Annotated in this window: 54 protein-coding genes and 1 tRNA gene (1 of these 55 running past the window's edge); 26 read left to right on the forward strand and 29 right to left on the reverse strand. The window is 63.7% G+C overall.

Going from position 1 to position 56,651, the window contains the following annotated elements; all coding sequences use genetic code 11:
• A partial coding sequence (locus AC04SI_RS10470) for a porin (protein WP_366015734.1) occupies positions 1-132 on the reverse strand: 132 nt, incomplete at its 3' end.
• A gap of 454 nt (positions 133-586) precedes the next feature.
• Between AC04SI_RS10470 and AC04SI_RS10475 the strand changes: the two genes are divergently transcribed.
• The 3 genes from AC04SI_RS10475 to AC04SI_RS10485 all read left to right on the forward strand — a co-directional run bounded on the left by AC04SI_RS10475 (position 587) and on the right by AC04SI_RS10485 (position 2,306).
• A tRNA-Ser gene (locus AC04SI_RS10475) sits at positions 587-677 on the forward strand.
• A 212-nt stretch (positions 678-889) separates the two neighbouring features.
• Positions 890-1,132, forward strand: coding sequence for a GIY-YIG nuclease family protein (locus AC04SI_RS10480; RefSeq protein WP_488474192.1), 243 nt, complete (start codon positions 890-892; stop codon positions 1,130-1,132).
• Between the two features lie 178 nt (positions 1,133-1,310).
• Entirely contained in the window at positions 1,311-2,306 is a 996-nt protein-coding gene (locus tag AC04SI_RS10485; protein WP_488474193.1) for a porin, read from the forward strand.
• Between the two features lie 135 nt (positions 2,307-2,441).
• Here the strand turns inward: AC04SI_RS10485 and AC04SI_RS10490 are convergent, their stop codons facing one another.
• Positions 2,442-4,121 carry a tetratricopeptide repeat-containing sulfotransferase family protein gene (locus AC04SI_RS10490; RefSeq protein ID WP_488474194.1) on the reverse strand — a complete coding sequence of 560 codons (1,680 nt, stop codon included), beginning with the start codon at positions 4,119-4,121 and terminating at the stop codon, positions 2,442-2,444.
• A gap of 109 nt (positions 4,122-4,230) precedes the next feature.
• Here AC04SI_RS10490 and AC04SI_RS10495 point away from each other — a divergent pair, with 109 nt between their 5' ends.
• The 7 genes from AC04SI_RS10495 (at position 4,231) to AC04SI_RS10525 (ending at position 12,855) form a co-directional block, all read left to right on the forward strand.
• Positions 4,231-5,343 carry a pyridoxal phosphate-dependent aminotransferase gene (locus tag AC04SI_RS10495; protein ID WP_488474195.1) on the forward strand — a complete coding sequence of 371 codons (1,113 nt, stop codon included), beginning with the start codon at positions 4,231-4,233 and terminating at the stop codon, positions 5,341-5,343.
• A gap of 587 nt (positions 5,344-5,930) precedes the next feature.
• Entirely contained in the window at positions 5,931-7,139 is a 1,209-nt protein-coding gene (locus AC04SI_RS10500) for a CAP domain-containing protein (RefSeq protein ID WP_404277366.1), read from the forward strand.
• Between the two features lie 151 nt (positions 7,140-7,290).
• On the forward strand, positions 7,291-9,033 hold the full coding sequence (locus AC04SI_RS10505; RefSeq protein WP_488474245.1) for a type I secretion system permease/ATPase: 1,743 nt from the start codon (positions 7,291-7,293) through the stop codon (positions 9,031-9,033).
• On the forward strand, positions 9,030-10,463 hold the full coding sequence (locus AC04SI_RS10510; protein WP_488474196.1) for an HlyD family type I secretion periplasmic adaptor subunit: 1,434 nt from the start codon (positions 9,030-9,032) through the stop codon (positions 10,461-10,463). Before AC04SI_RS10505 ends, AC04SI_RS10510 begins: the two co-directional genes overlap by 4 nt.
• A gap of 251 nt (positions 10,464-10,714) precedes the next feature.
• Entirely contained in the window at positions 10,715-10,999 is a 285-nt protein-coding gene (locus AC04SI_RS10515) for an acylphosphatase (RefSeq protein WP_488474197.1), read from the forward strand.
• A 73-nt stretch (positions 11,000-11,072) separates the two neighbouring features.
• Positions 11,073-11,723 (forward strand): TetR/AcrR family transcriptional regulator, encoded by a 651-nt coding sequence (locus AC04SI_RS10520; protein ID WP_488474198.1) that lies wholly within the window; start codon positions 11,073-11,075, stop codon positions 11,721-11,723.
• A complete protein-coding gene (locus AC04SI_RS10525; RefSeq protein ID WP_488474199.1) occupies positions 11,692-12,855 on the forward strand; it encodes an isovaleryl-CoA dehydrogenase in 1,164 nt (387 codons plus the stop codon). Before AC04SI_RS10520 ends, AC04SI_RS10525 begins: the two co-directional genes overlap by 32 nt.
• Before the next feature lie 17 nt (positions 12,856-12,872).
• On the opposite strand, the gene AC04SI_RS10530 is transcribed toward AC04SI_RS10525, so the two are convergent.
• Positions 12,873-13,265, reverse strand: a complete 393-nt coding sequence (locus tag AC04SI_RS10530) for a hypothetical protein (RefSeq protein ID WP_488474200.1) — start codon at positions 13,263-13,265, stop codon at positions 12,873-12,875.
• A 252-nt stretch (positions 13,266-13,517) separates the two neighbouring features.
• Between AC04SI_RS10530 and AC04SI_RS10535 the strand changes: the two genes are divergently transcribed.
• The 4 genes from AC04SI_RS10535 (at position 13,518) to AC04SI_RS10550 (ending at position 18,166) form a co-directional block, all read left to right on the forward strand.
• Positions 13,518-15,125: a carboxyl transferase domain-containing protein gene (locus tag AC04SI_RS10535; RefSeq protein WP_488474201.1), complete on the forward strand. Its 1,608-nt coding sequence runs from the start codon at positions 13,518-13,520 to the stop codon at positions 15,123-15,125.
• Between the two features lies 1 nt (position 15,126).
• Positions 15,127-15,657: an O-acetyl-ADP-ribose deacetylase gene (locus AC04SI_RS10540; protein WP_488474202.1), complete on the forward strand. Its 531-nt coding sequence runs from the start codon at positions 15,127-15,129 to the stop codon at positions 15,655-15,657.
• A 120-nt stretch (positions 15,658-15,777) separates the two neighbouring features.
• Entirely contained in the window at positions 15,778-16,152 is a 375-nt protein-coding gene (locus AC04SI_RS10545) for a hypothetical protein (RefSeq protein WP_404277358.1), read from the forward strand.
• A gap of 49 nt (positions 16,153-16,201) precedes the next feature.
• A complete protein-coding gene (locus AC04SI_RS10550; RefSeq protein WP_404277357.1) occupies positions 16,202-18,166 on the forward strand; it encodes an acetyl/propionyl/methylcrotonyl-CoA carboxylase subunit alpha in 1,965 nt (654 codons plus the stop codon).
• Between the two features lie 61 nt (positions 18,167-18,227).
• On the opposite strand, the gene AC04SI_RS10555 is transcribed toward AC04SI_RS10550, so the two are convergent.
• The 3 genes from AC04SI_RS10555 to AC04SI_RS10565 all read right to left on the reverse strand — a co-directional run bounded on the left by AC04SI_RS10555 (position 18,228) and on the right by AC04SI_RS10565 (position 20,088).
• Complete coding sequence (locus AC04SI_RS10555) at positions 18,228-19,349, reverse strand: ABC transporter substrate-binding protein (RefSeq protein WP_192183476.1); 1,122 nt, start codon at positions 19,347-19,349, stop codon at positions 18,228-18,230.
• 68 nt (positions 19,350-19,417) lie between these two features.
• A complete protein-coding gene (locus AC04SI_RS10560) occupies positions 19,418-19,600 on the reverse strand; it encodes a hypothetical protein (RefSeq protein WP_404277353.1) in 183 nt (60 codons plus the stop codon).
• A 221-nt stretch (positions 19,601-19,821) separates the two neighbouring features.
• Positions 19,822-20,088, reverse strand: coding sequence for an SEL1-like repeat protein (locus tag AC04SI_RS10565; protein WP_006199745.1), 267 nt, complete (start codon positions 20,086-20,088; stop codon positions 19,822-19,824).
• Positions 20,089-20,524: 436 nt separating this feature from the next.
• On the opposite strand from AC04SI_RS10565, the gene AC04SI_RS10570 reads away from it, so the two are divergent.
• The 5 genes from AC04SI_RS10570 to AC04SI_RS10590 all read left to right on the forward strand — a co-directional run bounded on the left by AC04SI_RS10570 (position 20,525) and on the right by AC04SI_RS10590 (position 24,211).
• Positions 20,525-20,866, forward strand: a complete 342-nt coding sequence (locus tag AC04SI_RS10570) for a DUF2147 domain-containing protein (RefSeq protein WP_404277352.1) — start codon at positions 20,525-20,527, stop codon at positions 20,864-20,866.
• 242 nt (positions 20,867-21,108) lie between these two features.
• Positions 21,109-21,261 carry a hypothetical protein gene (locus AC04SI_RS10575; RefSeq protein ID WP_404277351.1) on the forward strand — a complete coding sequence of 51 codons (153 nt, stop codon included), beginning with the start codon at positions 21,109-21,111 and terminating at the stop codon, positions 21,259-21,261.
• A gap of 40 nt (positions 21,262-21,301) precedes the next feature.
• On the forward strand, positions 21,302-21,496 hold the full coding sequence (locus AC04SI_RS10580) for a hypothetical protein (protein ID WP_404277350.1): 195 nt from the start codon (positions 21,302-21,304) through the stop codon (positions 21,494-21,496).
• A 117-nt stretch (positions 21,497-21,613) separates the two neighbouring features.
• On the forward strand, positions 21,614-23,074 hold the full coding sequence (locus AC04SI_RS10585) for an AMP nucleosidase (protein WP_404277349.1): 1,461 nt from the start codon (positions 21,614-21,616) through the stop codon (positions 23,072-23,074).
• Positions 23,075-23,176: 102 nt separating this feature from the next.
• A complete protein-coding gene (locus AC04SI_RS10590; RefSeq protein WP_404277348.1) occupies positions 23,177-24,211 on the forward strand; it encodes an endonuclease/exonuclease/phosphatase family protein in 1,035 nt (344 codons plus the stop codon).
• A 132-nt stretch (positions 24,212-24,343) separates the two neighbouring features.
• On the opposite strand, the gene AC04SI_RS10595 is transcribed toward AC04SI_RS10590, so the two are convergent.
• The 3 genes from AC04SI_RS10595 to AC04SI_RS10605 all read right to left on the reverse strand — a co-directional run bounded on the left by AC04SI_RS10595 (position 24,344) and on the right by AC04SI_RS10605 (position 27,009).
• Positions 24,344-24,943: a DUF922 domain-containing protein gene (locus AC04SI_RS10595; protein ID WP_404277347.1), complete on the reverse strand. Its 600-nt coding sequence runs from the start codon at positions 24,941-24,943 to the stop codon at positions 24,344-24,346.
• Positions 24,944-25,084: 141 nt separating this feature from the next.
• Positions 25,085-26,764 (reverse strand): electron transfer flavoprotein-ubiquinone oxidoreductase, encoded by a 1,680-nt coding sequence (locus AC04SI_RS10600; RefSeq protein WP_404277346.1) that lies wholly within the window; start codon positions 26,762-26,764, stop codon positions 25,085-25,087.
• Between the two features lie 44 nt (positions 26,765-26,808).
• Positions 26,809-27,009, reverse strand: coding sequence for a hypothetical protein (locus AC04SI_RS10605; protein WP_404277480.1), 201 nt, complete (start codon positions 27,007-27,009; stop codon positions 26,809-26,811).
• On the opposite strand from AC04SI_RS10605, the gene AC04SI_RS10610 reads away from it, so the two are divergent.
• From AC04SI_RS10610 to AC04SI_RS10620, 3 genes are all read left to right on the forward strand, one after another.
• A complete protein-coding gene (locus tag AC04SI_RS10610) occupies positions 26,960-27,604 on the forward strand; it encodes a hypothetical protein (protein ID WP_488474203.1) in 645 nt (214 codons plus the stop codon). The two genes, AC04SI_RS10605 and AC04SI_RS10610, sit on opposite strands and share 50 nt — an antisense overlap.
• A gap of 69 nt (positions 27,605-27,673) precedes the next feature.
• Positions 27,674-28,555 (forward strand): uracil-DNA glycosylase, encoded by an 882-nt coding sequence (locus AC04SI_RS10615; protein ID WP_404277344.1) that lies wholly within the window; start codon positions 27,674-27,676, stop codon positions 28,553-28,555.
• Between the two features lie 53 nt (positions 28,556-28,608).
• Positions 28,609-29,424 carry a helix-turn-helix domain-containing protein gene (locus AC04SI_RS10620; protein ID WP_404277343.1) on the forward strand — a complete coding sequence of 272 codons (816 nt, stop codon included), beginning with the start codon at positions 28,609-28,611 and terminating at the stop codon, positions 29,422-29,424.
• Between the two features lie 48 nt (positions 29,425-29,472).
• Here AC04SI_RS10620 and AC04SI_RS10625 read toward each other — a convergent pair whose 3' ends face one another.
• Positions 29,473-30,534 carry a DMT family transporter gene (locus AC04SI_RS10625; RefSeq protein ID WP_404277464.1) on the reverse strand — a complete coding sequence of 354 codons (1,062 nt, stop codon included), beginning with the start codon at positions 30,532-30,534 and terminating at the stop codon, positions 29,473-29,475.
• Positions 30,447-32,753 (reverse strand): xanthine dehydrogenase family protein molybdopterin-binding subunit, encoded by a 2,307-nt coding sequence (locus AC04SI_RS10630; RefSeq protein ID WP_404277342.1) that lies wholly within the window; start codon positions 32,751-32,753, stop codon positions 30,447-30,449. Before AC04SI_RS10630 ends, AC04SI_RS10625 begins: the two co-directional genes overlap by 88 nt.
• A 152-nt stretch (positions 32,754-32,905) precedes the next feature.
• On the opposite strand from AC04SI_RS10630, the gene pepN reads away from it, so the two are divergent.
• On the forward strand, positions 32,906-35,551 hold the full coding sequence (gene pepN / locus AC04SI_RS10635) for an aminopeptidase N (protein WP_404277341.1): 2,646 nt from the start codon (positions 32,906-32,908) through the stop codon (positions 35,549-35,551).
• 316 nt (positions 35,552-35,867) lie between these two features.
• Entirely contained in the window at positions 35,868-38,189 is a 2,322-nt protein-coding gene (locus tag AC04SI_RS10640) for a PAS domain-containing sensor histidine kinase (protein WP_404277340.1), read from the forward strand.
• Here AC04SI_RS10640 and AC04SI_RS10645 read toward each other — a convergent pair.
• The 17 genes from AC04SI_RS10645 to AC04SI_RS10725 form a co-directional block, all read right to left on the reverse strand.
• On the reverse strand, positions 38,186-38,572 hold the full coding sequence (locus tag AC04SI_RS10645; protein ID WP_404277462.1) for an ester cyclase: 387 nt from the start codon (positions 38,570-38,572) through the stop codon (positions 38,186-38,188). The two genes, AC04SI_RS10640 and AC04SI_RS10645, sit on opposite strands and share 4 nt — an antisense overlap.
• A gap of 61 nt (positions 38,573-38,633) precedes the next feature.
• On the reverse strand, positions 38,634-39,110 hold the full coding sequence (locus AC04SI_RS10650) for an EF-hand domain-containing protein (RefSeq protein WP_192183458.1): 477 nt from the start codon (positions 39,108-39,110) through the stop codon (positions 38,634-38,636).
• The gene (locus AC04SI_RS10655) at positions 39,107-42,133 is read right to left on the reverse strand and encodes a bifunctional [glutamine synthetase] adenylyltransferase/[glutamine synthetase]-adenylyl-L-tyrosine phosphorylase (protein WP_404277339.1); all 3,027 of its coding nucleotides are present in this window, start codon (positions 42,131-42,133) and stop codon (positions 39,107-39,109) included. Before AC04SI_RS10655 ends, AC04SI_RS10650 begins: the two co-directional genes overlap by 4 nt.
• The gene (locus AC04SI_RS10660) at positions 42,133-43,608 is read right to left on the reverse strand and encodes a sensor histidine kinase (RefSeq protein WP_404277337.1); all 1,476 of its coding nucleotides are present in this window, start codon (positions 43,606-43,608) and stop codon (positions 42,133-42,135) included. Before AC04SI_RS10660 ends, AC04SI_RS10655 begins: the two co-directional genes overlap by 1 nt.
• 7 nt (positions 43,609-43,615) lie before the next feature.
• Positions 43,616-44,290: a response regulator transcription factor gene (locus AC04SI_RS10665; RefSeq protein ID WP_006199726.1), complete on the reverse strand. Its 675-nt coding sequence runs from the start codon at positions 44,288-44,290 to the stop codon at positions 43,616-43,618.
• Positions 44,291-44,497: 207 nt separating this feature from the next.
• The gene (locus AC04SI_RS10670) at positions 44,498-46,054 is read right to left on the reverse strand and encodes a Do family serine endopeptidase (RefSeq protein ID WP_404277336.1); all 1,557 of its coding nucleotides are present in this window, start codon (positions 46,052-46,054) and stop codon (positions 44,498-44,500) included.
• Positions 46,055-46,174: 120 nt separating this feature from the next.
• A complete protein-coding gene (locus tag AC04SI_RS10675) occupies positions 46,175-46,639 on the reverse strand; it encodes a cytochrome c-type biogenesis protein (protein ID WP_404277335.1) in 465 nt (154 codons plus the stop codon).
• On the reverse strand, positions 46,636-48,618 hold the full coding sequence (locus AC04SI_RS10680) for a heme lyase CcmF/NrfE family subunit (RefSeq protein WP_404277334.1): 1,983 nt from the start codon (positions 48,616-48,618) through the stop codon (positions 46,636-46,638). The genes AC04SI_RS10675 and AC04SI_RS10680 overlap by 4 nt, the downstream gene beginning before the upstream one ends.
• 5 nt (positions 48,619-48,623) lie before the next feature.
• Complete coding sequence (gene ccmE / locus AC04SI_RS10685; RefSeq protein WP_120016928.1) at positions 48,624-49,067, reverse strand: cytochrome c maturation protein CcmE; 444 nt, start codon at positions 49,065-49,067, stop codon at positions 48,624-48,626.
• A 3-nt stretch (positions 49,068-49,070) separates the two neighbouring features.
• On the reverse strand, positions 49,071-50,210 hold the full coding sequence (gene ccmI / locus AC04SI_RS10690) for a c-type cytochrome biogenesis protein CcmI (RefSeq protein ID WP_488474204.1): 1,140 nt from the start codon (positions 50,208-50,210) through the stop codon (positions 49,071-49,073).
• A gap of 183 nt (positions 50,211-50,393) precedes the next feature.
• Positions 50,394-50,837 (reverse strand): RT0821/Lpp0805 family surface protein, encoded by a 444-nt coding sequence (locus AC04SI_RS10695; RefSeq protein ID WP_404277332.1) that lies wholly within the window; start codon positions 50,835-50,837, stop codon positions 50,394-50,396.
• Positions 50,838-50,955: 118 nt separating this feature from the next.
• Positions 50,956-52,389, reverse strand: a complete 1,434-nt coding sequence (locus tag AC04SI_RS10700; protein WP_404277331.1) for an ATP-binding protein — start codon at positions 52,387-52,389, stop codon at positions 50,956-50,958.
• Positions 52,373-53,038: a response regulator transcription factor gene (locus tag AC04SI_RS10705; protein ID WP_006199718.1), complete on the reverse strand. Its 666-nt coding sequence runs from the start codon at positions 53,036-53,038 to the stop codon at positions 52,373-52,375. The genes AC04SI_RS10700 and AC04SI_RS10705 overlap by 17 nt, the downstream gene beginning before the upstream one ends.
• Positions 53,039-53,127: 89 nt before the next feature.
• Positions 53,128-53,427, reverse strand: a complete 300-nt coding sequence (locus AC04SI_RS10710; RefSeq protein WP_404277330.1) for a hypothetical protein — start codon at positions 53,425-53,427, stop codon at positions 53,128-53,130.
• 173 nt (positions 53,428-53,600) lie between these two features.
• Positions 53,601-54,008 (reverse strand): DUF3168 domain-containing protein, encoded by a 408-nt coding sequence (locus AC04SI_RS10715; protein WP_404277329.1) that lies wholly within the window; start codon positions 54,006-54,008, stop codon positions 53,601-53,603.
• 386 nt (positions 54,009-54,394) lie between these two features.
• Positions 54,395-54,661 carry a DUF1488 family protein gene (locus AC04SI_RS10720; RefSeq protein WP_192183447.1) on the reverse strand — a complete coding sequence of 89 codons (267 nt, stop codon included), beginning with the start codon at positions 54,659-54,661 and terminating at the stop codon, positions 54,395-54,397.
• Positions 54,658-54,912 (reverse strand): hypothetical protein, encoded by a 255-nt coding sequence (locus tag AC04SI_RS10725; protein ID WP_404277460.1) that lies wholly within the window; start codon positions 54,910-54,912, stop codon positions 54,658-54,660. Before AC04SI_RS10725 ends, AC04SI_RS10720 begins: the two co-directional genes overlap by 4 nt.
• Before the next feature lie 316 nt (positions 54,913-55,228).
• Between AC04SI_RS10725 and AC04SI_RS10730 the strand changes: the two genes are divergently transcribed.
• Both AC04SI_RS10730 and AC04SI_RS10735 read left to right on the forward strand, forming a co-directional pair.
• Positions 55,229-55,618, forward strand: coding sequence for a hypothetical protein (locus AC04SI_RS10730; protein WP_006199711.1), 390 nt, complete (start codon positions 55,229-55,231; stop codon positions 55,616-55,618).
• Between the two features lie 102 nt (positions 55,619-55,720).
• Positions 55,721-55,885, forward strand: coding sequence for a hypothetical protein (locus tag AC04SI_RS10735; protein ID WP_404277328.1), 165 nt, complete (start codon positions 55,721-55,723; stop codon positions 55,883-55,885).
• Between the two features lie 16 nt (positions 55,886-55,901).
• On the opposite strand, the gene AC04SI_RS10740 is transcribed toward AC04SI_RS10735, so the two are convergent.
• On the reverse strand, positions 55,902-56,651 hold the 3' end of the coding sequence (locus AC04SI_RS10740; RefSeq protein WP_404277327.1) for a trimethylamine methyltransferase family protein. The gene runs 804 nt beyond the window's last position; only the last 750 of its 1,554 coding nucleotides appear in the window; its start codon lies off the right edge, out of view; the stop codon is at positions 55,902-55,904.

Genomic DNA, 56,651 nt, shown 5'->3' on the forward strand with positions numbered 1-56,651 from the left:
GCCGTAGACGTCGCAGATCTTGACGTATTCAGCCGGTTCCGGCTCGGCGACGACGACGGCGTCGGCGGCGCGCGCACCGGAAACTGCGATCAGGGCCGCAGCGGAGCCAAGGAGAAGGCTCTTGATGTTCATTTTCTGACCTCCAGTCAAAAGTTAAAAAACGGGTCTGGGTATTCTTTGCTGAAGGACAGCGTTCCCTGCCCCATCCCCACTAACCGAAAAAGATGCGCACCGCGCCGCTCCTTCGAATTCGACATTACCCATGAGGCGGCGGCGTTCAACCACGATCGTACCGGCAAAAGGGCAGTTCGGGTGCTATCCCCCGGCGTTGTTGCACAAATGACACGATTTGGCCTCACTCCGAAAGCTCTCATTAACCATCGGGGCGCCCGCGGCCCTTGCAATGCAGCCGAATCCGGCGACGGCGCCGCCGCAATTGCGGTCATGTCACCCGAGTCGCCGGCCAGGGAATTGCCGCAGAATCGCCGCATGGCGTAGGCTGTCCGTCAGGCTACGCCGGATTTTTCCGCGATAATGGCGCCAGCTGTTGATTGTGCCGGCGCTTTTCTTTATCCAGCGGCGCAACGGAGAGGTGGCCGAGTGGTCGAAGGCGCTCCCCTGCTAAGGGAGTAGAGGTCAAAAGCTTCTCGTGGGTTCGAATCCCATCCTCTCCGCCATCCTGCTTCGCTCTTCGAGCTTCGCAGGACAAGCCCAACCCTTATGAGCGAAGCAGGATGCCCTCCGAAGCCGTAGCGAAGGAGGGCCGGTCCGCGTGCGCGCCCTACACGCGCGCAGGATAAGTATAGCGAATCCCTTGCAAAATTGGATTGGCAGTGCCTCCTGCGCGGAGCAGGATGCCCTCCGAAGCCTTGGCAAAGGAGGGCGGTTCGTGTGGTATGTGTATCTTCTGGAGAGCGAGGCTACAGAAGGCGAGCGCTATGTCGGCGTGACGTCGGACCTAAAACGACGGCTTGCTGAACACAACGCAGGAAAAGCCAGCCATACATCCAAGTTCCTGCCGTGGCGGATCGTCACCTATATGGCCTTCTCAAACCAGGCCAAGGCAGCTTCATTCGAGCGCTATCTCAAATCCGGTTCGGGGCACGCTTTCGCCAACAAACACCTGTGGTGATGGCCGCACGCCTACGCAAAGTCCCACGGTTTTCCAAGAAAATATAACGATAACAATAGCGTAGGGAGGAACCGCACGCCGCCATCTCCGCTGTTTCGTTCGATTCTGACTGGAGGTCAGAAAATGAACATCAAGAGCCTTCTCCTTGGCTCCGCTGCGGCCCTGATCGCAGTTTCCGGTGCGCGCGCCGCCGACGCCGTCGTCGTCGCCGAGCCGGAACCGGCTGAATACGTCAAGATCTGCGACGTCTACGGCCCCCAAGGAACAGGACACCTGGTACAAGAACACCCGCTTCACGCTGAAGACCTGGACCGGCCAGGAAACCGAGCTCGGCACCTTGAAGACCTACACCGAGACCCGCTTCAACTTCGGCAACTCCAACGGCTATGGCGATGAGTTCGGCAATGACGCTGTCAACAAAGGCGTCACGCTGAACTTCGCCTGGATCCAGCTCGGTGGCCTGCGCGTCGGTAAGGACGAATCGGCCTTCAATACGTTCATCGGCTACGCCGGCAACGTCATCCAGGATACGCTGGTTCCCTATGGTGGCTTCGACACCAACGTCGTCCAGTACTACTTCGACGCCGGCAACGGCCTCTCCGCGGTTCTCTCGCTCGAAGAGGGTTCCGGCGATTCTGGCGCTGCCGTCCTCGATGGGGCTGGCAACTATGTCTTCAATGCCACGTCCGGCAATGACACGATCGACAGCTACGTGCCGCATGTCGTCGGCGGCGTGAAGTACACGCAGGGTTGGGGCGATATCATTGCTGTCGGCGCCTATGACAGCACCTGGGAAGAGTGGGCCGGCAAGGTTCGCCTCGACGTGAACGCCACCAGCGAACTGTCGCTGTTCCTCATGGCCGGCTACGGAACGGACGATAACATCGACCGCAACTTCTACAAGCAGTGGGGCGGCAACTGGGCTGTGTGGGGCGGTGGCACCTACAAGTTCAACGAGAAGACCTCGTTCAACCTGCAGGCATCGGCTGACGACGACAAGAACTATGGCGTCGCGGCGAACGTCGCTTACGACATCGTGCCCGGCTTCACGGTCACGGCCGAAGTCGACTACGACCACGACGGCAAGTTTGGCGACGTTGACAATCGCAACTGGACCAATGCGGACAAGAAGAACAGCGTCGGCGGCCTTCTCCGCTTCCAGCGTTCGTTCTAACAGGCTCGACCTGACTGAAATCGAGACCCGGCGGGCAACCGCCGGGTTCTTTGTTGGGCACCGTGTTCTTTGAGGACGACGGGCTCCGCTCAAGAATTTCGTAGGTAACGGCGAAACAGCGACGGGCCCTCACGCTCAAATGTCGGCAAGATCTCCCAAGGCGTCGATCAGCGGCTGGATCTCGCTTTCGTAATTCGTCCACTGCTTGACGGACGACGTATAGATCGGCTGGCGGACCTGCCAATTGCTATAGGTTTTTACGGAGCCGCCCCTGTCAAAAAAGCGCAAGCAGCTATCGTCCCAGGGTAGTCCGAGATAATCTATGAGACAGCGCGACTGCTTCTCTTGATTTTCAATCAACGTCTCGTACCGGTTTTCGAAGATACGGCCCGGGAAAATCTTGTCCCAATGCCGCATCAGACGATCATACTCCCTGTAGTAAAGCCCCAGTGTCTCCAGATCGGCGCTATAGCTATGCCCTTCACTGAGTTGCAGGACAAAACAGGAGATGCAGTTGTCAATGGCGTCGCGGCGACAATGAATGATGCGCGCGTTGGGGAAAAGGATGCCAATCAGGCCGACCAGCTCGAAATTGTGAGGCATCTTGTCGACAATTCGAAGCGCATCAGGGGCCCGCTCGCGCAGGTAGGCAAGATGCTCCGCAGCCAGCGCCCTGGACAGCTGTGGAGTCATCGATGCGATCGCCTCACCCGGGCTTATGTCGGAACCATGCCTAAGATCGAGCCCATTCGATGTGCGTCTAAGCTTTGCTAACTCGCCAGCGCCATGAACATTGGGATGGCTGGCGCAGATCTGCTCAGTCAGTGTTGTGCCCGAGCGAGGCATCCCGACTACGAACACGGGCACCTCCGAGACATTGCCAGAAGCAGTCCTTGAAGCCACCAAATCCGGTGTAAAGGTTTCGATCAGGGCGTCGACCCAACGCCGGTAGGATTGCACATCAAAGCTCTGGCCTCCGGCTTGATTTCCTTTTTTGAAGTGATCCATCGCCTCCTTGTAGCGACCGAGGTCGTTGAGCAGCTTTCCGGCCGCGTGATGGAGCGTCGCCACTCCCTCGGATCCGTGGTCAGGGTCTTGAAGCTCCGTCAGGATCGCCGCGAGTTCTGGTGGCTCTTCAGTGAATTTGTGCGTGCGTACAAGCACACTGTAGGCAGCAGGTACCGCGATGCGCCGATCTATTGCCTCTTTGAGATGAACCGCGGCTTCGTCCATACGGCCGAGGCTTGCCAGCGCACGAGGCAGCCCCAACCGGGCCATGGGATGATCTCGGTCGACCCTGAGCGCCTTCTCAAAGAGCGGCAGCCCCATTTCCCCCTTGTCAAACGAATTGTATGCATCGCCCAAGGCGCAAAGCGCTTCCACCAGATCCGGCTTCAATGCCAGTGCGTGCTGAATGTGTTTGATCGCCGGTGTAAACTCGCTGAGCCTCAAATAGGCTTGACCGAGGCTAAGGTGGTAGTAGGGATTTAGAGGCTCCTGCGCGATCGCCCGAGCAAAATACCGCATAACCTTCTCTTCGTCGTACCCGATCCCCAGCGTCCCCAGTATATAAAGGGCCAGCGGATGTTCGGGCGTTCTAGCCAGAACGCGATGACAGAGTTCTTCCGCCTCAGGCAATCGATTCTCTTGCTGGAACTCGAGCGCCTGCCTCAACATCATATCGTTGGCCTGAGCGCGAGACGGAGCCGCCTTTGCGGGCTGAGGTTTCGGTTGCCCAACTTTCGGCGGTGCGCCCTTCGGCGCTGCTTGGGTTTTAAGGTGCTTGGCCCAAGCGGGCGGCAATCGGTTGCTCATTTTATTTCGCTAGCAAAACGGATCGGCGAAATCCAGTGCGGCATTGTCATCTTGCGCCCAACATGCCTCCACGCTAGCAAGAAGACCGTTTTTCGAGCGAGCCCTTGCCATGCGTCAGCGCCCTCCCCTCACGCCGCTTGTCGGCGCGCTTCCCTCGACGGTGCCGTTTGTCGGGCCGGAGGCGCAGGAGCGTGAGCGCGGCCGTGCTTTTCGTGCCCGCATCGGCGCCAATGAGAGCTGCTTTGGCCCCTCGCCGCGGGTCATCGAGCGCATGGCCGGGATTGCCCGCGACATGTGGATGTATTGTGACCCCGACAATTTCGACCTGAAGGTCGCCATTGCCGCCCATCTTGGCGTCGGTGCGGAGAATGTGGTCGTCGGCGAAGGCATAGATGGTCTGCTCAGCCTGGTGGCGCGCATGTATGTGGCTCCGGGCGACGCGGTGGTGACCTCGCTCGGCGCCTATCCGACCTTCAATTTCCATATTGCCGGCGTCGGCGGCAGTCTGGTTGCGGTGCCCTACGAGGGCGACAAAGAAAGCCTGGACGGGCTGCTCGCGGCGGTCGTCAGGGACAAGGCGCCGCTGGTCTATCTCTCCAATCCCGACAATCCGATGGGCAGTTGGTGGGAGGCGGCCGAGATCACCCGCTTCATCGAGGCGCTGCCCGAGACCACCATGCTGGTGCTCGACGAGGCCTATGGCGAATTGGGGCCGGCCTCGGCACTGCCACCGATCGATGTCTCGCGGCCGAACGTCATTCGCATGCGCACCTTTTCGAAGGCGTATGGGCTTGCCGGCCTGCGCTGCGGTTACGCGGTGGCCGAGCCCCAGGTGATCCGCGATTTCGAGAAAATCCGCAACCATTACGGCGTCAGCCGCATGGCGCAGATCGCCGGCGTCGAGGCGCTCGCCGACCAGGCCTATCTCGAGAGCGTGGTGGCGCGGGTCGCGGCCGGGCGGCGGCGAATCGCCGGGATCGCTGAAGCAAACGGGCTGAAGCCGCTGCCTTCGGCGACCAATTTCGTCACCATCGACTGCGGCAGCGATGGCGCCTTCGCGTTGAAAGTGCTGCAGGGGCTTTTGGCGCGCGACGTGTTCATCCGCAAGCCGATGGTGCCGGTGCTCGACCGCTGCATCAGGGTCAGCGTCGGGCTCGACCACGAGCTCGACATTTTCGCCGAGGAACTGCCGGGCGCACTGGCAGCAGCGCGAGGGAACTAGTCGGTTCCCGTCGCGCAGCCGCACTCATTTCGCATTGCATCGAATCGGTCGTCCGTCGGCACGCCGGCCTTCCTTGATCGATGCTGGGCTCGGAATTTTTAGTTCACGCCAAGCGAACCGTGTGAAACCCAACATCCGCTTCGAAGCCGTCTCGCCGGTGCAGAAGCGGGCCTTGCCAGGTCGACACAGATATATCCTCTTTGAACGACCTGTTCTTGTCGAGGCTCCCCTCTCGATCGAGTACCGTCCGCTTCCGGACATTTCGCGCATCTCTCGTACGGGAGATACATTAGCGAATTCCAGCTCTTAAGGGTCCTCGGAAAAACCGCGCCGGGAAAATATAGAGTTCTCGAAATGGCACCATGGCCTGAGCAGAAGCGTCAGAAGAACTTGAGAGCTCAGCCGAAAACTGATCCTGCACCCTGATTTCAGCCTTGCTAAAGCGATCCAGCAAAATCGCACACGATATATGTGCGTATGTTCTAATTTGTTTACTTTAGCGCCGAATCATAAACACATATGCTGCTCAAGGACGGGTGACGGGAAGCACAGGGGGTTCAATACCATCAGAACCCACGGGGATACCAATGCCGCAACACAGTGCCAACGAGCAGTATCTGCTCGAACTCATCAATGCCGAGCGTGCGAAGACAGGTGCCCAGCCTCTGGCCTTCGACAACGACCTCAGCGAAGCCGCCGAAGGTCACGACCGGTGGATGCTGGCAACCGACATTTTTTCGCACACCGGTTCCGGTGGCTCGTCGCCGACGACGCGCATGAAGGCTGCAGGCTATGTCCTGACCGGATCGTGGGCCACTGGTGAGAATATCGCCTGGGCAACGACCCGCGCCCCGACCGGCTATGTCGACGAGGTCAAGCTCCTCCACACCAATCTGATGAATTCCTCGGGACACCGGGCCAACATCCTCAATCCCAACTTCCGCGAAGTCGGCCTTGGCTTCGAGGTCGGCGACTACAAGGGCCGCAGCAGCGCCTTCGTCACCGAAGACTTCGCCAAGACCGGCACCGACCTGTTCCTGACCGGCGTCACCTTCGACGACAAGGATGGCGACCGTTTCTACGATCCGGGCGAAGGGCTCGGCGCCATCACGGTGACGGCCAAGAATTCCGCCGGCCAGACCTTCAAGACCACGACATCGGCTGCCGGCGGCTACGATCTGGTGCTGAAGCCTGGCACCTACACGGTGACATTCTCGGGCGTGAACATCGCCACCTCGACGCAGACCGCGACGATCGGCACCAAGAACGTCAAACGCGACCTGATCGATCCGACGATGAAGTCGGGCACGCTTGCCGCGACCGCCTCGGCCGACGATGCCAGTTCCGACACGAGCGACACGCAGCCGGTGGCATCGGCGGCTCCCACCGCCGTGGCGGATGCGGGGAGCAACAATGCCGGCAACACCACCAAAAGCTGGCTCGCCGACATCTTCAAGACCCATTCGGCGGCGAAGCAAGGCACCCTCAGCGCCAATGAGACTGCAGGCGGCGCGACAGATCAGGACACATCACATACGGCCGTGCTTGGCAGCGAGCATTTGCAGTTCCGCCAGACAATCGCCTCACCCACCAATGCAGAGGATATTTCCGATCTGCTCGATGGCGGCGGCCCCTTCCATCAGGCGATAGACCGCGCGGTGGCGGCGTTGCAGGCGCATATCCCGGCTGACGGCCACATCGTTGCCGATGCGGGCGACGCGGCGCATGCTGCGGTGGCCAAGATCCTGGCTCAGATAGCCCAATCGGACCATCAGAGCGCAGACCTCATGGGCTGACCGCGAAATGCAAGACTGCCTGGCGGTCCGTGCTTCAGGCGCGGGCCGCCGCGAATTTGAAGGAGATTTGACGCCCCAGCCATTCTGACGGCAGCGTTCGGATTTCCAGACCGCCAGATGCCGATGGCCGGACATAGTTGAGGTAAAGATACTGCTTCATCCGTTTTCGCCAAACCCGAACCGCAAGGCTCGCTCCGAGCTGCGGGAGGCTCTTGCCTCCTTCCGCCGTGCCTATGTTGCCGTTGCCGGCTTCAGCGGCCTGATCAACATCCTGATGCTTTCCGGCTCGCTGTTCATGCTGCAGGTCTATGACCGCGTGCTGCCCAGCCGCAGCGTGCCCACGCTGGTGGCGCTGATCATCCTGGTGGCCGTGCTCTACGTCTTTCAGGGCATTCTCGAAGCGGTGCGGGCACGGGTGCTGACGCGCATAGGCGCCGGCATCGAGGAGACTATCTCCAGCCGCGTCTTCGGCTGCGTGGTGCGCCTGCCGCTGCGCACGCGCGACCGTGGCGAAGGGCTGCAGGCGCTGCGCGATCTCGACCAGGTGAGCGGCTTCCTCTCCGGCCCCGGCCCCGCCGCCCTGTTCGACCTGCCATGGATGCCGCTCTATGTGGTGATCTGTTTTCTCTTCCACCCATGGATCGGTGTTGCAGCGCTCATCGGCGCCCTTCTGCTGGTGTCGCTGACGGTGCTGACCGACCGTCTGGTTCGCGGGCCGGCCAAGGCGATGTCGAGGTTCAGCACCAGCCGCAGCGCGATCGCGCAGTCGAGCACCCGCAACGCCGAGGTGCTGGCCGCAATGGGCATGGGCGAGAGGCTGGCTAGGCGCTGGAGCCGGGCCAATGCCGACTTTCGCGAGGCGCAGGAGCGCGCCAGCGACCTGACAAGCGGGCTGGGCGCGGTGTCACGCATCCTGCGCATGATGCTGCAGTCGATGGTGCTGGCGCTCGGTGCCTATCTGGTCATCCACCAGCAGGCGACGCCCGGGATCATCATCGCCAGCTCAATCCTCACGTCACGCGCGCTGGCGCCTATCGAGCTTGTCATTGCGCATTGGAAGGGCTTCCTCAACGCCCGCCAGAGCTGGCGGCGCCTGGACGATTTGTTTGCGGCGCTCCCGGCATTGGAGAGCGGGATGGAGCTGCCTGCCCCGACCGGCGAGCTCTCGGTCGAGAGCATCAGCGTCGTGGCCCCCGGCGACCGGCGCCTGGTGGTGCAGGACGTCGAATTCTCGCTGCGCGCCGGATCGGGCGTTGGCGTGATCGGCCCAAGCGGCTCCGGGAAATCCTCGCTGGCGCGCGCGCTGGTCGGTGTGTGGCCGGTGATGCGCGGCAAGGTCCGGCTCGACGGTGCGGCCCTCGAGCAATGGCCGGCGCGCTCGCTCGGCCGCCATATCGGCTACCTGCCGCAGGACGTCGAACTGTTCGCCGGCACGGTCGGCCAGAACATTGCGCGTTTCGACGACGATGCCGTGTCGGAGACGATCATCGCGGCGGCGCGGGCCGCCGGCGTCCATGAAATGATCTTGCGCCTGCCCGAAGGCTATCGGACGGAAATCGGCGAAAGCGGAGCGGCACTTTCGGCCGGCCAGCGCCAGCGTGTGGCATTGGCGCGCGCGCTGTTCGGCGATCCGTTCCTGGTCGTGCTCGACGAACCGAATTCCAACCTCGACGCCGCCGGCGACCAGGCCCTGAAGCAAGCCATCGAAGGCATCAAGGCGCGTGGCGGCATCGCCGTCGTGGTGGCGCACCGGCCGAGCGCGCTTGCCGCACTGGACCATCTGCTGGTGCTCGGCGGCGGCAGGCAGCAGGCCTTTGGCCCGAAGAGCGAGATAGCGCGGCAGGCGCTGCAGCCCGCAGCCGTGCCGCTTCATGCGGTGGGAACGGCGGGATGAAGATGGCGCTTGCAATGCCCAGCTTTGCAACGGAGGGCCTGCATACGGCCAGGGACGTGGCGTTGCGCGCAAGGTCGCTGACTCTTGCCTTTCTCGACAAGGGAGCAAAGCCGGTCGAGGCCGCATCGCCGCAACAGCAGCGGTTGCGGCGCGCCATTGACCGCAATGTGAGGCTGGGCGGCATCGCTGCCCTCGTGCTGGTCGGCGGACTTGGCCTTTGGGCGGTGACGAGCAATCTTTCCGGCGCCGTGGTCGCGGCCGGCCATCTGGTCGTCGATTCCAACGTCAAATCGGTCCAGCATCCGCAGGGCGGCGTGGTCGGCGCGCTGAATGTGAAGAATGGCAGCATGGTCGCGGCCGGCGACGTGCTGGTGCGGCTCGACGACACGGTGGCACGCGCCAATCTGGCCATCGTCGACAACGGTCTGGACGAGCTGTCTGCCCGCCGTGCCAGGCTGATGGCCGAACGCGATGGCGCCACGGCGGTCGCTTATCCCGAACAGCTTGCGGCACGCGCGGCCGAGCCCAAGATCGCCGAACTGATCGACGGCGAGAACAAGCTGTTTGCCTTGCGCGGCCAGGCACGCGACGGCCAGGTCTCGCAGTTGCGCGAGCGCGTCGTGCAATTCCGGCAGGAGATCGCCGGTATCGAAGCCCAGCAGAAGAGCAAGCAGCAGGAAATCGCGCTCACCAAGGTCGAACTGCAGGGCATGCGGGACCTGTGGAAGAAGAAGCTGGTGCCGATTTCGCGGCTGGCCGACCGCGAGCGCGCCCAGGCACGGCTCGACGGCGAGGACGGCCAGCTTACCGCCGCGGCCGCGCAGACGCGCGGACGCATCAGCGAGACGGAACTGGCGATCATCCAGATCGACCAGGACATGCGCAGCGAGGTGGCAAGCGAGCTGCGCGAGATCGACGCCAAGGCGAGCGAGTTGCGCGAGCGCCAGATCGCGGCCCAGCAATCGCTGAAGCAGATCGACATCCGCGCACCGCAATCCGGCCGGGTGCATCAGCTGGCGATCCATACGGTCGGCGGCGTCATTTCGCCGGGCGAAGCGATCATGCAGATCGTGCCGACGGCCGACGCGCTGGTGGTCGAGGCGCGTGTCGCCCCTCAGGACATCGACCAACTGCGCATCGGACAGCCGGCGACGCTTCGCCTTTCCGCATTCAGCCAGCAGACGACGCCGGAGGTCGAAGGCGAGGTGGACCGCATCTCGCCCGATCTCATCGAAGACCAGAAGGCCGGCGTCTCCTACTATGCCGTGCGCATCGTGCTGTCGGCCAGGAGCCTCCAAGAGGCAGGCCCGCTGGAGCTGAAGCCAGGCATGCCGACCGAGGTTTTTCTCAGGACCACCGACCGCACGGTGCTTTCCTATTTGCTCAAGCCGTTGACCGACCAGGCCAGCCGCGCGTTTCGCGGCGACTAGCAATCCAGCTCAGGCTTTGGCGAGGATGCTTATCTGCCATGCGGCAGGTCTATTGGCGACTTCCGCTCGTTGCGGTCTGCCGCCTGTATCGGCAGCAGGAGAGCCCGACCTGCGATTGGATCATGTCATACATCCGTAGCCCAGAGCGCGAGCATTCGGCCCCCGCGCAATCCCGATGTAAGCCGCTTGCATTCGCCGGGTGAAGCGCCAGATTCATCCGCACAGCGCATGGAGACGCTTTGGGGCGAACGATGAGTGATCGGCAAAGGGCCGTGCAGGCGCGCGTTTTCGGCAGAGTGCAAGGCGTCAGCTACAGGGTCTGGGCACGAAGCGCGGCGATTGGACTTGGCCTTGCCGGCTGGGTACGCAACGAAAGCGACGGTTCGGTGATCGCACGGATGGCCGGAACCGACGCCGCGGTCTCGTCAATGATCGATCGCCTTTGGATCGGCCCGGCAGGCGCTTCGGTTTCGCGCGTCGACGTCGAGGAAATCAGCTCCTGGAACGCGCCATCGAGCTTCACGATCGTTGTGTGAACAGGGCACGCGATTGTGCACTCTTGAATTAATTGAACGTTTGTTTTATTATTTGCCTCGATGAGGTGAAAAAATGGCCCGCACGACCGGTTCCGATGGCGAAAAGACCGAGGCTGCCGTCCGCGAGGCGGCGGTCAGCCTGATCGCGCGTCTCGGCTACGAAGCGATGTCGATGCGCCAGTTGGCGGCCGAAGTCGGCGTGCAGGCGGCCGCGCTCTACCGCTATTTTCCGACCAAGGAAGATCTGCTGTTCACGCTGATGCGCGAACACATGGAGGGGCTGAGCGCAGCGTGGGAGGCGGCACGCCCGACAACTGCCGACCCGGCCGCACGGCTCGCCGCCTATGTCCGGAACCACATCGCCTTCCATATCGAACGCCGCCACGCCACGCATATCTCCAACATGGAGCTGCGCAGCCTGTCGCATGAGCGCCTGACGCAGATCCTGCGCATGCGCACAGCTTACGAAAAGGAACTGCGCGCGATCCTGCGCGACGGCGTGGAGACGAGCGCCTTCGACATCGACGATACCGGCCTGACCGCCATGGCGCTGATCCAGATGTTGACCGGCGTCATCGTCTGGTTCCGGCCGGGCGAGCGGCTGTCGATCGCAGAGGTCACGGCGTCGTATCTTTCGATGACAATGCGCCTCGTTGGCGCAAGGATCGACACTAATACCGGGGAGGAACGGCATGTACACGAACACGCTCAGCTTCGGGCTTGACGAAGACATTGAGGCGCTGCGCGACACGGTGCGTCGCTTCGCCCAGGACAGGATCGCGCCGATCGCCGCCGAGATCGACCGCTCGAACGAATTCCCGGCGCATCTGTGGGCCGAACTCGGCGCGCTCGGCCTGCTCGGCATCACCGCCGATCCCGATTTCGGCGGCACCGGCATGGGCTATCTCGCCCATGTGATCGCGGTGGAAGAGATCTCGCGCGCCTCGGCCTCGGTCGGTCTCTCCTATGGCGCCCATTCCAACCTCTGCGTCAACCAGATCAATCGCTGGGCGACACCGACGCAGAAGGAGAAATATCTGCCTCCGCTCTGCGGCGGCGAAAAGGTTGGTGCTCTCGCAATGTCGGAATCCGGCGCCGGCTCGGATGTCGTGTCGCTCAGGCTGCGCGCCGAAAAGCGCAACGACCGCTATGTGCTGAACGGCTCGAAAATGTGGATCACCAACGGTCCGGATGCCGAGACCCTGGTCGTCTATGCCAAGACCGATCCGGAGCGCCATTCGCGCGGCATAACCGCTTTCATCGTCGAGAAGACAATGGCCGGTTTTTCGGTGGCGCAAAAGCTCGACAAGCTCGGCATGCGCGGCTCGAATACCGGCGAGTTGGTGTTCGAAAATGTCGAGGTGCCGTTCGACAATGTGCTGCATGAGGAAGGACGCGGCGTCGAGGTGCTGATGTCGGGCCTCGACTATGAGCGCACGGTGCTTGCCGGCGGCCCGATCGGGCTGATGGCGGCCTGCCTCGACGTGGCGATCCCTTACGTGCACGAGCGCAAGCAGTTCGGCCAGGCGATCGGCGAGTTCCAGCTGGTGCAAGGCAAGCTGGCCGACATGTACACGGTGATGAGTGCCGCGCGCGCCTACGTCTATGCCGTGGCCGCCGCCTGCGACCGCGGTCAGACCACCCGCAAGGACGCCGCCGGCTGCGTGCTGTTTGCCGCTGAAAAGGCGACGCAGATGGCGCTCGACGCGCTGCAGCTGCTCGGCGGCAATGGCTATATCAACGACTATCCGACCGGCCGGCTGTTGCGCGACGCCAAGCTCTACGAGATCGGCGCCGGCACCAGCGAAATCCGCCGCTGGCTGATCGGACGCGAGATCATGGCGGAGGGGGCGTGATGCTCCCCTCCGCTGCCTCAGGCGAATGCCCTCGGCAAATCAGTGGTGGGCTTGGCGACGATCTGGTGCGCATCGCGCCACAGGACCTCACGCTGCTGCGCCGACGTGATCGACCGCACTGGCAAGCCACCCTCCTCGATCAGCCAGGCGCAATAACGCGCACGGCTGATCGCTTCCCTGGCGTCCGGATGGAACCAGCAGATGCCCCAGATCGAATTCTGGCGCTTGAAATGCCGGCCAACCCTTCCCGGAATGGGCAGGTGCTGGTTGAACCAGTCGAACTGGTCCTCCAGTTCGCTATGAATCCATTCCGGGCAGCCGTTCCGGTACAGATACCAGGACGCCCGGAAAAAGCCGGTCTCCACCCGGCTCTCTGGATGGATCAGCGGCGTTACAAACCGCACAAACATGATGACACCCACGACGCTTGCAGGCGTCGTGTTCCTCTCGCTCAAATTCGGGACGTGGAAGGCCGCCCTTCGGCGGCGTCAGGCCATGGCCGAAGGGAGACATCTGGTGAAACGCATACGCATGCCTTTCATCGTCGCCTCCTGAGGGTGTCACTCGTACAAAAGAAGCCACGCTTGGCACGCAGCATCCGGGCGCGGGCTGATACACTGGTTCCCTTGCGGCATCAAGAGGTGTGAGGAAACGACAACAAGATGGCCACCCTGCAAACCCAGATCTCCCCCGCCTCCGACACATTCCGCACGAACGCCGAGCGCATGCGGGCGCTCGTCGCCGACATCGCCGACAAGGCCGCAAGCGTCGAGCGCGGCGGCTCGGACGAGGCGCGCGAGCGCCATGTTGGCCGCGGCAAGCTTTTGCCGCGCGAGCGCCTTGCCCAGTTGCTCGACACCGGCTCGCCCTTCCTCGAGATCGGCCAGTTCGCAGCGTGGTCGATGTATGGCGAGGACATCGCCGCGGCCGGCCTCATCGCCGGTATTGGACGCGTCGAGGGCACCGAGGTCATGGTCGTCGTCAACGACGCCACGGTGAAGGGCGGCACCTATTACCCGCTGACAGTGAAGAAGCATCTGCGCGCGCAGGAGATCGCGCTGCAGAACAATCTGCCTTGCGTCTATCTGGTCGACAGCGGCGGCGCCAATCTGCCCAATCAGGACGAGGTGTTCCCCGATCGCGAGCATTTCGGCCGCATCTTCTACAACCAGGCTAACATGTCGGCGGCGGGCATTCCGCAGATCGCCTGTGTCATGGGTTCGTGCACGGCGGGCGGCGCCTATGTGCCGGCGATGTCGGACGAGACGATCATGGTGCGCAACCAGGCGACCATTTTCCTCGGCGGCCCGCCGCTGGTGAAGGCCGCCACCGGCGAGGACGTCAGCGCCGAGGATCTTGGCGGTGCCGATGTGCACACGCGACTCTCCGGCGTTGCCGACCACTACGCCATGGACGACGAACACGCGCTGGCCATTTGCCGGCGCATCGTCAAGAACCTGAATCGGAACAAGGCCGTAAGCCTGAACTTACAGAAATCGATTCCACCGCTTCACGATCCACATGAGCTCTACGGCATCGTGCCGACAGATCTGCGCCAGCCCTATGATGTGCGCGAGGTGATCGCGCGTGTCGTCGACGGTTCGGAGTTCGACGAGTTCAAGCAGAACTACGGAACCACTTTGGTCACCGGCTTTGCCCATCTGCATGGCATGCCGGTCGGCATCATCGCCAACAACGGCGTCTTGTTTTCCGAAAGCGCGTTGAAGGGCGCGCATTTCATCGAGCTGTGCTGCCAGCGCAAGATCCCGCTGGTGTTCCTGCAGAACATCACCGGCTTCATGGTCGGACGCAAATACGAGGCCGGCGGCATCGCCAAGGACGGCGCCAAGCTGGTCATGGCGGTCGCCACCGCCAAAGTGCCGAAGGTGACCATGATCATCGGCGGCTCGTTCGGCGCCGGCAATTACGGCATGTGCGGCCGCGCCTATTCACCGCGCTTCCTGTGGATGTGGCCGAACGCCCGCATCTCGGTGATGGGCGGCGAACAGGCGGCGACGGTGCTGGCCATGGTCAAGCGCGAGGGCATCGAGCGCAAGGGCGGTGAGTGGAGCGCCGAAGAGGAAGCAAAATTCAGGAAGCCGATCCTGATGAAATACGAGCATGAGGGCCACCCCCTCTATTCATCGGCGCGGCTCTGGGACGACGGCATCATCGACCCGGCGAAGTCGCGCGAGGTGCTGGCGCTGAGCCTCTCGGCCGCGCTCAATGCCGGGATCGAGGAGACTCGCTTCGGCGTGTTCAGGATGTGAGATGAGCCAGGACGGCAGCAGGATCAGCCTCCACACCGGCGACATCACCAAGCTGGCGGTCGACGCCATCGTCAATGCCGCCAATTCGTCGCTGCTCGGTGGCGGCGGTGTCGACGGTGCCATTCATCGCGCGGCCGGTCCCGAGCTTCTGGCCGAATGCCGGATGCTGAACGGTTGCAAGACGGGCGACGCCAAACTCACCAAAGGTTACAGGCTGCCGGCTCGCTACATCATCCACACGGTCGGACCGGTCTGGCAAGGCGACGGCAAGGGTGAGGCCGAACTGCTCGCCTCCTGCTACCGCCGCTCGCTCGAACTCGCCGCCGCCAACGATTGCCGGACGGTGGCGTTTCCGGCGATCTCGACCGGCGTCTACCGCTACCCGAAGGATGAGGCGACGGAGATTGCTGTCGCCACGGTAGACGCCTTCCTCGATAAGAACACGGTTCCAGAAACCGTCATCTTCTGCTGTTTCGACAAGCAGACAGCAGAACTATACCGGCAGGTCGTTGCTGCCCATCGTGGAGCCTAGACTGCATGGCCGAAGCGATCGATCCACAGCTCGAAGTGCGATTTTTCATTCCAGAACTGGCGGCGCCGGAAGTTAGGCGCTATTGCTCATCCTGCACTTTCCAATGGGCATGGGATGAAAATGGAACTGAAATACTTTCGCAAGACGACTGTCTCGATACTTGCAGGATTGCTTATATTCGTGGTGCCCGGCGTCGGGTCGGCGGCATCGCTGGCTGGGAACAAGGGCGATATCCGTTTCCACCCGACTTTGTCGGGAAACCCGAAGTCCGATTGCACCAAGGCATACAATGCCTATGTGGCGGCCAGCGGCCACTCGGCCTATGCGACCACGCCCTACATGCGGGTGACGTCGATCTACATAATCTGCGGCGCGCACCTGAATGCGCAATCGCAGAAGGCGGCCGAAGAACTGGCGATGAAATCCTGCAAAGCCACCCGCGCTCATTACAAGGTCACAACCGGCGGCGCTTGCGAGATCGCAGCTTCCAAGTAGGCTGGTTCCTGCCAGACTGGCGCCGCCCGAAGCAAACCCGGGAGGCTCCATGTTCGCCAAGATCCTGATCGCCAATCGCGGTGAGATCGCCTGTCGGGTGATCCGCACGGCGCGCAAAATGGGTGTGCGCTGTGTCGCCGTCTATTCCGACGCCGACGCTAAAGCCATGCATGTCGCGATGGCCGACGAAGCCGTGCATATCGGTCCCTCGCCGGTCGGCGAAAGCTATCTGCGCGGCGACAAGATGGTCGCCGCGGCCTTGGCGACGGGCGCGCAGGCGATCCACCCCGGCTACGGCTTCCTCTCGGAAAACCCTGATTTCGTCGACCAGGTGACCGCGGCGGGGCTCACCTTTATCGGCCCGTCGGCGGCCTCGATCCGCGCCATGGGACTGAAGGACGCTGCCAAGCGGCTGATGGAAAAGGCCAGCGTGCCGGTGGTGCCGGGCTATCATGGCGAGGCGCAGGAGATCGTGCTGCTCGCCTCCAAAGCACGCGAGATCGGTTACCCCGTGCTGATCAAGGCGCGCGCCGGCGGCGGCGGCAAGGGCATGCGGCGCGTCGAGCATCCCGACGATTTCTCCGAAGCGCTGTCGGGCGCGCGGCGCGAGGCCAAGGCGGCGTTCGGCGACGACCGCGTCCTGGTGGAAAAATATGTCGACAAGCCAAGGCACATCGAGGTGCAGGTGTTCGGCGACAATTTCGGCAACGTCGTGCATCTCTACGAACGCGACTGCTCGGCGCAGCGCCGCCACCAGAAGGTGATCGAGGAAGCCCCTGCCCCCGGCATGACGCCGGCATTGCGCAAGGCGATGACGGAAGCGGCGGTGAAGGCCGCCAAGGCGATAAGCTATTCCGGCGCCGGCACCATCGAATTCATCGTCGATGCCTCGCAAGGGCTGAAGGCGGACCGCTTCTGGTTCATGGAGATGAACACCCGCCTGCAGGTCGAGCATCCCGTCACCGAAATGGTCACCGGCACCGACCTGGTCGAATGGCAGCTCAGGGTGGCGGCCGGCGAGAAGCTGCCGAAGACGCAGGGCGATATCCAACTCTCCGGCCATGCCTTCGAGGCACGTATCTATGCCGAAGACGCGGCAAAGGGATTCCTGCCGGCGACAGGCACCCTGCATCATCTGAAATTCCCCGACGCAACACCGGAAGGCGCTACCATACGCATCGAGACCGGCGTGCGGGCGGGCGATGCGATCTCGCCCTTCTACGACCCGATGATCGCCAAGCTGGTCGTCCACGGCAAGGACAGGCCTGCAGCACTCGATGCGCTCGGCTCCGCGCTGGCGCAGACCGAGATCGCCGGCTCGACCGTCAACACCGCGTTTCTGGCGGCGCTTGCCGCCGATGCGGATTTTTCGGCCGGCGATATCGACACCAGTCTGATCGGCCGGCATCAGGAGGCGCTGACCGTCGTCCCGCCGCCGAGCGGCGAGACCGTCGCCGCAGCAGCGCTCGCGGCCTCCGGCGCCGGGGCGCAAGTGCCATCCGACGATCCCTGGTCATCGCTTTCCGGCTATGCGCATTTCCACATGGTGGCGCGGCGCACGCGGCTGCGCCATGGCGAGGAGGATATCCTCGCGCGGGTTTCGGTGCGGCAGGACGGACGCTTCGAGGTCGCGCTGAGCGCTCCCTACGAAGGTGTCAATTCGCACGATCTTCGCGCCTCCCCTCGCCTCGCGCGCTGGCCCGGCCACGTCACCGTGTTCGAAGGCGCGACCAGCTACAATTTCGCGGTGCCGGATCCGCTGGCCAAGGCGGACGAAGCCGCCGCCGCTTCAGACACCCTGCGGGCACCGATGCCGGGCCTGGTCAAGCTGGTGCGCGTGGGCAAAGGCGACGCCGTCACCAAGGGCCAGCCGCTGCTGATCCTGGAAGCAATGAAAATGGAACATACGATTGCCGCGCCGCATGACGGCGTGATCGCCGAGATCGCGGTCGAGGGCGCGCAGGTCAGCGACGGCACCGTACTGGTGCGCTTTGCCGAGCAGGACCAGGGATAGCCGCCCGAAAATGAAAATGGCCGGGCAAGCCCGGCCATTTCCAACTGTCAGGTAGAGAAGATCACGGCTGGATCGGCGCGTATTTGCCGTCGTGCCACTGGTTGATGTCGTAGCTGGCGTTCTTCAGGTCACCCTTCTCGTCGAAGGTGACTTCGCCGACCACGGTGCTGATCGGCTGGCCGTTCTTCAGCGCTTCGGCGACCTTGGCCGGGTCATCGCTGCCGGCGCGCTTGATGCCTTCGGCGAAGGCCTGAACCACGGCATAGGAGAACAGCGTAAAGCCTTCCGGCACGAAGCCGCCGGCCTTGATCTTGGCGATGGCGTCCTTGGCTTCGGGCTTGGCCTGCGGGTCCGACGGGAAGACGAACATGGTGCCTTCGCCGGCCGGGCCGGCGATCTGCCAGAATTCCGGCGAGGCGATCGAGTCCGGCATGATCAGCTGGAACTTGACGTTCTGCTCGGCAGCCTGGCGCAGGATGAGGCCGGCCTCGGGGTGGTAGCCGCCGAAATAGACCACGTCTGCCTTCAGTTCCTTCAGCTTGGTGACGAGAGCCGAATAGTCCTTCTCGCCGGCATTGATGCCTTCGTAATTGACCTCGTTGAGGCCGCCGGCATTCATCGTCGCCTTGACGGCGTCGGCAACGCCCTGGCCGTAGGCGCTCTTGTCATGCAGGATGACGACGTTCTTGCCGGCGTATTTCTTGGCGATCCACGGACCGATGAAAGCGCCCTGCGCATCGTCGCGCGTATAGAGGCGCATGATCGTCGGCCAGCCGGCCTTTGCCGCGGCATCGGTCAGCTCCGGGTTGGATGACGCCGGGCTCATCATCAGCGTGCCGGCTTCGGCATAGACGGCCGAGGCCGGAATGCTCGAACCCGAGCAGGCATGGCCGTCGACGAACTTGGTGCCATCGGCGACGATGCGGTTGGCGACCGACACAGCCTGCTTCGGATCGCACTGGTCGTCCTGGATGTCGAGTTTGATCTTGTTGCCGTTGACGCCGCCGGCGGCATTGATGGCGTCGGCGGCTGCCTGTGCGCCCTGCTTGAACTGGTCGCCGATGTTGGCGAGTTGGCCGGTCATCGGGCCGACCACCGAGACGGTGATATCGTCGGCGAACGCAACCGGTGCGCTCATCATCAGGCCTAATACGGCCGCGCTCAAAATACCCAATTTTTTCATGGTGATAGTGCTCCTCCACTCACGCGCGACCCTTCCGGCCACGCTTCTTCCAGAGAGGCAGGACAATTTCACCCTTCGCCCGGCATGTCTTGGCGCATCGCCGGCACTCGATTGGGCCTGCGCAGTATCACCGCCGAACATACTTCAGTCATCGACGCGGCCTGGTCTTGTTGTATGACCATGATCTTGGCCGGGCCGAAACAGCCAAAAGCCGCGCCGGCCTTGTCCCGGCCGGTCGCGGCTTTTGCCAATGGAGCTTCCCCGAACGCCCCCGCGCCCCGAAACCCCGATTACTTCCCTGCCTGCCGCACGGCTTGACCGGATTTGGCCTGCCGTGTTCTTGGTCTTGTTCGTATGGTCGTCTTCTCGCGGCCTTGTCCCTGGTGGGCCGGCCGTCTTTCGCGGCCTTGACCAAAAGCATTCCTGCCCCGTGATCTCACTGCACGTGATCTGGGCACCGGGAGCCCGGTGCTTAGTGCATCGTCATCCATTCGCGCGCTTCGCGCAGCGCCTTGGCGATCTCGACCTTGGACATCGCGGCCGACAGTTCCGAGCGCAATTCCGCGGCGCGGACCGAACCCTTGATGGCGGCGATGTTGAACCATTTGTGGGCGGCGACGACATCGGTCTCGCAATCGCGGCCGGTCGCATACATCATGCCCAGTTCGAAAAGAATGTCGGCCTGGGCAGTTGCCCCCATGGCGCCGAAGCCGGCTTCAAGCATTTCAAAACGTGCCATTTCAAATCCCCTGTCTGGCTCCCGAGAGCTGCCTCCTTCTGTCCCTTGGTGTCCCTTGGGGGGCCGCTCTTTCGATGCTTTCGAGAATGCAGCCGAGCCTTGAATCCGTCGTTAAATGGCGTGCTTAATTTGAGGAAAACAAAGCTAAAACAAGAGGTAAACACGGAAATTCGTTAAGGATACAAAGCCAGCTATTCTGCCTGCTTGCGAAAAATTTGACGAAAATTCCGGGACCGGGGATCAAGACTCCGCTAACCACGAGAACCAAAGGCCCTGCTTAGATCGCTTCATTTGTTCGCCGACGGGTAGCTAATAAATCCCGCAACCTTCCGTGGCGGCACCGCTTTTGTTTTGCCGGAAGCTGGATTAGCTTACGTTTGCGTAAGGGGCGGGAAGGCGGAACGGAGCCCCACCGAAACCCATAGGGAGGACAGACATGTTTCGAAAAGTGAGCCTGGCCCTGGCGGCCACCTTGATCATGACCGGTGCGGCATGGGCCGACCCGATCGAAGGCAATTGGAAGACACAGGCCGGCGATACCGCAGCCATCGCCGGCGGCGGTTCGTTTTCCATCACGCTGAAGACCGGCAAATATGCCGGCAAGACCATAGGCTCGCTCAAACCTGCCGGCGACAGCAAATATGCCGGCAGCATCACCGATCCGGCAAACGACAAGACTTATTCCGGCAAGGCGACGCTTTCGGGCACCTCGCTCAAGATGAGCGGCTGCGTGCTCGGCGGACTGATCTGCAAGAGCCAGACCTGGCACAAGCTCTGATCGTCTTTACCACCAAAGAATGAGAGAACGGGGCACTTCGCGGCCCCGTTTCTTTTTGCGCGGCGCGGTAGCGCCGCCGACTTGTTGTCGCCAGCGGACAGGCGCACAGCCACGACCTCACGCCCCTGCGCGACGGTCCAAAACACCGTCAATCAATTTGAACCGCAGATGAACGCCGGCATCAGAGCCGGTTCAGAGGCATTCGGGCATTCTCCTCGGCATTGAAGGAGGACACCACGCCGATGCTCGCTCGCCGCTTCACCATCGTCTGCCTGCTGATAAGCCTGTTCGGCATGTTGTTCGCCATCCTCGTCGCCGAAGCAGGCCGTCCGGCCCGCTCCTGGGACGCAGCCAATTCCTGCAGCTTCGGCTGTTCGAACCATCTTCGCCACTGAAACGACAAAGCACCAGAAACCCAGAGAAAAGCAAACGACCATGAACCGCATCGCCATCAGCGCCCTGAAGATCCTTCGGCTCCTGCCGCGGACAGCGCTCATCCTGACGCTTCTCGCCGCCCCGGTGCTGGCCGTGCCGATGATCCGCGCCGATGCCGGTTCGACGATCGAGGCCCCGGCGTTGAAGAAGAACGGCGTCGGCTTTGTGCTGCTGGTCAGCTTGCAGCGCGGCTGAAGAAAAAACACGCGCTCGGTCACGTTCGGGCTTTCGACCCCTCCCAAGCGCTCTTCCAAATCTCTATATTGAGCCATGGAAAAGCGAATCTACCCCCAAGCCATCGAATCGGTCGTCATGCCGGAGCCTTTCGGCAAGCGGAGCTTCGACGACGCCAAGAAGGCGGTCGCGGCCTTGCAAGCGCTTTACGACCGCAACACCAAATTCCTGCGCGATTCCTTCACGGCGCTGGCCGCGGGCGGCGACTATAACAAGCGCTACCGGGCCTTCTACCCGGAGATCGGCGTCACCACGAGTTCCTTCACGCAGATCGACTCGCGGCAGGCCTATGGCCATATGCCGACGCCAGGCCATTTCTCGACCACCATCACCCAGCCGATGCTCTTCGAGAGCTATCTCATCGAACAGCTTCGCCTGATCATGCGCAATCACGGCGTTCAGGTCACGGTTTCCGAATCGACCACGCCGATCCCGCTGCATTTCGCCTTCCTTGAAGGCACCCATGTCGACGGCACTGCCGCCGAACGCATCAAGCGGCCGATCCGCGACCTGTTCGACGTGCCGGACCTCGACGGCACCGACGACCAGATCGCCAACGGCACCTTCGAAGTGGCGTTCGGCGAGACGCGGCCGCTGGCGCCGTTCACGGCACAGCGCATCGACTATTCGCTGCACCGGCTGTCGCATTATACGGCGACCACGCCGCAGCATTTCCAGAACTTCGTGCTGTTCACCAACTATCAGTTCTACATCGACGAGTTCGTCGGCCGTGCGCGCGAGTTGATGGCCAATGGCGGCGGCGGATATGCCGAGTTCGTCGAACCAGGCAATGTCGTCACCCGCCCCGGGGCAAGCATGCCCAGCGAAGGCACGCCGCCGCAGCGACTGCCGCAGATGCCGGCCTATCATTTGAAGAAGCCGAACCATGGCGGCATCACCATGGTCAATATCGGCGTCGGCCCTTCGAACGCCAAGACGATCACCGACCATATCGCGGTGCTCCGCCCGCATGCCTGGGTGATGCTCGGCCACTGCGCCGGGCTGCGCAACACGCAGGCGCTGGGCGACTATGTGCTGGCGCATGCCTATGTCCGGGAAGACCATGTGCTGGACGACGATCTCCCGGTCTGGGTGCCGATCCCGCCGCTGGCCGAGATCCAGGTGGCGCTGCAGGAGGCGGTGGCGGAAGTCACCGGGCTCTCCGGCTACGATTTGAAGCGCATCATGCGCACCGGCACCGTTGCCACGATCGACAACCGCAACTGGGAGCTGCGCGACCAGCGAGGGCCGGTGCAGCGGCTGTCGCAGTCGCGGGCGATCGCGCTCGATATGGAATCGGCAACGATCGCCGCCAACGGCTTTCGCTTCCGCGTGCCCTACGGCACGCTGCTTTGCGTCTCCGACAAGCCACTGCATGGCGAGCTGAAGCTGCCCGGCATGGCGACGGAATTCTACAAGCGGCAAGTGGCGCAGCATTTGACCATCGGCATCAGGGCGATGGAAAAACTGGCCGGGATGCCGATGGATCGACTGCATTCGCGCAAGCTCCGAAGTTTTTCGGAAACGGCCTTCCAGTAGGCGCGGCCCGCAGGCTCCCGGCGAGGCATTTGGTCATCTTGATTGGGCCGCATTTTGACCGATAAACAGGCTGGACACCTCGGCGATGCAAAGCCTGGTCTGATGGCACGCGTGCGAAACATGATGGCTTCGATGGCGTTCCTGGCAATGCTGGGTCTCTCGGCCGCGCTAGTGGCCGGGTTTTTTGGCACGCTGCATCCGGCTTTCGATTCATTCTCCCACTTCCGTGTCCATCTGGCCGTGCTGATGGCATTGTGCGCCTTGCCGCTGCTTGCCACCTCGTTTCGCCTGCAGGCGGCCGCGGCGCTCGTCTTTGCGGTGGCGGCCTTCGCCACGACGTCGAACGCCTTGCCGCGCCTGTGGCAGGTGCAGGCCGCCTATGTCGGCAAGCCGGTCGATCAGCCCATTTACAAACTGCTGCAGATGAATTTGCGCTACGACAATCCGACGCCGAAGAAGGTACTGTCGCTGATCGGCCGGACCAACCCCGACGTGATTACCCTCGACGAGGTGTCGGAGATGTGGACGGCCGAGCTTGGCTATATCACCAGCGCCTATCCCTACCGGATCCTATGCCCCTATCCCAACGGCGTGTTCGGTGTCGCGTTGCTCTCCAGGCGACCCTTTGTCGCCGGCAGCGAGCCCTGGTGCGAACGGCGCGGCGCGATGGCGATTGCGAAGGTCGATTTCGGCGGGACCACCGTCGAAGTCGCCGCCATCCATCTCAGCTGGCCATGGCCTCGGGAACAGTCATGGCAGATCGGCGAGTTGTCACAGCAACTCTCCTCGCTCGGCGAGACGGCGATCATGGCTGGCGACTGCAACGCCGTGCCGTGGAGCGCGGCCGTGCGGCGCGTCGCCTCGCTCGGCGGACTGACGGTGATGCCCTCGGCCGGGCCGACCTGGACCCTTCTCAAGCTGCCGGACTTCCTGCGGCGCTACGCCGGGCTGCCGATCGATCAGGTCTTCAGCAAGGGTGCCGTCGTCATCCATTCGGCATCGCGGCTGGAGGACACCGGCTCCGACCATCTTCCTGTGATGGTGGAGTTCTCGCTGCGGCCCGATGACAAGAAGCCTGACGAGCATGAGACGGCTCTTGCTGCGATGGGGCAGTCGGATGGCAAGACGCCAGGCTGATACGAGTTCCCTTGCGTGACTTCAGCGGCGTGGCACAAATGGTGCGCAGAACGAAAGTCGCCGTGATCCTTCACACCCCGAAGGGGTGGGCGGGAGCGCGTTGATCCGCGTCCGCCCTTGGATGAAGAGCCTTCAAGGCTTGATCAAAGCGATGATGAGGTGCTCGACATGACCACCGTTCCGATGCTCGCGGGCATCGAAAGCGTTCTGCTTCGCCTCGTATGCGGCATAGGCGGCCTCGATGCGCCGCCGCGCCTCGCGACGCGTCTTGTAGCAGAACGGGTCGTCGGCAACTTTCAGCCCCTGGATCGACCTCTCGGTGACGCGCATCATCTCCCTGGCGATGCGGCCGTGGGTCTCCTCATGAACACGGACGCCGGTGAAGAACCGCTTCCAGCGCTTCTGGAGGGCTGGCGTCGTGGCGGAGGCGACACGGGGATATGTATAGATGAGATTGAGCGTGCCGTTGGCCCGCCGCATGCGGCAGACGCCATTGTCCTGGCCGGCGTCAAGGTCCCAGTCGACGGTATAGCCGGTCTGCGCGATGGCATGCGTCATGAAGCCGTGCTTCGGTCCCTTACGGTCCATGGCCTCCATCAGCGCCAGCCCCGTGGTCCCGGTGATGTCATAGGTCCTGGTCTTGACCACCACCTTGCTGCCGGCCGAGGCGGCCGCAGCGGAACCGCACAAGGCGGCGATCGCCACGAGGCATGTCAGAACTGCCAGGCGCATTGGCCATCTCCGTATCGTCCGAGAATGGAAACACAAGCGCGTGGCAGTTTCAACAGTCCTAATGTCTCACATGCTCTGGCAGACGGGCCCTCTCCGGCATTTTTGCCTGCGGCGGTCGAGACGGCCCGGTCGGCGCTTGGCTTACAGGTTTTGATAGACCGGGCCTTCGCCGCCTTGTGGCGGCACCCAGTTGATGTTCTGGTTCGGGTCCTTGATGTCGCAGGTCTTGCAGTGGACGCAGTTCTGCGCGTTGATGACGAAGCGCACGTCCTTGGCCGTCGGGTCCGCGGCGGCGTTGCCGTCCTTGTCGACCCATTCATAAACGCCGGCCGGGCAGTAGCGCGTCGAAGGGCCGGCAAAGACGTCGTGCTCGGAGCGCTGCTGCAGGGCCATGTCGGCGACCAGCAGATGCACCGGTTCGTTTTCCTCGTGATTGGTGTTGGACAGGAACACCGAGGACAGGCGGTCGAAGGTCAGCACGCCGTCGGGCTTGGGATAGGCGATCTTCTCGTGCTTGGCGGCAGGCTCCAGTGTCGCATAGTCGGCCTTGCCGTGCTTCAGCGTGCCGAAGGGCGAGAAGCCGAACAGCGTGTTCAGCCACATATCGAGGCCGCCGAGGCCGACGCCGATGATGGTGCCGAAGCGCGACCACAGCGGTTTGACGTTGCGCACCTTCTTCAGGTCCTTGCCGATGTCGGTCGCGCGCCATGCCGCCTCGTAGGAAGAAAGCTCGTCATTGGCGCGGCCGGCGCCGATCGCCTCTGCGACATGCTCGGCCGCCAGCATCCCGGAGAGCACCGCATTGTGCGAGCCCTTGATGCGCGGCACGTTGACGAAGCCCGCAGCACAACCCATCAGCGCGCCGCCAGGGAAAGACAGTTTCGGCACAGACTGAAAGCCGCCCTCGGTGATGGCGCGCGCACCATAGCCCAACCGCTTGGCGCCGGCGAAGGTTCCGGCGATGGCCGGATGGGTCTTGAAGCGCTGGAATTCCTCGAACGGCGACAGATACGGATTCTTGTAGTTGAGGTGGAGGACGAAGCCGACGGCGACCTGGTTGTCCTCGAGATGGTAGAGGAAGGAGCCGCCTCCGGTCTTCATGTCGAGCGGCCAGCCGAAGGAATGCTGCACCAGACCCGGCTTGTGGTTCTCCGGCTTGACCTGCCAGAGTTCCTTGAGGCCGATGCCAAACTTGGCAGGCTCGCGGCCTTCGGAGAGCTTGTACTTGGTGATCAGCTGCTTGGCCAGCGAGCCGCGCGCGCCCTCGCCGATCAGCACATATTTGCCCATCAGCGCCATGCCCGGCGCGAAGCCCGGGCCGTGCGTGCCGTCCTTCTCGACGCCCATGTCGCCGGTGATGACGCCGGTGACGGCACCCGCATCGTTGTAGAGCAGGCCCGCCGCTGCAAAGCCCGGATAGATTTCGACGCCGAGCGCCTCGGCCTTGGTCGCCAGCCAGCGGCAGACATTGCCGAGCGAGACGATGTAGTTGCCGTGATTGTTCATCAGCGGCGGCATCAAGATGTTGGGCAGGCGGAACGAGCCGGCAGGGCCGAGCACCAGGAAATGGTCGTCGGTAACCGGCGTCTTGAAGGGATGCCCCTCTTCCTCGCGCCAGCCGGGCAGCAGGCGGTCGATGCCGATCGGATCGACGACGGCGCCGGACAGGATGTGGGCGCCGACCTCACCGCCCTTTTCCAGGACGACGACGGAAAGCTCGGGATTGACCTGCTTGAGACGGATCGCGGCAGCGAGGCCGGCAGGGCCTGCGCCGACGATGACCACGTCGAATTCCATGCTCTCGCGTTCGATGTCGCTCATCAACCCCTCCGCACTGGCTTATCCCATCCCGGTATCTTGCTGGCTTATCCGCTGCATAGCGCATCAATACGCGACGGGAAACCGGCGCTGGCGTGACAATACCGATTTCGACAAAAAGTCGCGGCTGATGGAGAAACATCCGGCTGCAGCTTTTTCAATTGTTCGGCGGCTTGCTTATCGGCCATACTTCGCCGCATGCGCCCGCCTGAGCCATCCGGCTTTTCATTGACGCGCTTTTTCTCCATGCCCGGCCTGGCCTGCCGCGTGGCTCTTCTGCTCCTTTCGCCGCTGGTTGCCACCGAGGCCCATGGCGAGCAGCTAAAGGTCTGGGCGACCGGCGCCTATTCCTTTTCCGACGAACTCGGCGGCTTCCACATCACCGGCATTTCGGGCATCGGCACCAAGGACGATCCGATCGTCATCACCGAAGAGCTGAATTCGGCGACGCCGATGACGCTGACCATCCGTACCACAAAACCGATCGAGGCGTTCGGCAGGGCCGGCGATGTCGCCAACGGCATCATGTACATGCGCATCGAAGTGCTCAACAACAGCGGGCAGGCCTGGGTCGAGTTCCAGTTCGAGCTGCAGGAGATCCTCAACCAGCCGAGCGTGTTCGGCGACGGCCTGTCGTTCGACCAGCGCAACAAGACGCCCGACAACATCATATCGAGCAGTTTTGCCGATTTCGACCGCGACTTCGAACCCTATGACCGGCTGCTGTTCAAGAATGGCAAGATCGATCCGCTGATGACGGGCCGCTTCGAATTCCTGATCACCGACTACACGCCGCGCTGGACGTTTTATCTGGTGCAAGATCCGCGCATACCAACCGGATGAAGTATGCCGCCATAGTTCAACACACGGTCCAACCTTGCAAATTCATGCCGCGCGAACGATGGTGGCGGCATGACTGCCGCCTCCCCCATCAACCGATCCGACCTCGCCGACCTGCTCGCCTTCTATGCCAGTGCCGGCGTCGACGACGCGCTCGAGGACGCGCCGGTGAACCGGTTTGCCGAGGCGGTGCCGAAACCGGCGGAGAGCACGCCGATGGCAGCGGCGCCAGCGCGCGAAAACGTTCAACAGCAACCACCATCAGCGCCGTCACGGCCCGACATGAGCCGGTTGCCGGACGCGCCACCCGCGCGCGCGCCTGCTGGCGCAGCGACGGTACCGGACGAAGCGCAGGCCGCACTTGCACGGCAACTGGCGGCGACGGCGTCAACCTTAGAGGAGTTGCGCCAGCACATGGCGGCCTTCGACGGCTGCAACCTCAAATTCACCGCCAAAAACCTGGTGTTCTCGGACGGCAACCCGAACGCGGAGTTGATGCTGGTCGGCGAAGCGCCGGGCCGGGACGAGGACCTCGAAGGCCTGCCATTCGTCGGCCGCTCCGGCCGGCTGCTCGACCGCATGCTGGCGGCGATCGGCCTCGACAGGACTTCGGCCTATATCGCCAATGTCATCCCGTGGCGGCCGCCGGGCAACCGCACGCCGACCCCACACGAGACCGAAATCTGCCGCCCTTTCATCGAAAGGCAGATCGAGCTGGTCAATCCCAAGGTGCTGGTCAATCTCGGCGGCCCCTCGGCCAAGACCTTGCTCAACACCACCGAGGGTATCCTGCGGCTGCGCGGCAACTGGCGCGTCCATACCACCGCGTCGGGCATCGCCATTCCGGCCATGCCGACCCTGCACCCGGCCTATCTGCTCAGAACGCCGGCGCACAAGAAGCTGGCCTGGCGAGATTTTCTCGAGGTGAAGGCGAAGCTGCGGGCGCTCACCTAGCGATAACCTTCCAGGTAATTGAAATGCGCCGTGCACCGGCCTAACCATGCCCCATGACAACAGCCCAGAGTTCCGCCGGCAGCCTGATCCGCGAATGGCGCACGCGGCGGCGCATGTCGCAGCTCGACCTCGCCATGGAGGCCGAGATCTCCCAGCGGCATCTGAGCTTCGTCGAGAGCGGCCGCGCCGCGCCCTCGCGCGACATGGTGCTGCATCTGGCCGAACAGCTGTCGATCCCGCTGCGGCAACGCAACCAACTCTTGCTTGCGGCGGGCTTTGCACCAAGCTTCAGCGAGCGGTCGCTCACCGATGCCTCGCTGGCGCCGGCGATGGCCGCGGTCGAGACCGTGCTCAAGGGGCACGAGCCCTTTCCGGCGCTGGCGGTCGACCGGCACTGGAATCTGGTTTCGGCGAATGCCGCCATCGGCCCGCTGCTGGCGGATGTCAGCGAAGCGTCGTTGCTCAAGCCGCCGGTCAATGTGCTGCGGCTCAGCCTGCATCCGGGCGGCGTCGCGCCGCGCATCGTCAATTTGGCGGAATGGCGGACGCATCTGCTGGAGCGCCTGAAGCACCAGAACGATGCCAGCGGCGATCCGGTGCTGATCGAGCTGGAGCGTGAACTGCGGTCCTATCCGTCCGGCCTCAAGGGCGGGCGTCCCGTTCCGGTCGAGCCTGATGGTATCGTGCATCCGCTGAGGCTCGCGCATGGCGACCAGGTGCTGTCCTTCATCAGCACCATCACCGTCTTCGGCACGCCGCTCGATGTGACGCTGTCGGAACTGGCGATCGAGTCTTTTTTCCCGGCCGACGAGCAGACGAGAACGGTACTGGTGCGGATGGCGAAGGAGCAGGCGGCGAAGGCGTCGTAACCGGAAAGGTCGCGGGGTTTGAAGGAACTCGACAGAACGAAGTCAGCCTCACCCCTGCGGCGGCGTCGCCTTTCGCGTGCGGGTGCGCTCCAGGCCCAGTTGCCGCTCGCGCCAGATGATGAAGATGCCGGCCGCCACCACGATCGCGCCGCCGACCAGCATGTTGAGCGACGCCACGTCGCCGAACACCAGATAGCCGACGACGACGCCGAGGATCATCGAGGTGTATTCGAACGGCGCCACGACCGAGGCTTCGGCATGGCGGTAGGCCGCCGTCATCAGGATCTGGCCGAGCCCGCCACAGAAACCGGCCGCCACCAGCAGCGCCGTCTGGCCCGACGTCAGCGCCTGCCAGCCGAACGGCAGCGACAACAGCGACATGACGCTCGCCGTCGAAGAGAACCAGAGCACGATGGTCGCCGTCTTCTCGGTCTGGACGAGGTTGCGCACCAGAAGCATGGCGACGGCCGAGATCGCCGCGGCAGTCAGCGCTGCAATGACGCCAAGCACCTCCTGGTCGCCAAGGGCGGCGCCCGAACGCAGCAGCGTCAGTTCCGGCCAGGAGACGATCAGCACGCCGACAAGCCCTACCGCGACCGCGCTCCAGCGATAGACCCGGATCGCCTCGCCGAGGAAGATCGAGGAGAACACCACCACCAGCAGCGGCTGGGCATAGTTGAGCGTGATCGCCTCCGGGAGCGGCAGTCTGGTCAGCGCGAAGAAGCCGAGCCCCATGGCACCGACGCCGACGACACCGCGCGCGACGTGGTTGAACGGCCGTTTGGTCGTGAACGCGGTGCCGAGCTTTCCCCTGAAGGCGAGGAAGGCGATGATCGGAAAGATGGCGAAGAAGGAGCGGAAGAAGACGATCTGCCCGGCCGGCACCGTGCCTGCCGCCTTGATGCAGGTCGACATGCCGACGAAGACCGCCACCGAAACGATCTTGAGCGCGATGCCCCGCAATGTGCTGTGGCCGACGGCATGATCGCCGCCAACCTTCGGCTCGGCCCTCTTCTCCGCCGTCACGCCGGCGATGCTTCCTGGATCGCCGCCCAGATGCGCGCCGGCGTTGCCGGCATCTCGATATGCCTGATGCCGTAGGCGCGCCAGAGCGCGTCGGTCACCGCGTTGAGCGCGGCCGGCGTCGCGCCGATCGTGCCGGCCTCGCCGGCCCCCTTGATGCCGAGCGCATTGGTGGTCGAAGGCACGTTGCGGGTCTCGAAATGGAAGAACGGGAAATTGTCGGCGCGCGGCATGGCATAATCCATGAAGCTCGCCGTCAGAAGCTGGCCGTCCTCGCCATACACGGTGTCTTCGGTCAGCGCCTGGCCTATGCCCTGGACGACGCCGCCATGCACCTGGCCAGCGAGCAGGATCGGGTTCACCGTGACGCCGAAATCGTCGACGATGGTGTAGCGCACGATGTCCGTCGTGCCGGTGTCGGGATCGATCTCGACCTCGCAGATATGGGTGCCATTCGGATAGGTGCATTCATCCTGGACGAATTCGCCGAAACCTTTGAGATCGTCCGGCGTCTTGGCCGCCTTGGCGATGCTGGAAAAATCGATCGTGCGGTCGGTGCCGACGATGCGGGCGACGCCATCGGAGAGTTCGATGTCGCCCGCCGAAGCCTCGAGTTCGTCGGCGGCGATGCGCTTGATCTTATTGGCGAGGTCCTCGCCGGCGCGAGACGCCGATACGCCGCCAAGGGGAATGGAGCGCGAGCCGCCGGTGCCGCCGCCATCCTTCAATTCGTCGGTGTCGCCCTGCCGGACATGGATTTTTTCGATCGGCAGATCGAGCTTCTCCGACAGGAATTGCGCGTAGGCGGTAGCATGGCCCTGGCCGTTTGTCTGGGTGCCTATCTTAAGCGTCACCGTGCCATCGCCGTTCAGCTCGACAAAGGCCGGCTCGGAGCCCGGAAAGGCGCAGGCCTCGATATAGGTCGCCATGCCGATGCCACGGATCTTTCCGCCTGCCTTCGACTGTTCCAGCCGATTCGGGAACGCCTTCCACTCGGCCTGGTCGATGGCGCGATCCATATGGCCGGCGAATTCGCCGGTGTCGTAGAGGCGGCCGGTCTGCGTGCGGTAGGGGAATTGCTCGGGACGGATGAAATTCTTCCGCCGGACTTCCTCGACCGGCAGGCCGAGATCGTGGGCGCAGGCGTCGACCAGCTTCTCCAGCAGCAGAGCCGCTTCCGGACGGCCGGCGCCGCGGTAGGCATCGACCGGGCAGGTGTTGGTGTAGAGGCCGGTCACCGACACGTCGAGCGCCCCGATATCGTAGACGCCGGTCGACATGGTGACGCCGACATAGGGGATGAACGGCCCGTATTGCGAGACATAGGCGCCCATATTGGCCAATAGGTCGACTTTCATGCCGAGGAAGCGGCCGTCCTTGTCGAGGGCCATTTCGGCTTTGACGATATTGTCGCGGCCTTGCGCGTCGGTGAGGAAATGCTCGGTGCGGTCGCCCGCCCATTTGACCGGGCGCCCCAGCCGCCTGGCCGCCTCCAGCACCAGCGGATATTCGCGGTAGACGAAGCTCTTCGGCCCGAAGCCGCCGCCGACGTCCGGCGTGATGACGCGCAGCTCACTCTTCTTGATCTTGAACAGGTCGGCGATGATGTACTGCATCGAGTGCACGCCCTGAGACCCCGTGGTCAGCACGAAGCGGTTCTCGTCCACATTCCATTCGCCGATCGCCGAGCGCGGCTCCATGTAGTTGCAGACCAACCGGTTGTTGACGAACTCGATGCGGGTGACGTGCGCGGCCTTGGCAAAGGCAGCCGCAGTCCGGGCCTTGTCGCCGATATGGTAGGTGAAGGCGCGGTTGGAGCCGAGTTCCGGCCAGACCAGCGGCGTGCCTTCATCCAACGCGGTGGCGGTGCCGGAGGCGGCATCCTCGCTGTCGTAGTCGACCTCGATCATCTCGGCCGCGTCCTGCGCCAGCGCGCGGCTGTCGGCAACGACGAAGGCGACGGCATCGCCAACATAATTGACCCTGTCGCTGCACAGGATCGGGATGTCGCGGGTCGGCGCCTTGGTGCCGTCGGGCTGCCGCTGCATGACGCCGGACTTCAGCTTGCCGAGATGGGTGAGATCGGCACCGGTCAGCACCAGATGGACGCCAGGCGCGGCCCTTGCCGCTTCGGTCGAGGCGATGGTGAAGCTCGCCTTGGCGACCGGCGAGCGCAGCACATAGCCGTGCAGCAGGCCGGCAGGGCTGATGTCGTCGGTGTAACGCCCCTCACCCTTGATGAAAGCCTGGTCCTCGCGACGCAACACGGAAGCGCCCATGCCGAATTTCGGTGTGACGACGGTCATGAATGCCTCGCGATGATTGGGAAACGAGTGCCTGAAATAGGCACTGGTGCAGTTTTGTCGAGTGACCGTTTCGTGTAAAGAGCGCGGACTTCAAATTTTTTGGACCAGCGGACACACTTTCCGCCACGCAAATCGACGGGAAACCCAACGGAATGCGCACCGATACCGGCCATGTCTTCAGGCTCGAAGACTATCGCCCCAGCGACTATCTCATTTTGGAAACCAGCCTTGTTTTCCGCCTTTCCCCGGAGGCGACCCGCGTCACCGCAACCTTGACGATCGAACGTCGCGACGGCGTCGCGGCATCTGCACCGCTGGTTCTGGATGGTGACGGACTGACGCTCATCCGTGTCGCCATCGACGGCCGCGAGCTTCAGTCCACGGATTTCCTGGCGACGCCGGATCAACTGACAATTTCCCGGCCGCCGGCGGCGCCCCGCTTCCAGTTGCTGATCGAGACCGAAGTCGCGCCGGCGGGCAACGAAACTCTCATGGGCCTCTATCGCTCCAACTCTGTCTACTGCACGCAATGCGAGGCCGAGGGCTTTCGCCGCATCACCTATTTCCTCGACCGTCCCGACATCTTGTCGGTCTACACGGTGCGCATCGAGGCTAAGCTGGACGAGGCGCCGCTGCTTCTGTCCAACGGCAACCCGGCCGGCAGCGGCAACCTTGCCGATGGCTGGCACTACGCGGTCTGGCACGATCCCTTCCCCAAGCCATCCTATCTGTTTGCGCTGGTGGCCGGCGCGCTCGGCAAGGTGGCCGACAGCTTCGTCACCATGTCCGGCCGCGAAGTCGAGCTCGGCATCTTTGTCGAACCCGGCAAGGAGCGGCTCGCCAGCTACGCGATGGATGCGCTGAAGCGGTCGATGACATGGGATGAAGAAGCCTTCGGGCGCGAATACGATCTCGACGTCTTCAACATCGTCGCCGTGTCCGACTTCAACATGGGGGCGATGGAGAACAAGGGCCTCAACATCTTCAACGACAAATATGTGCTGGCCGACGAGGAGACCGCGACAGATGCCGATTTCGCCAATATCGAGGCGATCATCGCGCATGAGTATTTCCACAATTGGACCGGCAACAGAATCACTTGCCGCGACTGGTTCCAGCTTTGCCTGAAGGAAGGGCTGACGGTCTTTCGCGACCACGAATTCTCCGCCGACCAGCGCTCGCGGGCGGTGAAGCGCATCGCCGAGGTGCGTACGCTGCGCGCGCATCAATTCCCCGAGGACCAGGGGCCGCTGGCACATCCGGTGCGGCCGCGCCGCTACCGCGAGATCAACAATTTCTACACGGCGACGGTCTACGAAAAGGGTTCGGAAGTGGTGCGCATGATCCGCACCATCCTCGGCGCTGACGCGTTCCGTGCCGGCATGGACCTCTATTTCGAACGCCATGACGGCGAGGCGGCGACGATCGAGGATTTCCTGAAAGTGTTCGAGGATGTTTCCGGGCGCGACCTGTCGCAGTTTGCGCTCTGGTACCATCAGGCCGGCACGCCGAACCTGACGGTGAGCTCGACGCACAATCCGGCTGCGCGGGAATTCACGCTGGAGATCGAGCAGTCGGTGCCGCCGACGCCGTCGGAAAGCCGCAAGCGGCTGATGCACATTCCGCTGGCCTTCGGCCTGGTCGGCGCCAATGGCAATCCCGTCGCCTATGAGGGCGTCGAGGGTGCCACCGTCGAGGACGGCGTCATCCACATCCGCAAGCGCCGGCAGGTTGTGCGCTTCTCGGGCGTGGCCGAGCGCCCGGCTGTGTCGCTCAACCGCGGCTTCTCAGCGCCGATCACGCTGTCGGTCGAGCAGAAGGCCGACGACCAGTTCTTCCTGGCCGGCCATGACAGCGACAGCTTCTCGCGCTGGCAAGCGTTCAACACGCTTTTGACCGACGCACTGATTGCGGCCTTCCGCCAGATCCTCGGCGGCAGAGAGCCGGCCTACACGGCCCGGCTGACCGAGCTTGCCGGCAAGATCGCCGGCGACGAGACGCTGGAGCCGGCCTACCGCGCGCTGGCGTTGGCGCTTCCCGGCGAGGCCGACATCGCCCGCGACATCGGCAAGGGCATCGACCCGGACGCGATCTTCACCGCCCGCGAGGCGCTGGCGATGGCGATCGCCAACGCGAACCGCGAGACCTTCACCAGTCTCTACGATCGCCTTGCCGACAAAGGGCCGTTCAGCCCGGATGCGGCGAGCGCTGGGCGGCGGTCGCTACGCAACATCCTGCTCGACTATCTCACGCTGCTGCCGGAAGGCACCGAACTCGCGGCCCGCCATTTCCGTTCCGCCACCAACATGACCGACCGCGCCGCGGCGCTGACCGTGCTTGCGCACCGCCATCGCGGCTCGCCCGAGGCGGCGAGAGCCCTGGCCGATTTCGAGACGAAATATGGCAGCGACGCATTGGTGATGGACAAGTGGTTCCAGATCCAGGCCGGCGTGCCCGGTCCGCAAACCGTCGAGACGGTGCGCGTCCTAACCAAGCACGCGGGGTTCTCGATGGCCAATCCGAACCGGGTGCGCTCGCTGGTCGGCACGTTCTCCAGCGCCAACCAGACCGGCTTCCACCGCGCCGACGGCGAAGGCTACCGCTTCTTTGCCGAGACTGTTCTCGCGGTCGAAAAGCGCAACCCGCAAGTAGCGGCCAGGCTGGCGACGGCGCTGCGCTCATGGCGCTCGCTGGAGCCAATCCGCCAGGCCAAGGCCAGGGAGGCGCTGCTTAAGATCGCCAGTGCCGAAAACCTGTCGGCCGATTTGCGCGACATTGTGGAGCGCACGCTGGCGTGAGCGCCCTTCCCTTCCCCCCCTTGTGGGGGAAGGATCGGCGCGCAGCGCCGAGACGGATGAGGGGTGTTGGAAGGAGTGCTGTCAGCGCCAAGCTGGAGCACCCCTCATCCGCCCGAGCTTCGCTCGGCCACCTTCTCGCACAGGGGAGAAGAGAGGATCGCGCCTGCCGGGTCGGAAAGGCGTTATTTTAGTCGATTTTTAATCTTTTTTGGCCGCGCCTCTGGACAAGGCGAATCACCTTTGATTCCTTACAGACGATTCGGACGTGCGGTGTTGCCGGATCGTCAAGCATAGGGAATTCGGGGAGTAGCCATTTATGGCCAAGGCGGACGCGTGGGGGGCGCCCGGAGGGACGGCTTTTGAGCGGCGTGAGGCGCGGGGCGACGGCCTTGCGGGCAACACGCGGCTGATCGCCGAACCCGCCTACCGGCGGCTCTTGGCAGCCGAGCCCTTGCTGCGCCGTTCGATCCCGGCCCTCATTATTATGTTCCTGGTCGTCATCGCGGCACTTCGCGTCCTGTCGCTGATGAACGAGCGCGACGAGGTGGAGCGGGACACCAAGGCCATCCTTTCGCTTGCGGCCGGCCAGATGGCGAGCGCCATTGCCGCCGATCCCAACGCTGCCTCCACTGGCGCGCTGGACCTTCTGGAGAATGCCGGCCGGCTGGGCGCCATGGGCCGAAGCCATGTGCTTGCCGTCACCGACGGCGCCTTCAAGATCATTGCCGTATCGCCGCTGTCGACCGGCTGGCAGGGACGCTCGCTGGACAGCCTCGTCCAGGGCGGCCAGCCACTGTTCATGTTCGGCGAGCGCGCCGGCGTCATGAACGTCAGCATCGGCGGACAGGACTGGTTTGCGGCGGTGAGCCTGACGGCGAGTCGCAAGAACGCGGCCGCCGTGCTGGTGCCGCAGGAAGCGGTCTTCGACAGCTGGCGCAAGACAGTCTCCCTAAACGTCACGCTGTTCGTGCTGACGGCCGGCGTGCTGATCATCATCCTCTATGCCTATTTCGGCCAGGCGGCGCGGGCTCAGGCCGCCGACCGCATCTACCTCGAAGCACACCAGCGCATCGACATGGCGCTGGTGCGCGGCCGCTGCGGCCTTTGGGACTGGGATATGGTGCGCGGCAAGATGTACTGGTCGCGCTCGATGTACGACATGCTGGGCTACGAGCCCTGCGATACGATGCTGTCGTTCGGCGAGGTCGACGAGATCATCCATCCCGAAGATGGCGACCTGTTCGATCTTGCCAACCGCATCGTCGAGCGCGAGATCGACCATATCGACCAGGTGTTCCGCATGCGGCACGCCGACGGGCAGTGGGTGTGGATGCGCGCCAGGGCCCAGGTGATCGACCCGGAAGCGCCGGAGATCCAGCTGATCGGCATTGCCGTCGACGTGACCGAGCAGCGGCATCTGGCGCTGCGCTCGGAAGCCGCGGATCTCAGGCTCAGGACAGCGATCGAGAATATCAACGAATCCTTCGTGCTGTGGGATGCTTCCGAGCACCTGATCATGTGCAATTCCAAATTCCAGAAGGACAACGGCCTTTCGGACCGCGACGTCATGCCGGGCGCGGCGCGTACGGCGCTGGAAGAGCGCATGCTGGCCTTCGCCTCGGAGCGTAGGCTCGCCAACAGCAACGGGCCGCAGGGCGGCGTAACGCTGGAGCGGCAGCTTGCCGACGGCCGCTGGCTGCAGGTCAACGAACTCAGGACCAGGGACGGCGGCACCGTCTCGGTCGGCTCCGACATCACCCAGATCAAGCTGCACCAGGAGAAGCTGGTCGATAGCGAGCGCCGGCTGATGGCTACGATCCACGATCTCAGCCTTGCCCGCCGGGCGGAAGAGGAACGGGCGCGCGAGCTCGTCGAGCTCAATCGCAAATATATGAAGGAGACCGAGCGCGCCGAGGCGGCCAACCGGGCGAAATCCGAATTCCTGGCCAACATGTCTCACGAATTGCGCACGCCGCTCAACGCCATCATCGGCTTTTCCGAACTGATGGAACAGGGCCTGTTCGGGCCGCTCGGCTCGCCGCGCTACGAGGAATATGCCACCGACATCAACGGCAGCGGCAAATATCTGCTCGGCGTCATCAACGACATTCTCGACATGTCGAAGATCGAGGCCGGCCAGTTCTCGGTGGACCGCGAGGAGATCGACCTCTGCCCCCTGATCAAGGAAACCGTGCGCGTCGTCTCGCTGCAGGCGGCCGAGAAATCGATCACGGTGGAAACCCGTATCGCCGATTCGATGCGGCTCTACGCCGACCGGCGCGCGATCAAGCAGATCGTCATCAACCTGCTGTCCAACGCGGTGAAGTTCACCGGCCAAGGCGGTCACATTTCGGTCAGGGCGCGCAACACCTCGGGCGCGCTGGTGCTGACCATCGAGGACAATGGCTGCGGCATCCCCAAGGAAGCGCTGGGCAAGCTCGGCCGGCCGTTCGAGCAGGTGCAGAACCAGTTTTCCAAGAACCATGCCGGATCCGGCCTCGGGCTGGCCATCTCGCGCTCGCTGGCCGAGCTGCAGGGCGGCGCACTGAAGATCCGCTCGACCGAAGGCGTCGGCACCATCGTGTCGGTGCGCATCCCGGTGAAGAAGGCGACGCCGGCGGTGAAGGCAGCGGCCTAAAGCTGAGCTTCGATGGCGGTCTTATCTATAACCGACCACACTTCCACGATCTTTCCGCCGCGAAAATCGTAGATCACGTTCTCGGCGAACGACACTCTCCTGCCGTTTACGTCCAGGCCAAGGAACCTTCCCCTTGGCCTGCAGTCGAATGCGATCCGGCTCGCTATGTAGGGCGGATCGGAGATCAGCATCCGGACATCAAAATAGAGGTCCGGAATGTCCTCGAAGTCCCTCTCCAGCATTTCGCGATAACCCGACAAGCCGATCCGCCGGCCATTGTGGATCGCCTCGTCGTCAACGAACCGTCCGAGCTTCGACAAATCCTGGCTGTTCAGGCAGGCGATGTAGTCGCGGTAAATATTCGCGAGATCGATTTTGGTCACGGCAATCGGCCTATCTTCCCACAAGCGCCGGCGGCTGCGCCGCCGGAGCCGGTAGCCGGGGTCACTGCATGCCGTCTTCGTCGTTGCCGCCCGATGGACGGTGACGGCCAAAGCGGCCGCCCTTTGGCAGTTCGCTCTTCTCGATCTTGCCGTCATTGTTCCTGTCCAGCATGGCGAAGACCTTCTTCTGGCGGCTGGTGATGTCGTCGGTGGTCAACGTGCCGTCGCCCCTGGTGTCGTAGCGTTCGATGATGCGTTTGGCCATGCGCTCGTAACGCGCCTTTTCCAGCGCATCGGCGAGCTGGGCGACGGTGAGCTTGCCGCCATTGTCGGCGACCATCTTCTTCAGCCGAGCATTCATGGCGTCGGAAAACTGGTCGAAGGTGATGGTGCCGTTCGAATCCCTCATCGTCTTGTCGAGGCGCATCATCATGTCGTCGCGCATTTTGGCGCTGGCATTGTTTTCGGCATAGGCCGTGGTGCCGACGGCGCCGGCAAGGGCTGCGAAAGCGAGGGCAAGTTTGGTTGACTTTCTCATTGGTCTTCTCCTGTTGCATCGTCACCCCCGATGCGATCGGGGACCGCCGCTCGTTGTTGCGACTGTCCTGCACGAAGCAAAAGGTCGAAATCCTTTCTGACCTTTCGCGACGTCTCCTTAAGGTGTGCTTCCAGCACACCGAAATCCGGCAGGTCGGTGACCGCCAGAAGCAGATCCGATAGGCCCGGCGGAACGTCGTCGCGTTCGAAGACGCCGGTGAGGCAGAGCCTGATCATCTGGGTCAGCGCCAGATAGAGCCGGTAGGCATCGCATAGCTCCTGCCTGATGTCGGCGCCGACGAAATCCGGCGCCAGCCGCGCCAGGATGTCGGCCGTCGCGGTAACCCTGCGGCCGGCCTCGACCTGGCCCGTGATAACCGCCACCTGGGCAAGGAATTCGAGATCGATGAGCCCGCCGGGGATCAACTTGATGTCCCAGAGATCGCGCGGCGGCTTCTCCTTCTCGATCAGCGCCCGCATCTCCGACGCCTCGGCCATCACCTTGGAGGCATCGCGCGGCAAGGCAAGCACGGCGGCCACCTCGGCCTCGACCTCGGCGCACAGTGCGGCATCGCCGCCGATAGCGCGGGCCCTCGCCAGCGCCATGTGCTCCCAGGTCCAGGCGTCCTGGCGCTGATACTTTTTGAAGGCATCTACATGAGTAGCAACCGGCCCCTTGTTGCCGGAGGGGCGCAGGCGAAGGTCGAGTTCGTAGAGGACACCTTCAGCTGTTGGCGCCGAGACGGCGGCGATCAGCCGTTGCGTCATCCTGGTATAGTAATGGGATGGGGCCAGCGGCTTGTTGCCGTCGGACTCTTCAGCATCGGCATCGTGGTCGTAGAGCAGGATGAGGTCGACGTCTGAGCCCGCCGTCAATTCGCGGCTGCCGAGCTTGCCCATGCCTAGCAGCGCCACCCTGGCCCCGGCGATGCGGCCGTGGCGCAGGGCGAACTCGGCCATGACGGCCTGCAGCGCTGCCTCGATGGTGAGATCGGCGAGGTCGGAAAAGGCGCGTCCGGCGCGGGCCGGATCGATGGCGCCGGCAAGCAGCCGCACGCCGATCAGGAACTTCTGCTCGGAGGCGAAGATGCGCAAGCGGTCGAGCACGTCCTCGTAGGCGCGGTCGCCTTCAATGAAAGCGGCAAGCCGCGCCGACAGATAGGCGCGGTTTGGCAACTCGTTGAGCAGGGCCGGGTCGAGCAGGCCGTCGAAGACATGCGGCCGCCGGGTGATGATCGCCGCTAGCCTGGGTGCCGCACCCATGATCGTCGCCATCAGTTTCAGCAGCGCCGGGTTGGACTGCAGCAGCGAGAACAGCTGGATGCCGGCCGGCAGGCCGGCGAGGAATTCGTCGAAGCGCATCACCGCCTCGTCGGCACGCCGCGTCTGGCCGAAACCCTTCAGTAGCGCCGGCGTCAGCTCCGTCAGCCGCTCGCGCGCTTCCGCCGACTGGGTGACGCGGTAGCGGCCGAAATGCCAGCCGCGGATGACGCGGCAGATGTCGCTCGGCCGCTGGAAGCCGAGGCGCTGTAGGGTCTGAAGCGTGTCGGGATCGTCGACATCGCCGGTGAAGACCAGATTGCCGACTCCGGCCGACAGTTCCGGAGCGGTTTCGAACAGTGCCGCGTAGTGGCGCTCGACCTGTTGCAGCGACGCACGAAAGGCCTCGGAAAAGGTCTTGGCACTGGCAAAGCCCAGCATGCGCGCAATGCGCTCCAGCCCATCATCGCTGTCGGGTAGGATATGTGTCTGCTCGTCGGCGACCATCTGGATGGCATGCTCGACGCGGCGCAGGAACCAGTACTGCCGGGTCAAAGCATCGCGCGCGTCGGCGGTGATCCAGCCGCGCGCGGCAAGCTGGCCAAGCATCGGCACGGTTTCGCGGCCGCGCAGCTCCGGGAAGCGGCCGCCGGCGATAAGCTGCTGCGTCTGGACGAAGAACTCGATCTCGCGGATACCGCCACGGCCGAGCTTGACGTTGTGGCCCTTGACCGCGATCTCGCCATGGCCCTTGTGGGCGTGGATCTGGCGCTTGATGGAATGGACGTCGGCGATCGCGGCGTAGTCCATGTATTTGCGCCAGACATAGGGCTGCAACTCCTTCAGGAAAGCAGCGCCGGAGGCGAGATCGCCGGCCACTGGGCGCGCCTTGATCATGGCGGCGCGCTCCCAGTTCTGGCCGCGCCCCTCATAGTAGTGAAGCGCGGCCTCTTCGGAAATCGCCAACGGCGTCGAACCGGGATCGGGACGGAGCCTCAGATCGGTGCGGAAAACATAGCCGTGTTCGGTGCGGTCCTGAAGGATGCGCACCAGGCGACGGGTGAGACGCGAAAACAGCTCCGTCGCATCGAGCGGATCGGTCACCGCCGGCGCCTCCGGATCGAAGAAGACGACGAGGTCGATGTCGGAGGAAAAATTCAATTCATGCGCGCCGAGCTTGCCCATGCCGAGCAGGATCCAGCCGGACTGGCGCGCCGGATTTTCGGGATCGGGCAATTCGAGCTTGCCTTGCCCATGCGCGTCGCGGAGCAAAAAATCGACGGCGGCGCGGGTGCAGGCGTCGGCGAGATCGCTGAGGCGGCGCACCGTCAGCGCGGGCTCGACCTCGCCGGCGAGATCGGCGAGCGCAATCAGGAAATGCGCTTCGGCCTTGCACAGCCGCAGCTCCATCATCAGGCTCGTTTCCGAAACGGAATCAGTAAAGGCCGCCTTGCCGATCGCCTCGCCGATCGCGATCAGTCGGGCCTCGACATCGGCGTCGAACAGCTGATCGAGAATGCCGGGACGGCGGCGCGCTGCATCACGCAGGAACGGCGACAGGTCGAAGACCGCAGCGAGCAGATCCTGAACGGTGCCCTCGGCTCCCAGGAACTTCGCCAGCCGGGGCAGACCCTCTTCCTCGGCGGCGTCAGCGATCTCCGACAGTTCACGCCGGGCGCGGTTTTCATCCAGCGGCAGCAGCCTTGCCACCGGTTGCAGATGCCATTCGGTTTCGATCCGCTTCACAGGCTTCCTCGCGGCCATCAATGGTTCTCCCGTGCAGGAAAACCCATGACCACGGACAATCCGGGATTGGCGGGTAAAAGATCAAGCCTGCCGTTATGGAAAGTCATGATTGCCTTGGCGAGGCTGAGGCCCAGGCCCGACCCTGGCTGCGAACGGCTCTTTTCCAGCCGCACGAAACGCTCGGTCGCGCGGGCGCGGTCGGCATCGTCGGGAATGCCCTGGCCGTTGTCGGTGACCGAAAGCCGGACTTCGCCGCCGACGCGCCCGAGCGCCACGCGCACCGCGGGCTTGCCGGTCGCGTCGGTCGAGTACTTGATCGCATTGTCGACGATGTTCGACAGCGCCTGGCCGATCAGTTCGCGATTGCCGTTGACGGCAAAATCGCCCACGACCGAGCTCTCCAACGTCACGCCCGCCTCCTCGGCCACCGGCTCATAGAGCTCGACGACGTCGCGCACGGCGGCGGCGAGATCGACGCGGCTGGTGCTCTCGGAGGAATAGCCCGCCTCCAGCCTGGAGATCATCAGAATGGCGTTGAAGGTCTTTATCAGCTGCTCCGACTCGGCAATCGTGCCTTCCAGCGCCTGCCGGTAATCGGTGGTCTTGTGCTTGCCGGAAAGCGTCGCCTCGGCGCGGTTGCGCAGTCTTGTCAGTGGCGTCTTCAGGTCGTGGGCAATGTTGTCCGAAACCTGCTTCAGCCCTTCGTTCAGCGTCGCAATCCTGGCCAGCATGGCATTGAGGTTCTCGGACAGGCGGTCGAATTCGTCGCCGGCGCCGGTGACCGGCAGGCGCCCGGACAAGTCGCCGCCCATGATGCGGCGGCTGGCCTCGGAGACGCTGTCGATGCGCTTCAGCGCCGCGCGCCCGACGAAGAACCAGATCAGCAGTCCGCCGAGCCCCATCATGCCCAGCGCCAGCATCAGAGAGCGGCGGATGACGGCGCGGAACCGCTCGGGTTCGCCGAGATCGCGGCCGACCAGCATGATCATCTGGTTGGGCAGGCGCAGCACCAACGCAATCGCATTGTGGCCCTTCTCGCCCTCGGCCTGGACTTCGTTCTGGCCGGGCTGCGTCTCGTTCTGGTCGGCCGGCGTGCTGCGCTGCCGTTCGAGCTCGCCCTCGCCGAAGCGCCGGTAGGAGAAGGGCTCCGTCGTCCAGCCTTCGGTCTCGATCACCCCCGGCTCCAGGCTCTGCACATTGCCGGTCAGGATCTGGCCGTTGGTATCGGCGATCAGATAGAGGTTGGCGCCGGGCTGGCGGGAACGGGCCTCGACCACGCGGACCAGCACCGGCAGCCCGCCGCGCTGATAGGCGCGGGCAAGGCCGAGCACCTCGTCATTGATGGTCTCCTGCGTCTGTGCGGTCAGCATGCGCGCCGACAGCGAGGTCATGTACAAGACCAGCAGAACCGCACAGAGGGCGAAAAGCAGGAAATAGAGCGCCGAGAGCCGCGCCGCCGTCGTTCTCATGATGGCCGGCAGGGAAAGGGCCATGCTGGGTTCAGCCGCTCTTCAGCATGTAGCCGGCGCCACGAACCGTATGCAGGATCGGCTTGTCGAAGCCTTTTTCGATCTTGCCGCGCAGCCGCGAGACATGGACGTCGATGACGTTGGTCTGCGGATCGAAATGATAGTCCCAGACATTTTCGAGCAGCATGGTGCGCGTCACAACCTGGCCGGCGTGGCGCATCAGATATTCGAGCAGGCGGAATTCGCGCGGCTGCAGCGTGATTTCGCGCGCGGCGCGACGCACAGAGTGAGAGAGACGGTCGAGTTCGAGATCGCCGACCCGGTAGACGGTTTCGGCTTCGCGCGCGCTGGCGCGGCGGTTCAGCACCTCGACGCGGGCGAGCAGTTCGGAAAAGGCATAGGGCTTGGTCAGATAGTCGTCGCCGCCGGCGCGCAGGCCGGTGACGCGGTCGTCGACCTCGCCCAGCGCCGACAGGATCAGCACCGGCGTCGTGTTGCCGCGCGAGCGCAGGCCGGCGATGACCGACAGGCCGTCGCGGCGCGGCAGCATGCGGTCGACCACCATGACGTCATAGTCGCCGGCATCGGCAAGCGTGAAGCCGGTCTCGCCGTCGCCGGCGACATGGGCGGTGTGCCCGGCCTCGGCAAAGGCTTTCTCGAGGTAGTCCGCAGCCTCGCGATCGTCTTCTATGACAAGAATCTTCATAGACCCGTTATACGCGATTTCGCTGGAAGAATGAGTGGTGGCCGGCATTTGCGTCTGGGCCTTTTAAGTTAGAGCGGCAGCGGGCGATGGGAAGCCCGCTGCCGCCGGGGGAGGAACACGATGACTGACTAACGCATTCAGGCCCCGTGCTTTCCCGCGCGGCGGCTCGGGGGTGTTGAAACCGCCGCACCGGAAAAGTTTCGAATGTCAGCCCTTGGCGACAGGCAGGGCGACGAAGCGGTTGGAGTCGTCGCGGGTGATCTGCATCAGCACCGCCTTGCGGCCCGACTTCACCGCGTCGGCCATTGCCTTGGTGACATCGTCGGTTCCGCTCACCTCCACCGAATTGACCGAGGTGATGATGTCGCCGGGCTGGATGCCGCGATCGGCAGCGTCGCTGTCCGGGTCGACATCGGTCACAACCAGCCCCTTGCCCTTTTCGGACTTGGTAACGGTGAGGCCAAGATCGGCCAGCGTGTCGGGCTTTGCCGGAGCGGCGGGCGGCTGCTGATCGGTCGAGGCTTGCTTGTCGCTTGCCGGCAGCTTGCCGAGGTCGACCTTTATGGTCTCACTCTTGCCGTCGCGCCACACGATGACGTCGACCGACTTGCCAGGCGAATAGGCGCCGATCAGACGGGCGAGTTCCTTGGGCGAAGCGACGTCCTTGCCGTCGACCTGGGTGATGACATCGCCAGCGGTGATGCCGGCCTTCTTGCCGGGGCCGTCGTCCTGCGCACTCGACACCAGCGCGCCCTTCTCGGACTTCAGCCCGAGCGACTCGGCGATGTCGGACGTGACCGGCTGGATCTCGACGCCGAGCCAGCCGCGCTGGACGGAGCCGTTCTTCATCAGATCCTCGACGACCTGCTTGGCGGTTGAAGCCGGGATGTCGAAGGCGATGCCGACGCTGCCGCCCGAGGGCGAGAAGATCGCGGTGTTGATGCCGACGACCTGGCCGTTGAGGTTGAAGGTCGGGCCGCCCGAATTGCCGCGGTTGACCGAGGCATCGATCTGCAGGAAGTCGTCATAAGGACCGGCGCCGATGTCGCGGCCGCGGGCCGAGACGATGCCGGCGGTCACGGTGCCGCCAAGGCCGAACGGATTGCCGACGGCCACCACCCAGTCGCCGACACGGACCTTGGAATCGTCGGCGAAGTCGACATAGGTGAACTTGCCGACGCCATCGACCTTGAGTACGGCGAGATCGGTGCGCGGGTCGGTGCCGATCAGCTTGGCGTCGAGCTCCTTGCCGTCATTCATCACCACGGTGAAGGCCGAGCCTTCCTCGACGACGTGGTTGTTGGTGACGAGATAGCCGTCATCGGAGATGAAGAAGCCGGAGCCTTGCGCCACCGGGCGCGGCTGGTCGTTGTTGTGGTCGCGGTGGTTGAAGCGGCGGCTGCCGAACTGGTTCTGGCCGTTCTGGTCGCCAAAGCCGCGGAATTCCTTGAAGAAGCGACGCAGCTGCGGATTGTCGGGCAGGTTGTTCATGCCGTCCTGGTCGTCCGACTGGTCGGAACCATCATCGGCCGCCGGCTCGATCTTGGCCTTGACCTTGACGCTGACCACCGCTGGCGAGACGCGCTCGACGATGTCGGCAAAGCCGGGAACCTGCGGCGCCTCGACACGCACGGCATCGGCCAGAACTGGAGCCGTTCCGGTGGTCACGACACCAAAGCCGACGGCGCCGGCAACGGCCAGCGAGGCAACGGCGGCCAGAAGGCGCTTGCGGGTGCGGGAATATGAATTGGGGGCAATATTCATGGGTCTCGTATCCTCTTTTGATTGGATGCGGCTTAGCCAGGACATCCTCGATCGAGAGGAATAGAGAGGCGCACATTACGGCGCCATTTCCGGTGCATGAAACTTTTGTAATGTTGGCGATCAGTCGCGCAGCATCTTGTCCAGCGCCGCCTGCTCCTCGGCGGTCAGAGCCTTCGTTGCCGTCGAACGGCGCGATCGCGCCGTGAGCACGATGAAGATGCCGCCGGCCAGAAGCAAGAGCACCGGCGTGCCCCAGAGCAAGGCATTGCTCAGGCTGAAGCGCGGCTTCAGCAGCACGAACTCGCCGTAGCGCGAAACGACATAGTCCATCACCTGCTGGTCGGTGTCGCCTGCGACAAGCCGCTGACGCACCAGGATGCGCAGGTCGCGGGCGAGATCGGCGTCGGATTCGTCGATCGACTGGTTCTGGCAGACCATGCAGCGCAGCCCTTCCGACAGGGTTCGCGCCCTCGCCTCCAGCGCGGGATCCGAGAGCACCTCGTCAGGCTTCACCGCGAAGGCGCTGCCGGCGAACAGCAGGGCCAGCAACAGCACCAGCGAAGCCAGCGAGAACCTTGCCATCATGACAGGCTCGCGGAAGGCACGAGTTTCTTGCGGCGCGACGGCGCGCCGACGCGCAGTCGGCGGTCCATCAGCGACATTGCCGCGCCCGCCATCATCACCAGGCCACCGCCCCAGATCAGCGTCACCAGCGGCTTCCACCACAGCCTGACGACGACGGAGCCGTCATTGCCCTCATCGCCCAGCGACAGATAGAGCTGGCTGAACCAAACAGTCCTGATGCCGGATTCGGTCGTGGTCGTCTGGCGCACCGGATAGAAGCGCTTGGCCGAGCTTATCTCGCCCCTGGCATTGCCGTCGGCGCCGATGACGACGAAGCGGCCGCGATCCTCGCTGTAGTTCGGCCCTTGCGCCGGGTAGAGCCCTTCGAAGCGCAGCGTGTTGCCGGACAGTTCGACGGTCTCGCCGGCATGCATGGACAGGATCTTCTCGGTGCCGAAGCTGAGCGTGCCGACGATGCCGAGCAGCGTCAGGCCAAGGCCGAGATGGGCGAGCGCGGTGCCGAACACCGAGCGCGGCAGGCCGGCGAAGCGCCGCAGCATGATGGTGGGCGTCACCGAACCGAAGCCCGATTTGACGGCGAGATCGGTGAGCGCACCGCAGACCAGCCAGACGGCAAGGCCGACGCCAAGCGCGGCAAACACCGAGGCGCCATCGACGAACAGGACCGTTACCAGCATGGCGGCAAGTGCCGCGGCAAAGGCCGTCATCAGGCGCTGCGCGGCGGCGAAGACGTCGCCGCGCTTCCAGGCAAGCAGCGGACCGAACGGCACGATCGCCAGCAGCGGCAGCATCAGCGGGCCGAATGTCAGGTCGAAGAACGGCGCGCCGACCGAGATCTTGCCGCCGGTGACGGCTTCGAGCGCCAGCGGATAGAGCGTGCCGACCAGGACGGTGGCGGTTGCGGTGGTGAGGAACAGATTGTTGAGGACTAAAGCGCCTTCGCGCGAGATCGGATGGAACAGGCCGCCGGCCGTCAGCCTCGAGGCGCGCAAGGCGAACAGTGCCAGCGAGCCGCCGATGAACAGCGTCAGGATGCAGAGGATAAAGACGCCGCGCGTCGGGTCGGTGGCGAAGGCATGCACCGAGGTCAGCACGCCGGAGCGCACCAGGAAGGTGCCGAGCAGCGACAGCGAGAAGGTGAGGATGGCGAGCAGCAGCGTCCAGATCTTCAGCGCCGAGCGCTTTTCCATGACGATCGCAGAATGCAGCAGCGCCGTGCCTGCCAGCCATGGCATGAAGGAGGCGTTCTCGACCGGATCCCAGAACCAGAAGCCGCCCCAGCCGAGCTCGTAGTAGGCCCAGTAGGAGCCCATGGCGATGCCGCCGGTGAGGAACATCCAGGCGACCAGCGTCCACGGCCGTACCCAACGCGCCCAGGAGGCGTCGATTCGGCCCTCGATGAGGGCCGCGACCGAGAATGAAAAGCAGATCGAGAAGCCGACATAGCCGAGATAGAGCAGCGGCGGATGGATGGCGAGGCCGAGATCCTGCAGCACCGGGTTGAGGTCGCGGCCCTCGATCGGGGCCGGATTGAGCCGGGTGAAGGGATTGGACGTCGCCAGGATGAACAGGAAGAAGGCGGCGCCGATAGCGCCCTGCACGGCCAGCACATTGGCCTTGAGCGTTGCCGGAAGGTTGGAGCCGAAGGCGGCAACAAGAGCGCCGAAGAAGGTCAGGATCAGCACCCAGAGCAGCATCGAGCCTTCGTGATTGCCCCAGGTTCCGGTGATCTTGTAGATCAGTGGCTGCAGCGAATGCGAATTCTCCCAGACGCTCGCCACCGAGAAGTCGGAGCTTGCGTAGGCGATTGCCAACGCCGCGAAAGAGAGCGCGGTGAGCGCGAAGCCTGTCACCGCCACCGGACCGCCGACCGCCATCATCTTCTGGTTGCCGGCGCGCGCGCCATAGAGAGGCACCAGCATCTGCACCAGCGACAGCGCGAAGGCGAGGACGAGGGCGAAATGTCCGGTTTCAACCAAGCGCGTTACTCACTCTTGCTCTCCTGCCAGACGCCCTTGGCCTTGAGGCCGTCGGCGACTTCCTTGGGCATGTAGCGCTCGTCATGCTTTGCCAGCACGCTGTCGGCGACAAAGACGCCGTCCGGGCCGAAACTGCCCTCGGTGATGACGCCCTGCTCCTCGCGGAACAGGTCGGGCAGGATGCCGGTATAGGTGACCTTGACCGATTTCTGCTTGTCGGTCACCGAAAAGGCAACGGTCGCGCCCTGCCCCCGCTCGATCGTGCCCTTTTCGACGAGGCCGCCGAGTCGGATACGCTGGCCGGGCTGGACGGTTGCCGTAGCAAGATCGCCGGGCATGTAGAAGTAGGAGGCCTTCTGGCCGAGCGCGTAGAAGGTGAGACCGGTGGCGGCACCGAGGAAAGCCAGCCCCGCGACGATCACTGACAATCTCTTCTGCTTGCGCGTCATCGTCTACTCCGTCACCGTCAGGCCGAGCGAGGCGGCAAAGGCGGTGAACTTTTTCGCTTCCTCGCTGTCGGCGCCAAAGACGGCTATGCCGCGGCTCAGCGCATCGCGCGCCTGGTCGGCCTTGCCAAGCACGACATAGGAACGAATAAGCCGCATCCATCCTTCCGTGTCGCGCGGGTTTTGTTTGAGCTTCTCGTCGAGCCCGGCGACCATGGTTTCGATCATCGTCTGGCGGTCCTGCGGCGACATCGACTGCGCCGCTTCGACCGCCTGTGCACCCGGGCCGTTGGCGGGCGCTCCCGACGCGACGGCCGTCTTCACGTTTTCGGCCAGCGCCTGCTCGACGGCGCGGCGCCAGGGCGATTCCGGCGGCAGTGTGCCGAGCATGTTCTGCCATGCCGCCGTTGCTTCGCCTGTACGGCCTTCCTGCGCCAGGCCCATTGCCAGGTAGAAGCTTGCCTTCGCATTGGCCGGATCGAGCTTCAACGCCGCCTCGAACGCGTCCTGCGCCTCGACCGAGACGATACCGCCGGCGGCATTGGCGATCGCCTCGCCGAGGCCGGCCTGGCGGGCAGCACTTTCGCCGTCGAGGCGGATAGCGTTGCGATAGGCGCTCACCGCGTCGGAATAACGCTGCAGGCGCAGATAGATTGGCGCCAGCACGTCCCAGCCGCGGCCATCGGAAGGGTTGGCGGCCAGATGCGCCTCGGCGCGCGCCACCAGCTCGTCCACCGAGGAGTCGGCAGGATTCTTGGCGAGCCGCTCGGCGAGCGGCTGCGAAGGCAAATCGGGCGAGCCGAGCTTGATGTAAAGCCCCCAGCTGACCAGCGGAACCGCCAGCACCGCCACTGTCGCCACCAGCCTTGCCGCCAGCGATGGCCGCCGCGCCGCCACCGTGTCGGGCTGACCGGGAGCGCCGAGGCGCAGGATGCGGCGACCGATTTCGGCACGCGCCTCCTCGGCCTCGGCCGGCTGGATCAGGCCGCGCGCCACGTCGCGGTCAAGCTCGGACAGCTGGTCGCGATAGACTTCGAGGTCGTGGTCGCCGGCCGCCGACGCGCCCGTCGGGCCGCCGGCCAGCGGCAGCAGCACCGCAAGGCTGGCGCCTAGCGTGAGGATAGCGGCTATGACCCAGAACAGCATCTTTCATCCAATACCGGCAGAGCCCTGCCCTGCCAACATGGGCATCCTGCGACGCTTTGACGGCACGTGCGCCGTCTGTCCTTGACCGATGTCAACCGGATCGGATCTGAACCCGATCCGGCTTCCTCTTGATGCATGTCGTTATCCCAAAACCGCTGCGCACTTTTGGGCGACAAGCATTGATCAGGTCAGCGGCGTCCAGCTGCCGTCGGCATTGCGGCAGGCGGTGCCGCGCGCGGTGGCCCCGGCGGCGCCGCTGAACACCGTATGGGTGTATTGCCGGCAGTCCTGCGAGCCGACCCGATAAGGCTGGGCGGCAACGACTTCGCCCGAGCGGCCCGAACTGTCGCTTTTCCATGTCACCTTCTGGCCGCTCGCCGTGTATTCGAGCGCCTTGTATTCGGCTTCCAGCGCCTTGCGCTTGTCGGCATCGCTCAGTCCGGAGCCGATCGATCCGCCGACAAGGCCACCGCCCATGGCCGAAATGATCGTCGTCGCCACCTTGCTGCCGGCCTGAGGCGTGGCGGCCGGCGCCGGCGTGACCGCCGCGCCAGGGCCGCCCTTGCCCAACGTCCCACAGCCGGAAACGGCGAGCAGTGCGGAAAGGAGCGCGACGCGAATCTTCATGCCAACAACCGGATTTCTCGAGCAGGATGAACTGGGGGCCGCGCCATCGGGAAGCCGGCAAGGCCATAGTATTGATATTTGTCGGAAATTTGGCCGCGGCCCACCATTGAAAATAGCATCACTGAAGGCTCCGCAACCGCACCGCCGCCTTCAACCCGCCCATGACGGAGCGTTCAAGCGCCAGACCGCCTCCATACTCGTTGACGAGGTCGGCGACAATGGCGAGGCCGAGCCCCGTGCCAGGTTTGGTTTCGTCGAGGCGCCGTCCGCGCTTCAGCGCCTCGCGCGCCTTGTCCTCGGGAATGCCTGGACCGTCATCCTCGATGGCGATCTCGAACAAATTGGCATCCTTGCCGGGGACAGGCGAGACCGACACGGCGACCGCACCCCTGGCCCATTTCATGGCGTTGTCGAGGAGATTGCCCAAGAGTTCCTCCAGGTCCTCGCGCTCGCCGCCGAAGATGATGTCGGTGGCCGGCAGTGAAAGCGTGAGGGTTGTCTCAGGGTTGAGCTTTTGCAGCACGCGCACCATGCGCTGGACCAGGGGCGCCACCGGGGTGCGGTAGACGACGCTGTCGCGCTGGGCGGCGACGCGCGCCCGCTGCAGATAATGGTCGACCTGCTTCTGCATCGAGGCGGCCTGCTCGGTGATGAGCTGGCCCTTGGCGCCGCCGAGCGCCCGGCCCTCGTTGAGCAGCACGGCCAGCGGCGTCTTCAGCGAATGGGCGAGGTTGCCGACCTGCGTGCGCGAACGCTCGACGATGCGCTTATTGTTCTCGATCAGTGCGTTGGTCTCGTTGGCCAGCGGTTCGATCTCGGCCGGAAAACTGCCGTCGAGCCGCTGCGCCGTGCCCTCGCGCACCATCGCGAGCGCGTTGCGGACGCGGCGCAAGGGCTGCAGGCCGATCAGGATGGCGAAGGCGTTGATGGCGATCATGCCGACGCCGAACAGCGAGAGATAGGTCAGGAGGCGGCGCTGGAAGCTGGCGATCTCCTGCTCCAGTTCGGTCTGGTTGCCCATGACGCGAAAGCGCGCGGCGCGGTTCTTGGCATCGAGGACGAATTCGCTTTCGAACACCTCCAGCTCCTCGCCATGGATGCCTTCGCTGCCATAGCTGCGCTGGAAGCTAGTGTTGAAGGGAACCTCGGCGACGCTCGGCGAAAGAATCGCCTTGGTCATCGAAGAGGAGTGCAGTTCGCCATGCACGCCCTCGGAGGCCGGTTCAACCGACCAGTACCAGCCCGAATTCGGTTCGGAAAAGCGCAGATCGCCGAGGTCCGGCGCGCCGGTCAGCTGGCCGCTTTCGGAAACGCCGACCGAGCCGATAAGGTTGAACAGATGCGCCGAAAGCAGGCTGTCGAAGCCGCGCTCGCTAGCCTGGCGGTAGAGCGTGGTGATGAGGGTGAAGATGACGACCAGCGTCAGGATCGCCCACAGGGTCGAGAAGGCGATGACGCGAAACGCCAGAGAGCGCGGCCAGAACCGCGCCGAAAGCGTCTTGGAGACGACCGGTTTTGAGGTGAGAGGTTCCGCCTTACGCCTCCGGCTCACGCATGCGGTAGCCCATGCCGCGCACGGTTTCGATCATGTCGATGCCCATCTTCTTGCGAAGCCTGCCGACGAAGACCTCGATGGTGTTTGAGTCGCGATCGAAATCCTGGTCATAGAGATGCTCGACCAGCTCGGTGCGCGACACGACCTCGCCCATATGGTGCATCAGATAGGCCAGCAGCCGGAATTCATGCGAGGTCAGCTTCAGCGGCTGGCCGTCGACATCGGCCTTGGAGGCCTTGGTGTCGAGGCGCAGCGGGCCGCAGGTCAATTCCGACGAGGCATGGCCGGCAGCGCGGCGGATCAGCGCCCGCACCCGTGCCAGCACTTCCTCGATATGGAACGGCTTGGTGACATAGTCGTCGGCGCCGGCATCGATCCCCGACACCTTGTCGCTCCAGCGGTCGCGCGCCGTCAGGATCAGCACCGGCATCTTGCGGCCGCCGCGGCGCCAGCGCTCGACGACGCTGATGCCGTCCATCTGCGGCAGGCCGATGTCGAGCACCACCGCGTCGTAAGGTTCGGTGTCGCCGAGGAAATGCCCTTCCTCGCCGTCGAAGGCGCGGTCGACGACATAGCCGGCATCGACCAGCGCATCCGCTATCTGCCGGTTGAGATCCTTGTCATCTTCGACGACGAGCACGCGCATGACGGTTAGAACCTGTTGACGGATCCGGGGTCAGGTATAGGCCGATTCCGGCGGCCTGGGAAACGGAGGCCTGTAAGATGGAAGGTTGATCAGTTCAGCGGAACGACGAATTCGGAGCGGCGCGGACGCTGACCGTCCTTGCCTGGCACCAGCACGACGATGACGCAGACCGCCTGGCCACCGCGCGTTGTCTGAGAAGCCTTGGCCAGAGTGCCGCCATTCTGCTCGGCCACCTGCTGACCGATCGCGTAGCAGTCCGACGCAGCCAGCACGATCGGCTGCGTGTCGGCGGGCGCGACGACCGGCATTGCCGTCGCCTGCGACGCAAACAGGCCGGCCGCTGCAAGCGCCAGTGTCGCGGTTCGGAAATGGGAGCGAAGCGTTTTCATGGTCAGCGTTGTAACGCATCGGTGCTGAACGTGAAATGAACGGTGAACGCCCGAAAAACCATGCCCGCCACACCCCTGCAACGCGAGACAATCAAGCTGAGATTCCACCGCTCAACCCACTGAAACCAGCGAAGGTCCAGTCTAGACTCGGTTTCACCGATATTGAAAGCGCGTCAGGCGTTTTCCTGCGTGATGGCGCGAAAGCGCAGCATGCCATGATGGACCGCCAGATCCTCGTCATAGCGGGCCTCGGCGAATTCCAGCGACAGGCGTGTCTGGCCATGCGGGCCGATGGCCAGCGCCGCGTCGGCAAGGCGCGCCTTGATGCTGTCCATGATGACACGCGTCTCGGCTCCGCCATGGGCTTTCGACCAGACATGCAGCGTCACAAGCTGATCGGCATCGTTGTCGGCGCCAGTGTCCAGGTCAAAAGCGCTGGTCCGGCCACAGGTCACGTGGGGAAAGGCAGCGTTGTCGGTTGCCTGCTCGAGCAGGCCGGCGCCGCCCAGCAGCGCCGACAGCGAGGCATCGCTCTTCAATCTCAGGAATAAGGCCTGCAGCAAATCGTCGGGCGCCGTCATCGTTTTCTCCCTCGCCCGTTACGCCTTGAACAAGCTTTGTTGCACCACCGGCAATTCGCTTGCAGCCTAGAGCATGATCCCGAAAAGTGGAATCCGGTTTTCGGAAAAGATCATGCTCGAACAAAAAGATAGAGCCATCCCAATCCATTGGGGTGGAACAGGCCCTAGCCGCGTTGCGCGCGTTCCGCCAGATGACGACCCGCATGGTGGAACGGCACGAATCAGTCCGTCTTCTCCGGATCATGAACGCGCATGATCTCGGAAATACGACTCTGTCGCCGCCATGCGGGGAGATGCTCGACTGGCTGAACCGCAAAGATGTCGAGCGGCGGGCGAATAGGTGATCCTGCTGCCAACTCAGCCGGCTGACTGCGAACAAGATTCAGTTAGCGAAAATCAGCCGCTGTCAGCACATACATGCTCTTGCGGGTGCGGTCGTAGGCCGTCCTGGCGACGTCGTATATGGCGCTGCTGGCCGTATCGAAGGCGGCGAGATAGCCGGCCTCGTCGGCTGCGGTTTCGGGTCGCATCTTCGACATGGCATCCGCTGCGACCGAGAAGGAAATCTGGAACATGCCGTCATGGCCGACAAATCGGATGCGCCGACCCGCCGCGTCATAGCTGCGGCTGCGATTGGGGAATGTGAGGCTCATGACTTGACCTCCGTTGCGGCGATCTTCTTGGCCACCCGCTTCTTCTTCGGCGTCGGGTTCAGGGCCTCCGCCACGCGATCGGCCTCTTCCTTGGCCAGCCGCAATTCGCGCAGTCTTGCCGTCTTGATGATCCGGGCCTTGGCTTCGGACATATATTCGGCAGTCGCCTTGTTTCGCTCCGCAGTCTTTTTCTGCTTGTCGACAAAGCGGGCTTCAGCTTTTTCCATGATACTTTGATTGCCATCGGCCATCGACAAATCTCCGTTGCGCTCGAAATCGTGAAAACGAACTTGTTCGATATAGATAGGCATTCGTCCGACAAAATTCAAACTTGGAAATATTTTAGATATTCCGAATATCGGAAAACGATCTGGCAAAATAATACGTTTTAATATTTCCACGTATCGCACGAATAATTCTTGGCACTCCTATCTATCGAGTGCCAATGCGCCTATACAGGAGCAGCGGCCACCCATGCCGGCTCCAGAAAGAAATTCCATGAAATTCCGGCCGCTCCGCGACCGGCCGGGCGACCTATCTCAACCCAATCAGGAAGGAACTTGTTCCGTGTCCACACAAAGCAGCAAGCCATCTCTCGCGCGTCGCTGGGAAGACTACCAGCCGGCCAAGTCCACGCTTTTCTGGGCATGCGCAGTAACCCTCGTCGCCACGCTGATCATCGGTTTCAACTGGGGTGGATGGGTGACAGGCGGCACCTCGCGCTCACTGTCGGCAACGGCCGGCGATGTGGCGCGGGGCAAACTGGCCTCGGCCATCTGTGTCGATCGCTTCAACGCAGCGCCCGATGCGGCCGCCAAGCTTGTCGAGTTCAAGGCCCTGACCGACAGCTACAAGAAGCGGCAGTTCATTGAGACGGGCGGCTGGGCGACCATGCCCGGAGAAGCATCGCCCGACAGGCTGGGCGCCACGAGCTGTGCGGTTGCTCTCGCGGCATGAACTCTTCTACCTCTTCGAGACAAACGAACTCTGCATAAGAGCCTGAAAGACAGCCGCCGGGGGATCTTCCCCGGCGCGACCCAGCGGCAAGGAGAACGACAAATGATAACGTTCGTACCGAAGCCAAATTCTGTACCGGCAACCGAACCAGCCGAGGAAAGCCGCTTCGACCGCATTCGCCGGCTTGCCGCCGACAAGCATCGGAAGGCCGACGCCGGCACGATACGCCGCGACCCCCAAAAGGCCGGCGACAAGCGCCCGATGTAGCGGGCGCATGTCCTGATCAGGAGACGGGTGCCGCGCCGCCCTGTTCGGTGCGGCGTGCGATGAACTCATCGAGGATGCCTGACGTAGCAGCGGCGGATGTCGGTGGCTGGAAGTCGGCGACCAGCCGCTTCCAGACACCCGTTGCTCGTTCGGTCGCGCTCTTCGAGCCGGCTTGCGTCCAGTTGCCGAAATTCGACCAGTCGGCGACCAGCGGCTCGTAGAAGGCGGTGCGGTAGCGCGCCATTGTGTGGCTGGCCGCGAAGAAATGCCCGCCCGGCTGCACTTCGGCTATGGCTTCGAAGCCGATCGCATCCTCGTCGCCAGGTGTTGATGCGCAGAGTTCCGCGACCGTCTGCAGCGCCTCGATGTCGGTAATCAGCTTCTCGAAGGAAACGCTCAAGCCCCCCTCGAGCCAGCCGGCGGCGTGGATGCAGACGGTGGCGCCTGCCAGCACCGAGCCCCACAGCGCGAACTGCGTCTCGTGGGCTGCCTGCGCATCAGAAATGTTGGCGGCGCTGCCACCGCCCGAACGCCAGGGCAGGCCGGTGAAGCGCGCCAGCTGGCCAGCCCCCAGCGTCGCCTTGACGTGCTCCGGCGTGCCGAAGGCCGGCGCGCCCGACTTCATGTCGACATTGGAGGAGAAGGAACCGTAGACGACCGGCGCGCCCGGCCGCACGATCTGGGCAAGGGTCAAGCCCGCCAGCGCCTCGGCATGCTGCAGCGTCAGCGCGCCGGCCACAGTGATCGGCGCCATGGCGCCCGCCAG

Source organism: Mesorhizobium sp. CNPSo 4689, assembly GCF_057784325.1.

Coding starts and splice junctions, on each gene's coding strand:
- AC04SI_RS10620 (WP_404277343.1), top strand. CDS start 28,609: ATGACAACAGCCCAGAGTTCCGCCGGCAGCCTGATCCGCGAATGGCGC.
- AC04SI_RS10555 (WP_192183476.1), bottom strand. CDS start 19,349: ATGAAAAAATTGGGTATTTTGAGCGCGGCCGTATTAGGCCTGATGATG.
- ccmE (WP_120016928.1), bottom strand. CDS start 49,067: ATGACGCGCAAGCAGAAGAGATTGTCAGTGATCGTCGCGGGGCTGGCT.
- AC04SI_RS10735 (WP_404277328.1), top strand. CDS start 55,721: ATGATAACGTTCGTACCGAAGCCAAATTCTGTACCGGCAACCGAACCA.
- AC04SI_RS10695 (WP_404277332.1), bottom strand. CDS start 50,837: ATGAAGATTCGCGTCGCGCTCCTTTCCGCACTGCTCGCCGTTTCCGGC.
- AC04SI_RS10565 (WP_006199745.1), bottom strand. CDS start 20,088: ATGGCACGTTTTGAAATGCTTGAAGCCGGCTTCGGCGCCATGGGGGCA.
- AC04SI_RS10590 (WP_404277348.1), top strand. CDS start 23,177: ATGGCACGCGTGCGAAACATGATGGCTTCGATGGCGTTCCTGGCAATG.
- AC04SI_RS10540 (WP_488474202.1), top strand. CDS start 15,127: ATGAGCCAGGACGGCAGCAGGATCAGCCTCCACACCGGCGACATCACC.
- AC04SI_RS10630 (WP_404277342.1), bottom strand. CDS start 32,753: ATGACCGTCGTCACACCGAAATTCGGCATGGGCGCTTCCGTGTTGCGT.
- AC04SI_RS10490 (WP_488474194.1), bottom strand. CDS start 4,121: ATGAGCAACCGATTGCCGCCCGCTTGGGCCAAGCACCTTAAAACCCAA.
- AC04SI_RS10655 (WP_404277339.1), bottom strand. CDS start 42,133: ATGGCCGCGAGGAAGCCTGTGAAGCGGATCGAAACCGAATGGCATCTG.
- AC04SI_RS10720 (WP_192183447.1), bottom strand. CDS start 54,661: ATGAGCCTCACATTCCCCAATCGCAGCCGCAGCTATGACGCGGCGGGT.
- AC04SI_RS10640 (WP_404277340.1), top strand. CDS start 35,868: ATGGCCAAGGCGGACGCGTGGGGGGCGCCCGGAGGGACGGCTTTTGAG.
- AC04SI_RS10675 (WP_404277335.1), bottom strand. CDS start 46,639: ATGATGGCAAGGTTCTCGCTGGCTTCGCTGGTGCTGTTGCTGGCCCTG.
- ccmI (WP_488474204.1), bottom strand. CDS start 50,210: ATGCTGTTCTGGGTCATAGCCGCTATCCTCACGCTAGGCGCCAGCCTT.
- AC04SI_RS10605 (WP_404277480.1), bottom strand. CDS start 27,009: ATGGAGAAAAAGCGCGTCAATGAAAAGCCGGATGGCTCAGGCGGGCGC.
- AC04SI_RS10710 (WP_404277330.1), bottom strand. CDS start 53,427: ATGAAAACGCTTCGCTCCCATTTCCGAACCGCGACACTGGCGCTTGCA.
- AC04SI_RS10615 (WP_404277344.1), top strand. CDS start 27,674: ATGACTGCCGCCTCCCCCATCAACCGATCCGACCTCGCCGACCTGCTC.
- AC04SI_RS10725 (WP_404277460.1), bottom strand. CDS start 54,912: ATGGCCGATGGCAATCAAAGTATCATGGAAAAAGCTGAAGCCCGCTTT.
- AC04SI_RS10515 (WP_488474197.1), top strand. CDS start 10,715: ATGAGTGATCGGCAAAGGGCCGTGCAGGCGCGCGTTTTCGGCAGAGTG.
- AC04SI_RS10660 (WP_404277337.1), bottom strand. CDS start 43,608: ATGGCCCTTTCCCTGCCGGCCATCATGAGAACGACGGCGGCGCGGCTC.
- pepN (WP_404277341.1), top strand. CDS start 32,906: ATGCGCACCGATACCGGCCATGTCTTCAGGCTCGAAGACTATCGCCCC.
- AC04SI_RS10585 (WP_404277349.1), top strand. CDS start 21,614: ATGCCGGAGCCTTTCGGCAAGCGGAGCTTCGACGACGCCAAGAAGGCG.
- AC04SI_RS10595 (WP_404277347.1), bottom strand. CDS start 24,943: ATGCGCCTGGCAGTTCTGACATGCCTCGTGGCGATCGCCGCCTTGTGC.
- AC04SI_RS10520 (WP_488474198.1), top strand. CDS start 11,073: ATGGCCCGCACGACCGGTTCCGATGGCGAAAAGACCGAGGCTGCCGTC.
- AC04SI_RS10705 (WP_006199718.1), bottom strand. CDS start 53,038: ATGCGCGTGCTCGTCGTCGAAGATGACAAGGATCTCAACCGGCAGATA.
- AC04SI_RS10610 (WP_488474203.1), top strand. CDS start 26,960: ATGCGCCCGCCTGAGCCATCCGGCTTTTCATTGACGCGCTTTTTCTCC.
- AC04SI_RS10535 (WP_488474201.1), top strand. CDS start 13,518: ATGGCCACCCTGCAAACCCAGATCTCCCCCGCCTCCGACACATTCCGC.
- AC04SI_RS10500 (WP_404277366.1), top strand. CDS start 5,931: ATGCCGCAACACAGTGCCAACGAGCAGTATCTGCTCGAACTCATCAAT.
- AC04SI_RS10545 (WP_404277358.1), top strand. CDS start 15,778: ATGGAACTGAAATACTTTCGCAAGACGACTGTCTCGATACTTGCAGGA.
- AC04SI_RS10665 (WP_006199726.1), bottom strand. CDS start 44,290: ATGAAGATTCTTGTCATAGAAGACGATCGCGAGGCTGCGGACTACCTC.
- AC04SI_RS10530 (WP_488474200.1), bottom strand. CDS start 13,265: ATGTTTGTGCGGTTTGTAACGCCGCTGATCCATCCAGAGAGCCGGGTG.
- AC04SI_RS10650 (WP_192183458.1), bottom strand. CDS start 39,110: ATGAGAAAGTCAACCAAACTTGCCCTCGCTTTCGCAGCCCTTGCCGGC.
- AC04SI_RS10715 (WP_404277329.1), bottom strand. CDS start 54,008: ATGACGGCGCCCGACGATTTGCTGCAGGCCTTATTCCTGAGATTGAAG.
- AC04SI_RS10570 (WP_404277352.1), top strand. CDS start 20,525: ATGTTTCGAAAAGTGAGCCTGGCCCTGGCGGCCACCTTGATCATGACC.
- AC04SI_RS10670 (WP_404277336.1), bottom strand. CDS start 46,054: ATGAATATTGCCCCCAATTCATATTCCCGCACCCGCAAGCGCCTTCTG.
- AC04SI_RS10550 (WP_404277357.1), top strand. CDS start 16,202: ATGTTCGCCAAGATCCTGATCGCCAATCGCGGTGAGATCGCCTGTCGG.
- AC04SI_RS10580 (WP_404277350.1), top strand. CDS start 21,302: ATGAACCGCATCGCCATCAGCGCCCTGAAGATCCTTCGGCTCCTGCCG.
- AC04SI_RS10495 (WP_488474195.1), top strand. CDS start 4,231: ATGCGTCAGCGCCCTCCCCTCACGCCGCTTGTCGGCGCGCTTCCCTCG.
- AC04SI_RS10525 (WP_488474199.1), top strand. CDS start 11,692: ATGTACACGAACACGCTCAGCTTCGGGCTTGACGAAGACATTGAGGCG.
- AC04SI_RS10575 (WP_404277351.1), top strand. CDS start 21,109: ATGCTCGCTCGCCGCTTCACCATCGTCTGCCTGCTGATAAGCCTGTTC.
- AC04SI_RS10600 (WP_404277346.1), bottom strand. CDS start 26,764: ATGAGCGACATCGAACGCGAGAGCATGGAATTCGACGTGGTCATCGTC.
- AC04SI_RS10510 (WP_488474196.1), top strand. CDS start 9,030: ATGAAGATGGCGCTTGCAATGCCCAGCTTTGCAACGGAGGGCCTGCAT.